At 32.7% G+C, this 51,293-nt stretch carries 87 protein-coding genes (1 of these 87 running past the window's edge); 64 read left to right on the top strand and 23 right to left on the bottom strand.

Annotated features, from left to right (window positions below):
- The 5 genes from CVD28_RS02715 to CVD28_RS02700 all read right to left on the bottom strand — a co-directional run.
- Positions 1-1,151 carry the 5' portion of a hypothetical protein gene (locus CVD28_RS02715; protein WP_101590822.1) on the bottom strand. It extends 4 nt beyond the left edge of the window, so 1,151 of the gene's 1,155 nt are visible here — the first part of the coding sequence; it begins with the start codon at positions 1,149-1,151; the stop codon falls past the left edge of the window.
- A gap of 106 nt (positions 1,152-1,257) precedes the next feature.
- On the bottom strand, positions 1,258-1,404 hold the full coding sequence (locus CVD28_RS27785) for a hypothetical protein (RefSeq protein ID WP_180953870.1): 147 nt from the start codon (positions 1,402-1,404) through the stop codon (positions 1,258-1,260).
- A gap of 82 nt (positions 1,405-1,486) precedes the next feature.
- Entirely contained in the window at positions 1,487-1,825 is a 339-nt protein-coding gene (locus CVD28_RS02710) for a hypothetical protein (protein ID WP_101590821.1), read from the bottom strand.
- 169 nt (positions 1,826-1,994) lie between these two features.
- Positions 1,995-2,756 (bottom strand): SDR family NAD(P)-dependent oxidoreductase, encoded by a 762-nt coding sequence (locus tag CVD28_RS02705; RefSeq protein WP_101590820.1) that lies wholly within the window; start codon positions 2,754-2,756, stop codon positions 1,995-1,997.
- A gap of 83 nt (positions 2,757-2,839) precedes the next feature.
- The gene (locus CVD28_RS02700) at positions 2,840-4,177 is read right to left on the bottom strand and encodes an APC family permease (RefSeq protein ID WP_257985728.1); all 1,338 of its coding nucleotides are present in this window, start codon (positions 4,175-4,177) and stop codon (positions 2,840-2,842) included.
- A 363-nt stretch (positions 4,178-4,540) separates the two neighbouring features.
- On the opposite strand from CVD28_RS02700, the gene CVD28_RS02695 reads away from it, so the two are divergent.
- From CVD28_RS02695 to CVD28_RS27755, 34 genes are all read left to right on the top strand, one after another.
- Positions 4,541-5,440: a hypothetical protein gene (locus CVD28_RS02695; RefSeq protein ID WP_101590819.1), complete on the top strand. Its 900-nt coding sequence runs from the start codon at positions 4,541-4,543 to the stop codon at positions 5,438-5,440.
- A 59-nt stretch (positions 5,441-5,499) separates the two neighbouring features.
- Positions 5,500-6,003, top strand: a complete 504-nt coding sequence (locus CVD28_RS02690) for a hypothetical protein (protein ID WP_101590818.1) — start codon at positions 5,500-5,502, stop codon at positions 6,001-6,003.
- Between the two features lie 157 nt (positions 6,004-6,160).
- Positions 6,161-6,529, top strand: a complete 369-nt coding sequence (locus CVD28_RS02685; protein ID WP_101590817.1) for a hypothetical protein — start codon at positions 6,161-6,163, stop codon at positions 6,527-6,529.
- 144 nt (positions 6,530-6,673) lie between these two features.
- A complete protein-coding gene (locus CVD28_RS27780; RefSeq protein ID WP_180953868.1) occupies positions 6,674-6,832 on the top strand; it encodes a hypothetical protein in 159 nt (52 codons plus the stop codon).
- A 40-nt stretch (positions 6,833-6,872) separates the two neighbouring features.
- Complete coding sequence (locus CVD28_RS27775; protein WP_180953866.1) at positions 6,873-7,043, top strand: hypothetical protein; 171 nt, start codon at positions 6,873-6,875, stop codon at positions 7,041-7,043.
- Positions 7,044-7,079: 36 nt separating this feature from the next.
- Positions 7,080-7,301 (top strand): hypothetical protein, encoded by a 222-nt coding sequence (locus CVD28_RS02680; protein WP_101590816.1) that lies wholly within the window; start codon positions 7,080-7,082, stop codon positions 7,299-7,301.
- A 15-nt stretch (positions 7,302-7,316) separates the two neighbouring features.
- Entirely contained in the window at positions 7,317-7,574 is a 258-nt protein-coding gene (locus tag CVD28_RS02675) for a hypothetical protein (RefSeq protein WP_101590815.1), read from the top strand.
- Between the two features lie 157 nt (positions 7,575-7,731).
- A complete protein-coding gene (locus CVD28_RS27770) occupies positions 7,732-7,908 on the top strand; it encodes a hypothetical protein (RefSeq protein WP_180953865.1) in 177 nt (58 codons plus the stop codon).
- Positions 7,909-8,092: 184 nt separating this feature from the next.
- Positions 8,093-8,554, top strand: a complete 462-nt coding sequence (locus CVD28_RS02670; RefSeq protein ID WP_101590814.1) for a hypothetical protein — start codon at positions 8,093-8,095, stop codon at positions 8,552-8,554.
- Positions 8,551-8,757 (top strand): hypothetical protein, encoded by a 207-nt coding sequence (locus tag CVD28_RS02665; RefSeq protein WP_101590813.1) that lies wholly within the window; start codon positions 8,551-8,553, stop codon positions 8,755-8,757. The genes CVD28_RS02670 and CVD28_RS02665 overlap by 4 nt, the downstream gene beginning before the upstream one ends.
- Before the next feature lie 23 nt (positions 8,758-8,780).
- Positions 8,781-9,035 (top strand): hypothetical protein, encoded by a 255-nt coding sequence (locus CVD28_RS02660; protein WP_101590812.1) that lies wholly within the window; start codon positions 8,781-8,783, stop codon positions 9,033-9,035.
- 108 nt (positions 9,036-9,143) lie between these two features.
- Positions 9,144-9,344: a hypothetical protein gene (locus tag CVD28_RS02655; RefSeq protein ID WP_101590811.1), complete on the top strand. Its 201-nt coding sequence runs from the start codon at positions 9,144-9,146 to the stop codon at positions 9,342-9,344.
- A 144-nt stretch (positions 9,345-9,488) separates the two neighbouring features.
- Positions 9,489-9,836 (top strand): hypothetical protein, encoded by a 348-nt coding sequence (locus CVD28_RS02650; RefSeq protein WP_101590810.1) that lies wholly within the window; start codon positions 9,489-9,491, stop codon positions 9,834-9,836.
- A gap of 20 nt (positions 9,837-9,856) precedes the next feature.
- Entirely contained in the window at positions 9,857-10,018 is a 162-nt protein-coding gene (locus CVD28_RS27765) for a hypothetical protein (RefSeq protein WP_180953863.1), read from the top strand.
- Positions 10,019-10,058: 40 nt separating this feature from the next.
- Entirely contained in the window at positions 10,059-10,520 is a 462-nt protein-coding gene (locus CVD28_RS02645) for a hypothetical protein (protein ID WP_101590809.1), read from the top strand.
- A 65-nt stretch (positions 10,521-10,585) separates the two neighbouring features.
- A complete protein-coding gene (locus CVD28_RS02640) occupies positions 10,586-10,837 on the top strand; it encodes a hypothetical protein (RefSeq protein ID WP_101590808.1) in 252 nt (83 codons plus the stop codon).
- A 111-nt stretch (positions 10,838-10,948) separates the two neighbouring features.
- Entirely contained in the window at positions 10,949-11,302 is a 354-nt protein-coding gene (locus CVD28_RS02635; RefSeq protein WP_101590807.1) for a BC1872 family protein, read from the top strand.
- A gap of 61 nt (positions 11,303-11,363) precedes the next feature.
- Positions 11,364-12,257 (top strand): hypothetical protein, encoded by an 894-nt coding sequence (locus tag CVD28_RS02630; protein WP_101590806.1) that lies wholly within the window; start codon positions 11,364-11,366, stop codon positions 12,255-12,257.
- A gap of 60 nt (positions 12,258-12,317) precedes the next feature.
- Positions 12,318-12,485, top strand: coding sequence for a hypothetical protein (locus CVD28_RS27760; RefSeq protein WP_180953862.1), 168 nt, complete (start codon positions 12,318-12,320; stop codon positions 12,483-12,485).
- Positions 12,486-12,642: 157 nt separating this feature from the next.
- Positions 12,643-12,846 (top strand): hypothetical protein, encoded by a 204-nt coding sequence (locus tag CVD28_RS02625; protein WP_101590805.1) that lies wholly within the window; start codon positions 12,643-12,645, stop codon positions 12,844-12,846.
- A gap of 20 nt (positions 12,847-12,866) precedes the next feature.
- Positions 12,867-13,046 carry a hypothetical protein gene (locus CVD28_RS02620; RefSeq protein ID WP_101590804.1) on the top strand — a complete coding sequence of 60 codons (180 nt, stop codon included), beginning with the start codon at positions 12,867-12,869 and terminating at the stop codon, positions 13,044-13,046.
- Between the two features lie 17 nt (positions 13,047-13,063).
- Positions 13,064-13,618 (top strand): hypothetical protein, encoded by a 555-nt coding sequence (locus CVD28_RS02615; RefSeq protein WP_101590803.1) that lies wholly within the window; start codon positions 13,064-13,066, stop codon positions 13,616-13,618.
- The gene (locus CVD28_RS02610) at positions 13,615-13,965 is read left to right on the top strand and encodes a hypothetical protein (RefSeq protein ID WP_101590802.1); all 351 of its coding nucleotides are present in this window, start codon (positions 13,615-13,617) and stop codon (positions 13,963-13,965) included. The genes CVD28_RS02615 and CVD28_RS02610 overlap by 4 nt, the downstream gene beginning before the upstream one ends.
- Positions 13,966-14,036: 71 nt before the next feature.
- The gene (locus CVD28_RS02605; protein ID WP_101590801.1) at positions 14,037-14,246 is read left to right on the top strand and encodes a hypothetical protein; all 210 of its coding nucleotides are present in this window, start codon (positions 14,037-14,039) and stop codon (positions 14,244-14,246) included.
- Positions 14,247-14,414: 168 nt separating this feature from the next.
- A complete protein-coding gene (locus tag CVD28_RS02600; protein ID WP_101590800.1) occupies positions 14,415-14,807 on the top strand; it encodes a hypothetical protein in 393 nt (130 codons plus the stop codon).
- 226 nt (positions 14,808-15,033) lie between these two features.
- On the top strand, positions 15,034-16,083 hold the full coding sequence (locus tag CVD28_RS02595) for a hypothetical protein (protein ID WP_101590799.1): 1,050 nt from the start codon (positions 15,034-15,036) through the stop codon (positions 16,081-16,083).
- Positions 16,084-16,322: 239 nt separating this feature from the next.
- Positions 16,323-16,619 carry a hypothetical protein gene (locus tag CVD28_RS02590; RefSeq protein WP_101590798.1) on the top strand — a complete coding sequence of 99 codons (297 nt, stop codon included), beginning with the start codon at positions 16,323-16,325 and terminating at the stop codon, positions 16,617-16,619.
- Between the two features lie 152 nt (positions 16,620-16,771).
- Positions 16,772-17,473, top strand: coding sequence for a hypothetical protein (locus tag CVD28_RS02585; protein ID WP_101590797.1), 702 nt, complete (start codon positions 16,772-16,774; stop codon positions 17,471-17,473).
- Positions 17,474-17,613: 140 nt separating this feature from the next.
- The gene (locus CVD28_RS02580; RefSeq protein WP_101590796.1) at positions 17,614-18,018 is read left to right on the top strand and encodes a hypothetical protein; all 405 of its coding nucleotides are present in this window, start codon (positions 17,614-17,616) and stop codon (positions 18,016-18,018) included.
- A 29-nt stretch (positions 18,019-18,047) separates the two neighbouring features.
- On the top strand, positions 18,048-18,296 hold the full coding sequence (locus CVD28_RS02575) for a hypothetical protein (RefSeq protein WP_142384714.1): 249 nt from the start codon (positions 18,048-18,050) through the stop codon (positions 18,294-18,296).
- A 26-nt stretch (positions 18,297-18,322) separates the two neighbouring features.
- Positions 18,323-18,523: a hypothetical protein gene (locus CVD28_RS02570; RefSeq protein ID WP_101590794.1), complete on the top strand. Its 201-nt coding sequence runs from the start codon at positions 18,323-18,325 to the stop codon at positions 18,521-18,523.
- 96 nt (positions 18,524-18,619) lie between these two features.
- A complete protein-coding gene (locus CVD28_RS02565) occupies positions 18,620-18,856 on the top strand; it encodes a hypothetical protein (RefSeq protein WP_101590793.1) in 237 nt (78 codons plus the stop codon).
- Positions 18,819-19,118, top strand: a complete 300-nt coding sequence (locus CVD28_RS02560; protein ID WP_219621173.1) for a hypothetical protein — start codon at positions 18,819-18,821, stop codon at positions 19,116-19,118. Before CVD28_RS02565 ends, CVD28_RS02560 begins: the two co-directional genes overlap by 38 nt.
- Before the next feature lie 12 nt (positions 19,119-19,130).
- On the top strand, positions 19,131-19,283 hold the full coding sequence (locus CVD28_RS27755; protein ID WP_180953860.1) for a hypothetical protein: 153 nt from the start codon (positions 19,131-19,133) through the stop codon (positions 19,281-19,283).
- 70 nt (positions 19,284-19,353) lie between these two features.
- Here CVD28_RS27755 and CVD28_RS02555 read toward each other — a convergent pair whose 3' ends face one another.
- From CVD28_RS02555 to CVD28_RS02545, 3 genes are read right to left on the bottom strand one after another with little or no spacing between them, the layout of a single operon-like run.
- Entirely contained in the window at positions 19,354-19,662 is a 309-nt protein-coding gene (locus tag CVD28_RS02555; protein ID WP_101590791.1) for a hypothetical protein, read from the bottom strand.
- Positions 19,663-19,712: 50 nt separating this feature from the next.
- Positions 19,713-20,039: a hypothetical protein gene (locus CVD28_RS02550; protein ID WP_101590790.1), complete on the bottom strand. Its 327-nt coding sequence runs from the start codon at positions 20,037-20,039 to the stop codon at positions 19,713-19,715.
- Between the two features lie 16 nt (positions 20,040-20,055).
- Positions 20,056-20,490, bottom strand: a complete 435-nt coding sequence (locus CVD28_RS02545) for a hypothetical protein (protein ID WP_101590789.1) — start codon at positions 20,488-20,490, stop codon at positions 20,056-20,058.
- 140 nt (positions 20,491-20,630) lie between these two features.
- On the opposite strand from CVD28_RS02545, the gene CVD28_RS02540 reads away from it, so the two are divergent.
- The 6 genes from CVD28_RS02540 to CVD28_RS02515 all read left to right on the top strand — a co-directional run bounded on the left by CVD28_RS02540 (position 20,631) and on the right by CVD28_RS02515 (position 23,921).
- Positions 20,631-20,933 (top strand): hypothetical protein, encoded by a 303-nt coding sequence (locus CVD28_RS02540; protein WP_101590788.1) that lies wholly within the window; start codon positions 20,631-20,633, stop codon positions 20,931-20,933.
- A gap of 6 nt (positions 20,934-20,939) precedes the next feature.
- The gene (locus tag CVD28_RS02535; RefSeq protein WP_101590787.1) at positions 20,940-21,236 is read left to right on the top strand and encodes a hypothetical protein; all 297 of its coding nucleotides are present in this window, start codon (positions 20,940-20,942) and stop codon (positions 21,234-21,236) included.
- Positions 21,237-21,337: 101 nt separating this feature from the next.
- A complete protein-coding gene (locus CVD28_RS02530) occupies positions 21,338-22,288 on the top strand; it encodes a hypothetical protein (RefSeq protein ID WP_101590786.1) in 951 nt (316 codons plus the stop codon).
- 102 nt (positions 22,289-22,390) lie between these two features.
- Complete coding sequence (locus CVD28_RS02525) at positions 22,391-22,972, top strand: hypothetical protein (RefSeq protein ID WP_101590785.1); 582 nt, start codon at positions 22,391-22,393, stop codon at positions 22,970-22,972.
- A gap of 270 nt (positions 22,973-23,242) precedes the next feature.
- Entirely contained in the window at positions 23,243-23,506 is a 264-nt protein-coding gene (locus CVD28_RS02520; RefSeq protein ID WP_101590784.1) for a hypothetical protein, read from the top strand.
- Positions 23,507-23,600: 94 nt separating this feature from the next.
- Positions 23,601-23,921 carry a hypothetical protein gene (locus CVD28_RS02515; protein WP_101590783.1) on the top strand — a complete coding sequence of 107 codons (321 nt, stop codon included), beginning with the start codon at positions 23,601-23,603 and terminating at the stop codon, positions 23,919-23,921.
- Positions 23,922-24,045: 124 nt separating this feature from the next.
- On the opposite strand, the gene CVD28_RS02510 is transcribed toward CVD28_RS02515, so the two are convergent.
- The gene (locus CVD28_RS02510) at positions 24,046-24,378 is read right to left on the bottom strand and encodes a hypothetical protein (protein WP_101590782.1); all 333 of its coding nucleotides are present in this window, start codon (positions 24,376-24,378) and stop codon (positions 24,046-24,048) included.
- Positions 24,379-24,513: 135 nt separating this feature from the next.
- On the opposite strand from CVD28_RS02510, the gene CVD28_RS02505 reads away from it, so the two are divergent.
- Together CVD28_RS02505 and CVD28_RS02500 are read left to right on the top strand one after the other, a co-directional pair.
- On the top strand, positions 24,514-25,476 hold the full coding sequence (locus CVD28_RS02505; protein ID WP_101591236.1) for a tyrosine recombinase XerC: 963 nt from the start codon (positions 24,514-24,516) through the stop codon (positions 25,474-25,476).
- 79 nt (positions 25,477-25,555) lie between these two features.
- A complete protein-coding gene (locus CVD28_RS02500) occupies positions 25,556-25,846 on the top strand; it encodes a hypothetical protein (RefSeq protein ID WP_101590781.1) in 291 nt (96 codons plus the stop codon).
- Positions 25,847-26,156: 310 nt separating this feature from the next.
- Here the strand turns inward: CVD28_RS02500 and CVD28_RS02490 are convergent, their stop codons facing one another.
- Genes CVD28_RS02490 through CVD28_RS02480 form a run of 3 tightly spaced genes read right to left on the bottom strand, consistent with a single transcriptional unit; the run spans position 26,157 to position 27,336 of the window.
- A complete protein-coding gene (locus CVD28_RS02490) occupies positions 26,157-26,570 on the bottom strand; it encodes a hypothetical protein (RefSeq protein ID WP_101590779.1) in 414 nt (137 codons plus the stop codon).
- Between the two features lie 18 nt (positions 26,571-26,588).
- Complete coding sequence (locus tag CVD28_RS02485; protein ID WP_101590778.1) at positions 26,589-26,930, bottom strand: hypothetical protein; 342 nt, start codon at positions 26,928-26,930, stop codon at positions 26,589-26,591.
- 16 nt (positions 26,931-26,946) lie between these two features.
- Positions 26,947-27,336, bottom strand: coding sequence for a hypothetical protein (locus tag CVD28_RS02480; RefSeq protein WP_101590777.1), 390 nt, complete (start codon positions 27,334-27,336; stop codon positions 26,947-26,949).
- A 378-nt stretch (positions 27,337-27,714) separates the two neighbouring features.
- Between CVD28_RS02480 and CVD28_RS02475 the strand changes: the two genes are divergently transcribed.
- From CVD28_RS02475 to CVD28_RS02450, 6 genes are all read left to right on the top strand, one after another.
- The gene (locus CVD28_RS02475; RefSeq protein ID WP_101590776.1) at positions 27,715-28,140 is read left to right on the top strand and encodes a hypothetical protein; all 426 of its coding nucleotides are present in this window, start codon (positions 27,715-27,717) and stop codon (positions 28,138-28,140) included.
- 321 nt (positions 28,141-28,461) lie between these two features.
- Entirely contained in the window at positions 28,462-29,454 is a 993-nt protein-coding gene (locus tag CVD28_RS02470; protein ID WP_101590775.1) for an RNA ligase (ATP), read from the top strand.
- Between the two features lie 143 nt (positions 29,455-29,597).
- Positions 29,598-30,728, top strand: a complete 1,131-nt coding sequence (locus CVD28_RS02465; RefSeq protein WP_101590774.1) for a hypothetical protein — start codon at positions 29,598-29,600, stop codon at positions 30,726-30,728.
- Between the two features lie 99 nt (positions 30,729-30,827).
- Positions 30,828-32,129: a YncE family protein gene (locus CVD28_RS02460; RefSeq protein WP_101590773.1), complete on the top strand. Its 1,302-nt coding sequence runs from the start codon at positions 30,828-30,830 to the stop codon at positions 32,127-32,129.
- Positions 32,130-32,160: 31 nt separating this feature from the next.
- The gene (locus CVD28_RS02455; protein ID WP_101590772.1) at positions 32,161-32,379 is read left to right on the top strand and encodes a hypothetical protein; all 219 of its coding nucleotides are present in this window, start codon (positions 32,161-32,163) and stop codon (positions 32,377-32,379) included.
- Between the two features lie 139 nt (positions 32,380-32,518).
- Positions 32,519-32,854: a hypothetical protein gene (locus tag CVD28_RS02450; protein WP_101590771.1), complete on the top strand. Its 336-nt coding sequence runs from the start codon at positions 32,519-32,521 to the stop codon at positions 32,852-32,854.
- An 84-nt stretch (positions 32,855-32,938) separates the two neighbouring features.
- Here the strand turns inward: CVD28_RS02450 and CVD28_RS02445 are convergent, their stop codons facing one another.
- On the bottom strand, positions 32,939-33,442 hold the full coding sequence (locus CVD28_RS02445) for a hypothetical protein (protein WP_101590770.1): 504 nt from the start codon (positions 33,440-33,442) through the stop codon (positions 32,939-32,941).
- Between the two features lie 270 nt (positions 33,443-33,712).
- Between CVD28_RS02445 and CVD28_RS02440 the strand changes: the two genes are divergently transcribed.
- The 8 genes from CVD28_RS02440 to CVD28_RS02405 all read left to right on the top strand — a co-directional run bounded on the left by CVD28_RS02440 (position 33,713) and on the right by CVD28_RS02405 (position 38,301).
- Positions 33,713-34,117, top strand: coding sequence for a hypothetical protein (locus CVD28_RS02440; RefSeq protein ID WP_101590769.1), 405 nt, complete (start codon positions 33,713-33,715; stop codon positions 34,115-34,117).
- 37 nt (positions 34,118-34,154) lie between these two features.
- Complete coding sequence (locus CVD28_RS02435) at positions 34,155-34,451, top strand: hypothetical protein (protein ID WP_101590768.1); 297 nt, start codon at positions 34,155-34,157, stop codon at positions 34,449-34,451.
- Positions 34,452-34,516: 65 nt separating this feature from the next.
- Positions 34,517-35,242, top strand: coding sequence for a hypothetical protein (locus CVD28_RS02430; protein WP_101590767.1), 726 nt, complete (start codon positions 34,517-34,519; stop codon positions 35,240-35,242).
- A gap of 82 nt (positions 35,243-35,324) precedes the next feature.
- Positions 35,325-35,675 (top strand): hypothetical protein, encoded by a 351-nt coding sequence (locus tag CVD28_RS02425; RefSeq protein ID WP_101590766.1) that lies wholly within the window; start codon positions 35,325-35,327, stop codon positions 35,673-35,675.
- Positions 35,676-35,812: 137 nt separating this feature from the next.
- Entirely contained in the window at positions 35,813-36,103 is a 291-nt protein-coding gene (locus tag CVD28_RS02420; RefSeq protein ID WP_101590765.1) for an HU family DNA-binding protein, read from the top strand.
- 198 nt (positions 36,104-36,301) lie between these two features.
- The gene (locus tag CVD28_RS02415; protein ID WP_101590764.1) at positions 36,302-36,655 is read left to right on the top strand and encodes a hypothetical protein; all 354 of its coding nucleotides are present in this window, start codon (positions 36,302-36,304) and stop codon (positions 36,653-36,655) included.
- Between the two features lie 184 nt (positions 36,656-36,839).
- Positions 36,840-37,829: a ketoacyl-ACP synthase III gene (locus CVD28_RS02410; protein WP_101590763.1), complete on the top strand. Its 990-nt coding sequence runs from the start codon at positions 36,840-36,842 to the stop codon at positions 37,827-37,829.
- 151 nt (positions 37,830-37,980) lie between these two features.
- Positions 37,981-38,301, top strand: coding sequence for a hypothetical protein (locus CVD28_RS02405; protein WP_101590762.1), 321 nt, complete (start codon positions 37,981-37,983; stop codon positions 38,299-38,301).
- A gap of 46 nt (positions 38,302-38,347) precedes the next feature.
- Here CVD28_RS02405 and CVD28_RS02400 read toward each other — a convergent pair whose 3' ends face one another.
- The gene (locus tag CVD28_RS02400) at positions 38,348-38,767 is read right to left on the bottom strand and encodes a hypothetical protein (protein WP_101590761.1); all 420 of its coding nucleotides are present in this window, start codon (positions 38,765-38,767) and stop codon (positions 38,348-38,350) included.
- Positions 38,768-38,780: 13 nt separating this feature from the next.
- Positions 38,781-40,205 (bottom strand): nuclease-related domain-containing protein, encoded by a 1,425-nt coding sequence (locus CVD28_RS02395; protein WP_101590760.1) that lies wholly within the window; start codon positions 40,203-40,205, stop codon positions 38,781-38,783.
- 168 nt (positions 40,206-40,373) lie between these two features.
- Here CVD28_RS02395 and CVD28_RS02390 point away from each other — a divergent pair, with 168 nt between their 5' ends.
- Together CVD28_RS02390 and CVD28_RS02385 are read left to right on the top strand one after the other, a co-directional pair.
- On the top strand, positions 40,374-40,811 hold the full coding sequence (locus tag CVD28_RS02390) for a helix-turn-helix domain-containing protein (RefSeq protein WP_101590759.1): 438 nt from the start codon (positions 40,374-40,376) through the stop codon (positions 40,809-40,811).
- Entirely contained in the window at positions 40,808-41,509 is a 702-nt protein-coding gene (locus CVD28_RS02385; RefSeq protein WP_101590758.1) for a hypothetical protein, read from the top strand. The genes CVD28_RS02390 and CVD28_RS02385 overlap by 4 nt, the downstream gene beginning before the upstream one ends.
- A 77-nt stretch (positions 41,510-41,586) precedes the next feature.
- On the opposite strand, the gene CVD28_RS02380 is transcribed toward CVD28_RS02385, so the two are convergent.
- Together CVD28_RS02380 and CVD28_RS02375 are read right to left on the bottom strand one after the other, a co-directional pair.
- Positions 41,587-41,787, bottom strand: a complete 201-nt coding sequence (locus CVD28_RS02380; RefSeq protein WP_101590757.1) for a hypothetical protein — start codon at positions 41,785-41,787, stop codon at positions 41,587-41,589.
- A 205-nt stretch (positions 41,788-41,992) separates the two neighbouring features.
- The gene (locus CVD28_RS02375) at positions 41,993-42,358 is read right to left on the bottom strand and encodes a hypothetical protein (protein WP_101590756.1); all 366 of its coding nucleotides are present in this window, start codon (positions 42,356-42,358) and stop codon (positions 41,993-41,995) included.
- A gap of 314 nt (positions 42,359-42,672) precedes the next feature.
- Between CVD28_RS02375 and CVD28_RS02370 the strand changes: the two genes are divergently transcribed.
- From CVD28_RS02370 to CVD28_RS02345, 6 genes are all read left to right on the top strand, one after another.
- Positions 42,673-44,013, top strand: a complete 1,341-nt coding sequence (locus tag CVD28_RS02370) for a hypothetical protein (RefSeq protein ID WP_101590755.1) — start codon at positions 42,673-42,675, stop codon at positions 44,011-44,013.
- 154 nt (positions 44,014-44,167) lie between these two features.
- Positions 44,168-44,434 (top strand): hypothetical protein, encoded by a 267-nt coding sequence (locus CVD28_RS02365; RefSeq protein WP_101590754.1) that lies wholly within the window; start codon positions 44,168-44,170, stop codon positions 44,432-44,434.
- Complete coding sequence (locus CVD28_RS02360) at positions 44,431-44,763, top strand: hypothetical protein (RefSeq protein ID WP_101590753.1); 333 nt, start codon at positions 44,431-44,433, stop codon at positions 44,761-44,763. The genes CVD28_RS02365 and CVD28_RS02360 overlap by 4 nt, the downstream gene beginning before the upstream one ends.
- A gap of 600 nt (positions 44,764-45,363) precedes the next feature.
- A complete protein-coding gene (locus CVD28_RS02355; RefSeq protein ID WP_101590752.1) occupies positions 45,364-46,113 on the top strand; it encodes a hypothetical protein in 750 nt (249 codons plus the stop codon).
- A 224-nt stretch (positions 46,114-46,337) separates the two neighbouring features.
- Positions 46,338-46,640 (top strand): hypothetical protein, encoded by a 303-nt coding sequence (locus CVD28_RS02350; RefSeq protein WP_257985727.1) that lies wholly within the window; start codon positions 46,338-46,340, stop codon positions 46,638-46,640.
- 513 nt (positions 46,641-47,153) lie between these two features.
- Positions 47,154-47,630: a hypothetical protein gene (locus CVD28_RS02345; RefSeq protein ID WP_101590751.1), complete on the top strand. Its 477-nt coding sequence runs from the start codon at positions 47,154-47,156 to the stop codon at positions 47,628-47,630.
- A 103-nt stretch (positions 47,631-47,733) separates the two neighbouring features.
- Here the strand turns inward: CVD28_RS02345 and CVD28_RS02340 are convergent, their stop codons facing one another.
- From CVD28_RS02340 to CVD28_RS02315, 6 genes are all read right to left on the bottom strand, one after another.
- Positions 47,734-48,210, bottom strand: a complete 477-nt coding sequence (locus tag CVD28_RS02340) for a hypothetical protein (RefSeq protein ID WP_101590750.1) — start codon at positions 48,208-48,210, stop codon at positions 47,734-47,736.
- Between the two features lie 111 nt (positions 48,211-48,321).
- A complete protein-coding gene (locus CVD28_RS02335; protein ID WP_101590749.1) occupies positions 48,322-48,708 on the bottom strand; it encodes a GNAT family N-acetyltransferase in 387 nt (128 codons plus the stop codon).
- A gap of 168 nt (positions 48,709-48,876) precedes the next feature.
- Entirely contained in the window at positions 48,877-49,494 is a 618-nt protein-coding gene (locus CVD28_RS02330; protein WP_101590748.1) for a hypothetical protein, read from the bottom strand.
- 656 nt (positions 49,495-50,150) lie between these two features.
- The gene (locus tag CVD28_RS02325; RefSeq protein WP_101590747.1) at positions 50,151-50,561 is read right to left on the bottom strand and encodes a helix-turn-helix domain-containing protein; all 411 of its coding nucleotides are present in this window, start codon (positions 50,559-50,561) and stop codon (positions 50,151-50,153) included.
- Between the two features lie 56 nt (positions 50,562-50,617).
- Positions 50,618-50,926 (bottom strand): hypothetical protein, encoded by a 309-nt coding sequence (locus CVD28_RS02320; protein ID WP_101590746.1) that lies wholly within the window; start codon positions 50,924-50,926, stop codon positions 50,618-50,620.
- Positions 50,916-51,212 (bottom strand): hypothetical protein, encoded by a 297-nt coding sequence (locus tag CVD28_RS02315; RefSeq protein ID WP_101590745.1) that lies wholly within the window; start codon positions 51,210-51,212, stop codon positions 50,916-50,918. Before CVD28_RS02315 ends, CVD28_RS02320 begins: the two co-directional genes overlap by 11 nt.
- Between the last annotated feature and the right edge of the window lie 81 nt (positions 51,213-51,293).

The raw sequence follows: 51,293 nt of genomic DNA, 5'->3' as shown, positions 1-51,293 counted from the left end.
TTATTCCGTTTTGCAGGTGTTTCTTTTGGGCTATCTGATAGTAAATCATCCATATTCCAACCATTATGAATCCGACTAATGAGGATAGCAAGAGGAATATACGTTAGATTTGACCATTCCTTTAATGTTCTTTTTTCTCCATTTATAGTAAAAACCTGGTTTGTGTAGGCTGATTGAATGTTTGCCTTTTCTCTAACAGGAAGGAGATAATCTGAATCCTTCCAACCCCATTTTTTTCGTGTTTTTATCACGTCTATGGGAAGGTTATGATTTTCTATTGTTAATATCCCTTCAACTTGTGTTTCTTCTCCCTCTTTTAATTCAAACCATGAAGGAGTAGGTTCTTTTTCAATAATCCATTCGCAATTAAAGGGATTAAACCCATATGAAAGGTCTTTTATCCGTAAATTCATACCGTATTTGTATTCTGAATTTTTCGCCCAACTACAAAAGTCCTTGAAAGAAAAAGAATCGTAAAGTTTTCCTTTATGAGTATCAGAGGTATAAATATATCCATAACTCCACGCTTTTAATAATTCTAAGTCTCCGATAGAATAGCGTAGTTTTCCGTTAAAAAATATTTGTTGTAGATGTAGAACATTTAGGTCTTCAAAAGCAAGGAGACAGGCGTTAGTTAGCTCGTTTACCCATTCATATTCTTCTGGATATAAGGAATCAAGGAAATCTTCGTGTCTTATCATCCATTTATAAGAAGTCGGTTCATTAAAGGGTCTTGCAATAAAACAACCATCTATGTTTGATAAAAGGGAAGGTAATGTGCTGGTTGTCAAAATTCCATATAAATAAAGCTCCATATTGTGACGATGTAAAGGAATTATGAGGGTATAATCTTCTTTGTCTGTATGTAGGGTACAATGCAGATTTAGTGGAGAACTTTCTAAAAAACTATCTCCTTGTGTTTGAAAATCAGGTGCTTCAAATGATACATGGACATGACCAAAATCTTTTTTCCATGATTGATTCCGAATGGCAAAACGATTAAAGGGGTCTTCTTGAAACAATTGTTTGTAGAGGTCACTTAGATGTTTCTGTCTTTCTATACGATTAGCATAATCTTTGCTACTTGATATACGTAAAAAGGCTTCCCATTGCTTTTCTATTAAAAGTGATAATGAGTTTGCTGTACTCATGATTTCAAAGCCTCCATTCCATTTCTTCCTATATTTTATCATATCTCAATAAAGAATCTAAATACATAAAAGCCCTTCTATTATAGAAGGGCTTTTATGATACTATTTATTTGTTTGCGTAATAATCATGTACAAGTTGATTCAATGTTCCTTCAACATAGGGAACACGAGTAGCTTCAACTACTCCAATCACACAAGCAACAATTCCGATTACAACGGTAGCAATAATAATAGTTTTGACTTTTTTATTCACGTTAACATCTCCTCTTAATACGAATCATACTATGATATAAATTTATCATTTATGTTGACTATTGTCAACGAAATCTGAAGAATTAAATCAATTGAATGTAGTTCTTCGCAATAAGAATCGTTTTAATAAATTCAGCTTGTTTAGGGTCTAATACAGCTTCTACAACAACTGCATTGTGATTGAATGGCAATAAACCCATTTCAATCGTTTCAGCTTTTGCTGGAACTTGTGATGTACCTGATACTGATACTACACTACCACCTTCAAGTTTTTGATTAGAGATAGCATATAAATGTTTACCTTCATAAATAACAATAGCATCAGTTTCTCGTACTTGTTCTACTACTGCAATAGGAAGACCGCCTGTAATTTCTAAAATCTTTTCCTCGATGAATTTTACCGTTTCGTTAATTTGTTTCATGTAAATTCCTCCAAATTTTATCTGTTTTTTGATAATCCTTTTATATAAAAGACTTCATATTATACTCTATTAAATAGGAAATATAACAAGAGCTTTGACCAAAATGCCTTAAACTTGCCTTACATTAAAAAACAAGACAACTTTAAATAGTCGTCTTGTTTTTATGTTCTTATAGTGCTGTAAAGCCACCATCTGCAATAACTGGTGAGCCTGTCATACAAGAAGAATCATCCGAAGCTAAGAAGGTAGCCACTTTTGCAATTTCCATTGGAGCAATAGGGCGACCAATAGGCTGAACAGAAGCAAGGTCTTTTAATACCGCTTCTCGACCACCGTATAGGTCTGCGTGAGCATCATTTAAGGTAGTGTCAACCCAACCAGGGCAAATGCAGTTCACTCGGATATTATCAAGTGCAAAATCTAATGCCATTGCTCTTGTAAGCATCAGGATAGCTCCCTTAGAAGTTACATAAGCTGAAAGTCGTGGCTCTGCAACAAAGCTATTAGCAGAAGCAGTGTTAATAATTGAACCGCCACCAGCCTTTTTCATGACAGGGATAACATGTTTCGATACTAAGAATTGAGATTTCACATTGACATCCATTGTTCTATCCCAAATATCTTCTGTTAGTTCAACAACCGAACCTGGAATGTTAATGGCCGCATTATTGCATAGAACATTAATTGTTCCAAACTTCTCTACAGTAAAAGCAACAAGCTCTTGTACGTTTTGTTCAGATGAAACATCTGTTTTGAAGAAATAAACCGAATGTCCAAGTCCTTGCAGTTCTTTTTCAAGTGCTTTTCCTTCCGCTTCTAAAATGTCGGAAATGACTACTTTTGCTCCTTGATTAACAAAATCACGAACGATTGCTTCTCCAATACCTCTTGCACTACCTGTTACGATTGCTACTTTATCTTTTAATTTCATAAAAATTTCCTCCTTCATAATCATCAGTTTTCGTTTTAAAAAGTTTGAGAAGGAATAGTAACTATTCCTTCCCGAAAGTGTTTTTACATATTGTCAATATTAGGTCCAGCTTGTTTGTATCCTTTAGATTTAATGAATCCAATAACTGCACCAACTAAAATCCAAGATAAACCAACAGTCATAGTTAATTTGTCAAATCCTGTCCACACAAACGCACAAACTGCGAACCCAATGAATGGGAATAATAAGTGGAAGAAGAATCCTTTTACTCCACGTTGTTTTTTCTTGAAGTAGAAATGGATAATAAGAGCAAGGTTTAATACTGCGAACGCAGTTACTGCACCGAAGTTTACAAAGCTCACAATAGTTCCTAAACTTAATGTTGAAATGAAAATTACAGAAACAAGCATTGAGAAAATGATTGCATTTACTGGTGTTTTAAATTTAGGGTGTAATGTTCCTAAGAATTTAGAACCAGGAATTACATTATCTCTACCCATAGAATAAAGTACACGAGAGAATGAAGCTTGAATATTAAGTGTTACAGCAATACCAATTGCTACTACGTTAATGAAGATTAAAGCTACATAGAACCAGTAACCGCCAATTTCACGAGCAATATCGAATAATGCCATATCAGGGTTTAAATCCATATAGTTTTTATGAGCTAATGAAGCTAAGTAAGACTGAACGAAGAAAATCATCGCTGTTGTTACTAAAGCTAATACTGTCGCTTTACCAATTGTTTTTTGTGGATTTTTAGTTTCTTCAGCTAAGGTACTGATACCATCGAAACCTACGAATCCTAATAGAATCATAGAAGTTGCAGAAGCTACGAAGCTCCAGCTAATATGCTCTGCTTGGAAAATTGGTAAGATTGAGAAACCACCAAATCCTAAACCATCAATAAATACAAATTTGATTGCTAATCCTACAAATGCTACTACTGCAACAATTTGTAACCAGAATAAAGTTGTATTTACTTTCGCATTTAATTCAACACCTTTGATGTTGATTAAACCTGTAATAACAATCATCACTACAGCGATGATAAATGTGTTTAAATCAGGGAACAAGGCATTAAGCCATGTACTTGAAAATAACACTAATAAAGCTGGTACGAACATGTAGTCCGATAACATTGTCCATCCACCAACAAATCCAACATGTGGATTAATCCCTTTACTTACATAAGTATAAAGTGAACCTGCTACTGGATAATCTTTACTGAATCGTGCATAGCTGAGTGCAGTAAAGAACATTAAGATTGCACCGATTAAATAGACTAACGGAACCATTCCATAACTGGCTTGTGATACCGAGCCGAATACTTGGAATGGAGCGAGTGGAGACATCGTAATCATACCGAAGATGATTAGATTCTTCATGGATAAACTTCTTTTTAATTCTGTTTGTTGCAAAATAAATATACCTCCTTTTTGTTTTGTGGTGCTCTTGGTGACTTTAAATAATATACATCGTATATAGACTATAGTCAATAACTTTTAATAAAAATTTATTATTTTTTATTGGCTATATAAAAAAGAAGGTTTTTCGCCTTCTTTAATGAGACTTATATCAAAAAAGCTTTTTTATAGTATGTAATATAAACAATAGTATTCACACTTTAATGTTTGTGCCTTTCTTAATAAAGATAACTAATTAAACCCTTACCAAAATTACTAAAAGTGTAAAAAAAAAATTACAATCAAATCATTTTAATGTATAATGGATATAGATATTATCTATTACATACTAAAAACAGGATAAAAAAGGAGAGCAAAATGAACGATAATTATTTTCCCAAAAACCAATTAATTTTAACAGAAAATGAAAAGAATGAATTTCTTTCTAAACTTCCTTCAATGGTCAAACTGGATGAGAAGATAGAAGAATGTGTGAAGATTGTAAATGATATGCCTTATTTTTTAACTCAAAGCTCTTGTCAGGGTCAAGGAGGAGAGATTAACTCTACTCATACACCAGTTCCTTATCTAACCATTGGAGTTTTGTATAATGCGTTTGAACTGCTGGATGAATTGGCTGGATTCCTATTAGAAAAGTTGAAAAAGAAAATTTCAACCTTGAATTACAGTTTTGAAGTACAGGCAATAAACAGACACTCGGCAACAGGCGTAGATGTTCCGAACTTCCAAAAATACTTGACGGTTTCCCTTAAAAGCCACCGCTCTATCGAAGCGTTAGAAGAAGCTCTTCGTGAGTTTTCGCAAAAAGAATTATCAATTAATACGAATGTTCAAGAGATTATTGATAAGCAAGTACAAAAGGCAATCAGCAATGGATATTTGTTTAATGATATGATGGATGAAGTTCGTTTCCCAACACCAAAGAAAGAGGCTTCGGCTATCTTTGCTGATTTGAAACAAACATTATCGGAGATTCCTGCTTTAAAGACCATTAAAGTGCAAACTATTCCAGCAAATAACGGATATCCTGAATGTTATGTGTTGGAGTTTTATGTAGTGGATGACCAGCATAATATTGATGATTTCTTTCATGTACTTACTTCCGCTTTAACAGGTGGATTAATTGCAAATGAATTGTTTCAGCCAACAACAAGCGGAAAATATCTACGAATGTGTCAATGTTGTCTATTTAACGTAGAGAAAGCGGATTTCTTTGCTACTTTAGTTAAAAAATGGGCGAAAGAGGGACACTTTTAAGGGAAAAGTTGTATTAAATAATGAAATGTTAGTTCTGTTTAGAGTGGAGTGAGCGAGAAGTGAATGAGGATTATCGAATCTTTTCTGATTACAAGATATATGAAGATGGAACGATAATAAATCGCTATGGAAAAGAATTATCCAAACGTGCAAGGAATGGGCGGTATGAAATAAGATTATTAGTCGATGGGAAACGTAGGAATTTCATATTGACGAGATTAATGTATTGGTTGTTCATTGAACCCTTTGATTTAGACAATGAAAATCTATGTGTTATCGCAAAGGATGGCAATTTATTGAATGTTTATCCGAGCAATCTATCTTTGGTAGAACGTAAAGATTTAATTCAAGGGGAAGGACACAAAAAAAGGGCTGTCTTGACCAATGAGCAAATAGAAGAAATACTAAAAGCCTATGAGGGAAACGAATTTGGTTCAAATCAATATAGTGAGAACAAGGTAAGCTATGCCGATTTAGCGAAAAAGTATGGCGTTTCAAAAAGTAACATTGCCATGATTATCAAAAAACGCTCTCGCAATCCAGAAGATTACAAATTAAAATAACTAAAATAGGACTTCTATTTGTAAATAGCCAAAAGAAGAAAGGCACACAGGAAACTGCGTGTCTTTTTTATATAAAGAAACGATTCCTTCTATAATATAAGGTTCGTATATATCAATCAGGTGTTCTTTTACAGAACCAATTATCGGAGGGATAATCATGACAGTAGAACAGGAAATGAAAGCAACAGAAGAAGAATGGGCGATGCGAGAATGGTGTTCTCAAACGAAACAACAATTGGAATTGGATAAATTGTGGTTAGGTTCAGAACAAGATTACAATGACCCTGACACCTTAGATGAATTATGGGATACTTTTGCTATGTATGACCAAATGATTTGGAAAATGAAAGCAGAAAAAGATAAAGGTTCTGTTTTTTCGGTAGAAGAAGAAGCGATTTATCAAGCTATCTCTAAGGAAATTTTACTTCCTATTTTTAATCTTATGAGACGTTTGGGTGACGAATCTTTTCTGAAGCAACACAACAAAACGGTTGCATTAGTTTTGGAAATCACACCAGTAGCATAGTTTCATACCACAACAGCTTACGATTGAACGTAGGCTGTTTCTTTTTGGATACGTGTCTTATAACTGACAGGACAACACCTTATAATATAGGGTTACACATATATTAGGGATTCTATTTAGAATGTACTTATCGGAGGGATAAACATGATTACAGTAAAATGTTATTATGAAAATGGAGACACCATTACAACAGGTATTAATGCTACGTTTGAACAAGCAGAAGACTATTTTGTAGGAAAAGTTTTTAATATTGGCTCGGTTGAAGACAATATGCAAACATGCACAAAGATTGAGTTAGTCTAATCATAAAAACACATTTATTTAAAAAAAGGTTATCGTAAAGATGAATCGAAATGACTATGAAGCAGAACTCATGAATGATGATATGTGTGAAGTCATCGCTCATATAGAAGAAGGAAAACTTCTTGTACAGCGACTCCATGATAAGCATATTGCCATTGTATCCAAAGACTTTGTTTCGTATCCTACATGGGGAGATTATCCATTTAAATAAGTTCATGTCATTCATACAAAAAGGGAGTGTCAAAACGTGCAGGATTATCTAAATGCCATAAAAAAATGGTGGTTACGCACTATTTACGGAATCGGAGAAACTGTATTTTGGAATAATCGAGTGGATTCAAGTTTCACTGGTGAATATATCGTTACATCCAAGAGAGATAAAAACGGATATGTTCACATCTACAATGAAAAAAAAGGTCACAGAGTTGTACCTTATTACTATTTAGATTTCTCATATCAAAAGGACTAAAGGAGAGAAACAAAAATGGAGAGATTTTTAAAAAGGTTGGCAGAAAAGAAATATAATCTCTATCGGGCGTTGTTTATAGACGTTCCACAACCAAAAACCAACCAGGAATATCTTCAACGTATTGAGAACCAAACGAGATACGAAGAAGTGCTGGATATTATTGATTGGTTGCCAGAGGAACAGAAGAAAGTCGTAGAAGAAAGATTTGAGTTTCTAAAAGTTTCTTTTGCTGATTATTATGGCGAAGATAAACCATTGTTAGGCAGGGTATAAAAAATGGGATTTTGTCAGAAATGCAATCATCCAACCAGTGAACAGGATGACAAAGTATATATTATTATTGACGATGATTTAGGGGTGCGACCACAAACATGTATGCTATGCACCTATAACAAGGCTAAAAAAAGCGTTAAAGAAGGAGAGTGTTAATATGTATCCGTTTTATGTTAATGGGGAAAAGATATTTTCTTTCTCATATAAACCAAGTAAAAACGATATTATTAGAGATGACGAAACCAATCGTTGGTATCGAGTTACGGAAGTGGAGGAAGGAAGAGGTCGTAAAATTTACGGACACGCAACCGCTAATCCAATGAATAGTTATTAAATGGAGCAAGTAGACAGGGGAATTATCCTCTGTCTTTTTTGATTGTAAAGAAAGACCATTCTCTTATAAAAGAAGACCTTTTCCCTATAATAATAACAGACTTTATATAAAAGGCGTTCTTTTTAGAATGACTAATTAGGAAGTATCTATTTATAGGTACATAATCAAAAGGAGAGATAGTGATATGAACAAAACACTAAAAGAAATGGTCGAAACAGGTAAGCCAAAACTTCCGCACTTGGAAGAGAAAGAAATACGCAAATATCAATTTGGGTTATTGCTTCTTTCATCATTTGTTTGTGAAGATTTTTTAGATTTACCTGTACTGTCTGACCACAAATATGATACAGATGGTTTATTTTATACCATTTCGTATTTACATGATAGTCAGTTAGGTTACAGTGGAACGTCAAGAACCCTTTTAGTAGTCTGGAAGATTGAAAATCGTTCTTCTTTTTGTCCTTTGAGAATTGACGTGGACATTACAGATGAAAAGAATTTCAGTATTAATGTATATGACCAATCAGGAGAAAGAACGATTAAACGCAGTCTTATATCCAATGAAAATGGAACATACTATACGGAAATTGAGGGTTATGAAACACGAACTCTATCACAATTGGTTACAGGGGGAATTGCACAATGAAGGTATCAGAAACTCAACAAAAGGTATTAGAATCTCTTTTACAACCATATAAACATGGAAAGCATCACCCGAAAGATGCGTTTCAAGAGAGAACGATTTATGCTTTAGAAAAGAAAGGGTTGGTAGAAATCTATCACCATTCTACTTTTCTTCATGGAGCAGTTCGATTAACAGAGGAAGGTAAGAAATATATCCAACTATAAAGTGGGAAAGAAAAGGTGATTATATGTTTGAATTTATCACAATTGCATTAACCATTGTTTTTGTACCTTGTTTGCTCATTGTATATCGTTTTGGATTTAGAAACGGTTACGTTAAGGCGAAAAAAGAAAGAAATCCTTATGAAACCTTAACTGAAACGGATATTGAGAGAATAAATATTTGGCATAAAGAGTATTCTTATCGAATCAGTGACCCCAAAAACTGGGATGTCATTAGGAAAATAAATAAGAAAGTAAACAAGAACATGTTCTTTCATTAAGGCACATTACAGGTCAATTATTGATTTTAAGTAGTAGATATACTATGTTAAGTCATGAGTCTGATAGATATTTTGATAAAAGGTATGATTTTTGAAAGGGGAAACATAATGAATACGATTGAAAAAGAACAATTAAAGAACCATTTAGCTGTAAAGGTTGGGATTTTAGAAAACAAAATCAAAAGTGGGGAAATCACTGATGATACTGCAGTTGAATTGGTAAGTATCTACAAGGAATATGAGGAAAAAGGTACAACCATTGAGGAATTAAAACTTCTCTTTGATGATGTTCTATTAGCATTAAGCTGATATACATGATTCATAAAGGTATCCTTTAAATCTATGCTGGAATAAACACATCCGTTATAAATGGGTGTGTTTTTTTCTACTATAGAAAGAGTTTTTATATAGTAGGTATTCTCTTTAGAATACATAATTTAGGAGGCGTTTTTGATGAAACAGGTAAAGATTAGCTTTAACAAACAAACATGGAGTGAAGATGGCACGTATTACAGAGGATGTTTTACAGTAACAGAAAATCTGTTTAAGGAATTTGCTCAATATATTTGCGGTCATTTATCCAAATACAGTCGTCAAACTCAATTTTCTACTCATGAAATGAATGAATTGATGTATTTACCAGGTTTAGAGTTGGAAAAAGATAAGTGGTCAGGTCGTCACTGTCTATTTATGACATTAACGCAACGTGATAAATTGGTTCAGTTCTTACGTGAGAAAGGGATTACATTTAATCTGGACAGAGCTTATGGTGGATTTAATTACTACATGGAAGTTCGATAAGGAAAAGGAGCGAATTAACAATGGCACAAGATAATGTAAATATCGTTTATTCAACAGATTCAGAAGAACACCGAATGAATATGGGTGAAGTAGAAGAAGAATTTAATACGTTAGGCATGTATCAAGATGAAAACGGTGTATGGTGTATTAAAGAAGAATTAATGTGGGATGGCGAATTCTAACAGGAAAAAGAATTAAATAAAAGGAAAAGGAAGAGATAAAATGAAGCAATTAAAAAGAGTTCAAGAACAAATTAAATTAGAAAGTTCACTACCAAGTGAAATCTTTAAAAAGGTAGAAGAACTTCGTGAACAAGGTTATTCTTTTGAACCTATGAGTAATTATATGAATGAAGAAAATCAAAGGGTTTACTTTATGGTTGGGACAAAGAGTGAAGAATGGGGAAAGGTACATGCAAAGGATACGAAATTAAGTATTATTTACTTTGGTGGAAGTGTCGGAGTGTATTTAAACAATGAATTATATACTTATCGACAATACAGAGATTGTGGTATTGAAGATTTGTTTAATAGTTGCTTGGAATTAATGACAAAAAATATTCAACGTGTAGAGAAATTTGGAATTAGTGACGAATCAGAATTTTGGGATACAGTAAATCATTCATTTGATTGGATTCCACCGTTGAATTTTGACACATTTAAAAAGTATTGCATTTCTATTTAATATATAGAATAGATGAAGAAAAAACAAACTAACAGGTATAAGAATAATTAAAAAGGGGTATTCAAATGAAACATTCTATCAATACAATACAAGCTGATATCATCTTTAAAGCACTTTATTACACAGCACGTAATGAAAAAGTGGAAATTTCACCTGAATTGACTCACATATACGAAGTTTTAGCGGAGCAAAATCCAAATGAAACACATGTAGAAGATACTGTGGGAGTCATGGAATCTTTAAGCGAGTTCATTAAAAACAGTAGTGAGTTTTCCGAATATTTCACAACAGAAGATGATAATGAGGATAATGATTGAATAATATTTTTGGTAAAACACATCCGTTATAAAGGGGTGTGTTTTTTTCTACTATAGTAAAAGGTTTATATAATAGGTGTTCTTTTTAGAATACATATGGAGGCTAAAGACATGAATAAAGAATTTGATAAGTTGGTAGCAGAAAAAGTAATGGGCTGGACACAAATCTATACAGTCGGGTATCCAGAACCTCATACAATTGCTTACAAAGATGAAGAAGGGAAAACCCACTCAGGATTTACTCCTTCTGTAGACCTTGAAGACGCTTGGATGGCATTGGATAAGGTGTGCAAAGACAAAAATTGGAGAGCGATTATTGACCGAAATCAAACGCAAACAGAAGTAAACTTTAAAAACCAAATGGGAGCTGATGCTCAACATTACGGTATTGCTTCAACACCTATGTTGGCGATTTGTTTAGCAGTATTAGAAACGGTTGGCATCGTTTTTGAGGAAGAATTTTAATCAATCTTAACATGGTAAAAACAAAAAATCAGGAAAAGAACATATTACAGGGGGTATTAGAATGTTAGCAGATGTAACATTTCCAATTTTCGCACCATCAAAAGAATGGAACAAAGCATTTGAAGAAAGTGATTATAATAGAGATGAAACCGTAAAGAAATTTGGTTCACCTTTTATTTCTAATCAACATGAAGGATTTAAAATAAGAGAGGGTATCTATTACACTGGTTTAAATGCTGAACATTGGTTTAGCGAAGCTAATCTTGATATTCACTCTCCATACGGTATTGGTTATGAAGAAGCTCATAAAGCATGGAATTACCGTAAAGAGCGTGATATGAAGTTTATTTCCCTATTTGAGATAGCGGAAATGTATAAGTTAGCCTTGTATGGTGATTCACGACATGTTTCTTATGGTGTATGTGATAATGAGCAACAAATATTGGATAAATGGTCACATTTAGAAAAAGGAACTCAAGGTCACTTCATTACCATGACACCTATTTATAAAAAACATCAACCCGAATGGGGCGGTTGGCGTTGGCATAAATGGGGCGAATATATTGGCAACCATGAAATAGAGTATGAATATTTGTATGACGAAAAAGACATTGAAGTAGTCTATGTGTTTCATATCTATACATTAAAGCCAAATAGCCCTTTAGGAACTATGCCAATTGAAGAAATCTTTGATGGAAAAGCAGGAGAAGAGTTTGTGTTTTCTTGTAAGTCAGAAGAAGAGCGACTTGCTTTGGCTGATATGTTAGAAGACCCTTATGATTTAATTGGTCATGGTTACAATGGAGACGTGTTTGAAGTCGATTATAGCACTTTAACTGTTACCATTAAATTAAAAAAGGATGTAGATTTGACGAAACTTTACGAAGGGATTCAATTGGCAAACGGAGATGTTGGTCATGAGATTGCCTATGAACGTAAAGGTCAGGTGGCATAATCTATTGATTAATAGATTTAGATACAAAACTATATTATCCAGCAAGAAAGGATTGTTTTAATGAGTGAAAACAATAATCAACAATTGACAGATGAATTAAAAGAATTGCTCAAAAAACATCAATTAGAATGGGTAAATAATGGTGACAAATGGAGTAAAGGCTTTGTTGAAGGCATCGAATATATGCTAAAGAAAAACGGTGAATACAATGAAGATTTGTATAAGTAATAAACAATTTGATGGCTTTATCAAATAACAAGAAGGGTGTCTGTTTTATTCAGACACTCTTTTTTATTGAGAATAATCTTACTTTCTAATTTCTACTATAGTAATAGTTTTTATATAAAAGGCGTTCTATTATGAACCGATTTATGGAGGAGAGAGCATGAGTGAGGAAACATTTAAAGAAGGAGAAAAGGTATGGGCTTTTGTTGATGAAATTAACGAATGGGTAAAAGGAACATTTATGTTTTATTATAATAAACGTGGTGCTTATGTACGTTTAGATAAAATCATACTTCCTATTATTCCAGGGAAACTTTATACAAGTGAACCAGTGATACCGATTGAAAAAATCAAGTACCAATAATCAAACAAGGGTGAATAGATATGTTTTGTATCAAAGGTAGTAAGCATTTATTTCTAATTGGTTTTAACACATATTGTCATTTGCCAGTGTGGTCTAATATTAAAGAAGATGCTGTTATGGCAGACTTTGGGACTATCCAACAAATTAGAAAGTTTTTAAAAGAAAATCTTGGTGTTGAAACGGATATTGAATATGTTTAAGGCAGGAGGAAAAAAGATTGTTCAATTTATTTAAATGGAAGTCGAAACGAAAACCTTCAAAATTGATTCAAATGGCGTACTATTTGATTTATATTCAGGATGATTTCCGACAAAGAGAACGATATTTTCACTTTAATTCAATGAAGCTGTGCTATGCTTTGTTTTTAATAGACATGAAACATAGAGCAGAACATGGAAAGTTCCTTTTTGAAGAAGAAACCAAAACATTTGGTTGGCATGGCTTTTATTATAACAGCATCATGAATGAATTTGGCTGGTTAGCCAATCTAACGCTATATAAAAGCTATGATGGTCAAAAAGAATATGATAAATTCAGAGAATTATCTTATGAAGAGAGAAAAGCATTAGAAGAATTCTTAGAAGGTCATTATTGGAAACTCCAAAATTGTATGTTTAGTGGAGATGGAACAGCTTCCTTTTTATCAGAGGAAACCCAAGCCTATCTACATGCAGAACAATTTCCAGTTGTTCAAAACGAAATTCTGGAAGAGCTATTTAATTATTTTTGGGATACAACAATAGGGAAAGAAAAAGGAGAGAATGTAATATGAACATAGAGCGTGGAGATAGCGTTAAATTTGGTCAGGAATGGTGTATCCAGTATGAGAGAGAAGACCTTATCAATCAAACGGTCAAATTAACCCCTCAATACTTTGAAGAGGATAATGGACTTTATACCTTTGAAAGAGAATGTCCAGGCATTTATGATAAAGAAAATGAAGAAGCCGATAGCATTTATCATCTTTTCGGTAACAACTTTGAAAAGTTTATGGATTGCGAACTGATTAAAGGAACAGAAGAAGATAAAAAGGCATATCAAAAAATCATTCAAGACAAGATAGAAGAGGAAGCTAAATCTTGGGAGGAATTTGCTAAAGCAAATATAAATCTTGATTGATACCATTTGTAAAGAAAGACCATGAGTAATGAAAAATACGTAATACATGGATTTTGAAGGAGTTATGAATAGTGGCTAAAAATAATTTTATTTTAAATAAAGAAGGCGTTTTACAATTCTATAAAGGTGAAAAAAGATTACAAATGTATCAAGCGACAGATGAAACATTTATATTATGCAATCCTAATGAAGAAGTATCAATTCCGATAAATAAGGATGATATAGATGATTTAATTCTATTGCTAAATAAGATAAAGGAAAAAGATTATTTCATAAATTAGAAAGAAATAAAAATGAAGAAATGTATCAATAAAAAGATATGTTTCTTCTTTTTTATGCGTGATATAAATGGCTTCATGAAAAGAATGGATAACTCTCTACATGCTTATAATATAAAGTTATTTATATAAAAGGAGTTCTGTTTAGAACGACATTTGGAGGGAATTAGAATGTTTGAATTAATTCACAAGCTACACGTAATTTTTAATGAGGTAAAAGGATTGGAAGCAGGATACAGTAGTTCCTCTTTAGACGGAATTTTTGTCCGTATCGGAGAAAAAACGGTATTCCAAATGGAACTTACTGAAATTGGAGATATAAAAACTCATGATATGTTTGACGAGTTTGATAAACTGCCAACCGTAAAAAATCAAACAACCTTTACTTTTGCGAAGAGAGTAATGGAAGTATTGGATGTTTTCAAAGGATTTGCTACTGGATATACAGTCGTGAATATGGAGACTTTCTTCTTTGAATACGAAACCATTCTGTATAAAGCTAAAATTATAGAGCTTGGGGAAGGAACAATTCAAGAACATATGAAAGAGGTATTGAAAAAGTGAAAAATGACATTTTAGAAAGTCATAGGAAGGTAAGAAAATGTTCAAATCAAAAGTGTTTAAGTCATGAACATGAGATAAGTACAACAAGATTTACTTGTTGGTATTGTGGTAGTGTTCTTGAAGAGATAAATAAGAAATAGTCTAAGAAATGCGAAGGAACATAAAGAACATATAAAAATAAGCAAACATACATTACGTGAGCTTATATTAAAGGAGAAGATATTAAATGGAAAAAAAGAATGAATTATTAAACCCAATAAACTATGAGGATGCGACTTATCATCCATCTGTACAGGCAATGAAAAAATTGGTTGAAAACATGAATAAGCTAACAGCCCAACGTGCGATTGTACCTGGAAAAATTGCTCGTTCAGATGGTTTCGATGTAGATGGAATGATTAATGACCTGGAAAACCGAATTAATCATTTACCAGAAGAGTCTGCAGAGAGAACTCAACTTAAAAATTTATTATCTCGAACGATTAGTGTAAGTGATTTAACAGAAAAACTTTATGGTCGTTTTGCTGATAATAAAAATAGTATGTTTAACTGGTTAAAAGAAGTTCAATATGGATTATCAAAAACTAAATCAGAATTGATTTGTCCGAAGACGAAAGTGTTCCGACTACCAATAGAATTAGCACAATTTATTCGATTGGAGTATCAAGATACCTCAAAAGAAGATAAAGCATTGTTTAATGAAATTATATTTAATCAATTTGAATTAGAAGATGGGAAGACGTACTTTATTAAAACTGGCACTTTTAGTTCCAAATTCCAATTTGCTAATGCAAAATGCTTTGAACCAAGAGAAATGGGTGAGTATTTTCAAGTTATCAACAATTTTGCCATGAGACTTGGAGCTGGACAAACCGTTGACTTAGTGGTGCGAGAGTATATAGAGGATGTGGAGAATAATCCTACGATTTATAACGGTATGCCATTACGTACTGAATTTAGAGCATTCGTAGATTGTGATACGAAAGAATTAATCGGGATTGTTCCATATTGGAATCCAATCGTGATGAAAAGGGCGTTAAAAGCTGGACTGTCAGACTCAATGGAAGCAGACTATCAAACATATTTAAAACATGAAGAGAAACTTATGTCTGAATACAACGAGTTTTTACCTAAAGTTAGGAAAGAAATTCTGGAATTGTTACCTGAATTACATTTAAAAGGACAATATTCTATTGATGTAATGAAAAATGGAAATGATTTATATGTGATTGATTTAGCTTTAATGAGTGAATCCGCATTAACAGAATTATTGTAACCAACCAATAGCCCAATTTTTAAAGACATCTCTTTTAAAGAGATGTTTTTATTTTGCTTGATATGAAAGAACGGTAGATAATAGTTTTTTCATTTTCAACTATAATATAGGAAGTTTATATATTAGGTATTCTTTTTAGAATACATATGTATTGGAGGTTTTGATACGGAAAAGGTGAAAATTAGTTCATAAGGTCGTTTTACAAAAATCAGAGATTTCTAAATAGGGAGAGATTATAAATGGAGTTAAGAATGAAAACTAAATTGGATAAAAATGGGATTGAGGTATTTACTGTTGAGAACAAACAAGATTGTATAGATGCGTTAAATAATCTGAAAGAAGATACCTTAAAAAACAAATACTTACATGAGGTTATTCCACAGATTGACGATACTATAAAAGCAGTTCAAGAAGAATCATATGACCTTGTTCTTGATATAAAACGCAATACCAATTACAAACCTTTAAATCGAATTTTATATATATTTGAAAAAGAATATCTATATAAAATATGGGAAGAGGAAAAAATATCATAACAAGAACAGATGAAACGTGTTTTATAACAAACAACAAGCACTCCTGATTTTTTGGAGTGTTTTTTTGTGATTATATATCTTTATTCTTATCTACAATATAAAAGCTATAGAAAAATAGGTATTACATTCGTAATAAAAGAGGAGAGGTATATATGGAGAAACATATTATTGACAGTTTAGATGAATTTTTAGGGAGTCGTCATTTATGGGAAACATTAGAGACTTATTTACTTTCTAAACAAACATCAGTAAAGAACGTACTACATCGTGGCATGAATTTTCCTATCCATTTAATTAAGGTAGGGAACGTGGTAGAAGAATGGCATGGTTCTACACATTGGTCAAAAGATTTTCAAATTGCACAAAACTTTGCGTATGACGGATATATTAATGAAGAATTTGTAGAGGAATTACAAGAGGAACTATCAGAGGATATATATAAATCTTATGAAGTAACAGAAGCATTGGATTTATTTCACCCTGTTATCTTTCGATTAAAAGAGAATACGAAAGGGATTGACGTTCATTCCATAATTGAAGCTATTCAGGAATTAGAAAAATGGAAAAAGGAGCAAGAAGTGGCCTTTATTGGTGTAGACTTCAGAATTGAATCCTTTAAATATGTGGATGGAGAAAAACCGTATTATTTAATCGATGTAATTGAAGTGACTGCAGATAAATGTAAGTGGTGTGAAGGTAGTGGCATCGATTCAGAAGGTGTTCTTTTAGGAAATCCTTATCCATGTACAGATTGTAGAGGAACTGGATTTGAACATGGTGAAGAAGGGAAGAAACTTTATTTTAAAGAAATGGATAGAGTAGAGCAACGATTAATAGCACAAGGTTTGCTGTAATCATGTACCCCTGGTTTTTATCAGGGGTCTTTCATTTGCCACTTATATCCACTACTCCTTCTATCTACAATATAGAAGGTTACAAAAATAAGGCATTGTTCTACACAATACATAACCAGTTGGTTTGAGGAGGAATCTCAATGATTGATTTTAAAAGTAAATTAGATGAAAAAGCAGATGTTTCCGTAGAGGTATTTGAAAATTTTCATACTTTTTTAATGGACAATTTATTTAATGAATTACCAGAAGGGGCAGAAGTGGAATTAGCTTATGGTTTTACCACTTTAAGTTATCTTCAAGTGCGTTACCTCATTCGGATGCCAAGAAATCATAATGTCTTAAGCATGGTGATATTAGGAGCAAAATCTTTTAAAACAAAAGAAATTTTCACCGATTATTTGCGAACTGACTTTGCTGTAATCAATAAAGATTTTAGCAAAATGGTAACTGGAATCAAAGTGTTTGAGGATAATTTTGAACCATTTAAAGAGTATTTTAAGGAAGCTATTATCCCTATGTATCAAAAAAACAAGTGGGAAGTATAATCACTTACAAAAAGGAAGGAATGAATCAAATGGATGCAGAAGCACGAAAAGTATTTGAAGGAATCAAAGAAAAGGCAGAAAAGGATAAATTGATTTGGAATGAAGCACAGGAGAATGAACCCGTCTATCTTTCACCTGAAAAAGAGGATGAAATCATGGAAAGGATGTTCTTGGTGTTTTATACGGAACAGTATTTAAAAGCTCAAGAAAAGATTAAAGAGCTGGAAGAACAATTATCTGAAGCCGAAGGAGCAATTTGTGTTTTTCGAGAAGATTAAATTTTAAGAATAGAGAGAGGTATAATATGACTTATATAATTTCTTACAAATTAAAAGGTGATGATAAAGTCAGACTTGCAAGGCTAAATGCAAATGGTTATAGCGAAGCTGTTGATAAGGCAGAGGAAGGTATTAAAATAATTAATGACCGTTTTAAAGAGTATAACCAACAATTTGAGTTAGTCACAGTAACTTCTTTAGAATCATTAGAAAATTGGGAAGTTTAATACACAATTCAATTAAAATTGTTTAGGAATCAATCAAAATCAAAAATGGTATTTGTAATAAATAGTTGAATACCCTTTTTAAAGGAGAAGATTTTAATGTATGTACCTGAAGGTGAAATCGGATTTCGAGTCTATTGGGAAGATAAGGCTGGTACAAAACAAGAATTGTTTACCAGTGGTCTTGATAAGGAACAGGTCGTAGCAGAAGCAATAGATTATATTCGGAATCGCATTTATATGGATTCTTTCACCATTGTTGGATTAGAACAATTAGGTAAAAGAGGTTGGGAAAAGGTTGAAATTAAAAGAACTTGGTGTAAAGGGAGAGCTTAATCACATGGGATTATTAGATAATAAAAGCTGGATGGCACAAGACTTATATAATGAATATTTGGATTTGAAAACAGAAATACCTCAATTAATCAACAGTCGTGACCACTTTTTCAGGCATCAAAAAATGAAAGAAGTAAAGGAATTTCAAGAAAGCATTGATGAAAAGGTGAAAAGATTTAAAACGATACTCAATGAATTAAAAGTGGTTCATGGTATTGCTATGGAAGATTTAATTTTGCTAAGTATCGGCATTGATGTATAAGGAGGGGTTTACTTGTTTATCAAGCAAATGAATGAGTTAAAAAGAATTACTGCTAATTTGAAGAAACAAGGGAAATCAGAGACGGAAATCAAACAGGCTATTTCTCTATATTTAACGGAGAGTAAAAAGAAAATCAATCCAAATGGAGATTTAGATATTGTTTAATAACAAAGCATAACAAAAGCAGTGGAATGTTCCACTGCTTTGTTTTATTATGAATTTGTTTATTAGATTATCATTCGATAATAGATTTAACAGCTTCTTCAATGGTGTCATAGAAAATAACTGGCTTACCCCAATTATTTACTATTGTACCTTGACCATTAACTTTCGTAATAATAAATTTACCGCCTTTGGAGAGCTTTTTTGTTACTCTAATCATTTCACGTTTACGTCTTTCATCATAATAAACAACACCATCTGGATATTTATCTTTGTGATAAACTTCATATACAGATGTCTCTTCCATTGGTATTGCTCGAATGACTAAACCATGTTCAATCATTAGTCTCCCTAACACCTCTAAGTCCATTTTCTCAACCATTACACAACATCTCCTAAACTTTTGGCTTCCCTATATCCCTTTATCTGCAGTTATTCTGCATTTTTTAACTTTGTTTCAAATTCATACATGTTTTCATCGCAGTTAGGACAGTAGTAAGGATACTCTTTTAATTCCTTTTCTTCCTCAACCTGCGAATCACATCTTTTACATAATCTTGTTTCTTTTTCAACAAAGTTTGAAAGGATTTGGATAATATTTTTGGTAGTCGAACGAACATTTCCAACTGTTTTCCCTTCATGTACAGGAATGTATTGAACTTCCCCATGTTCCACTTCTCTTGCAAAATATTCCAATACGCCATCAAGTCCAATCGATGTCCAGCCTTTTTCTACTAATTGTTCTTTTGTCATATTCATCGTATATCCGCTCCTTTTAGGCAATTTCTTTTATTCCGAAACGCTCTTTTAATGATTGTGTAATATTCATATCAAAAACACCTTGGCAGGATAGAATGTGTTTCACATCATCAGGTGTGTACATAGAAATACGACACTTTTCTAATGGGAAACTTAATTCTTTCTGACTTCTTGTTATAATGTTTTCAAATTCATTACGTTGCAAGTAATGAGATAGACCACAGCCAAAGCTATATTCAGCCAACCCATCCTTAAAATCATACGGAATAAACATTGCATATTCACCTGTATCTCTGATTTTTCTTGCATGGTCATTAAAATTTTCAATAGCGTTGCAAAGTTCCAATGTTACGTCTTTTACTTCATTGGTTTCTTTGCTTACATAAAAGAAACGAGTGCGAATCACCTTGTTTAAAGTTTGAATACAACCTACTAATACATGATTTTCCATTAAAAATCTCCTCCAATTAAGGTAAGTAAAAACCTTATCCTGTTTTATAAAGTCTCTATATTCTATACAAATGAAGGTTTTTTATAAAATGGATTTTTCTACGTACAATATAACATTACACAACAGAAAGGAGAATCTTTTTGGAGATTACAATAAGTATCGTTTTAAGTATTTTTTATGGTCTATCTATATGGAATTTAGGCTTTCGATTTTTGATGTTAGGAGCTTGTCATGGAGACCCTAAAGGAGTAATTATGGCAAGACAGAACTTTATCGTGGCAGTAGTTTTCTTTCTTCTCATGTCGGCTGGAATGATGGTTCGGTTTAGCATTTGGTTTGGTGTACCTGTTATTCTCTTTTTTGTTATTCCGCTTATCATTTATCTATATGACGAAATTCGATGTCAGATTTCGTATAAAAAGAAGAAAAGTAGGGAGGCATAAGAGATAATGTTGAATTCATTTATTATCGCTTTATATATAGTAAGTATTTTGAATATAGGATACGCTTTTACAAGACCCCAATGGGACAACCCAAGAGGTCGTGCAAGATATATCCTACAGTTTTTTGCTTCCTTAATTTTGTTTATTATCACAACTGCATTTATGATGAGTCACATTAGCTTATGGTTTGGTGTTCTTATTATTCCAGTTGTTCCGATTGTGACACTGGCTATTGTATTCGCTTTTATTACGACCATAGTGGATATGCTGTTTGTACAAAAAAAGAAAACTGAATCTAATTAACCGTACTTCATGTGCGGTTTTTTATTTGGATAGAAACGCTATTCGATTAGAAAACAACTTTGCTATAATGAAGGGAATATGACTATAAAGGGTGATAAAATATGCGAAAGATAAGAGATTTGCTCTCCATTATCAAAGAATACATAAATGAAAGCAATACCATGTTAGTAGAGGTAGAAATGGAAGGGGAAGTCGTCAATCAATCCTGGCATGAATATGATACTTGTGAAGTCTTAGAAGGAAAGAATGGCATTCTGGTTTTTACCTTTTTTATAAAGGGAAGAAAATCAGGTGCTTTTATTACAAAGGTAGAGGATATAGGGAGATATGAGCTTTTCCAAGAAGAAGATACAACGATTCCATTGAAACACGTTTATATACACGTTCAAGGGAAAAAGAAACAGCCTTTATTGGTAGGGGAAATGAAGGATATTTTCACAAAGAATGTACCTCTTTCAGACAACTTTTCAATTACCCATTTATACAATCCGAATCGTAGCAATGTTCATGTTCAAGATAAGTCGGTTTTACAAACATTCTTTGAATCCGATTTATTTGAGATACATAAATATGAGATAGAAATAGAAGAAAAAGAAGAAAAAGATATTTTTAGAGTTTTTGGATACAAAGATTACCCACAAGAACCTGATGGAACAGTACAAGCCTTTTTAGATATGGTTGAATTAATAGAGGAAAAAGGGTACGAAGTAAAAAGGAATGAAGGAATCGGAATGGAAGAGCCTTTGACCAGTGTGTATGCAAGAGGTTATGTTCCAGAATGGGATTTAATGATTTCCGCTACTTCACAAAACATTAATACCATATTGGATACATTTGCTCAAAAGGATAAAAGAGTTTGTATTGTGTCGGCAGACTGGCATGTGAATAAACCTAAACGGATTACCGCTTATTTAGTAGAAAGAAAGAAAAAGTTCCATGAAGTATATCGACTTTATCAAGAAGAGAAAACAAGAAGAAAATTAGAGTTAATGGAAAAAATGTCAAAGGGATTTGATGATTTATTTAAACAGCATCGTTCAGAAAGTGAGTAATAACCTTGCTTTCCAAATAAAGTTTGGATAATAAACGTATAATGAAGGATAAAGACATAAAAAGGATAGGAAATCCTAACTTTTATCAGGAGGCGTTTATATATGTCCAACACTACATTGGAAAGAGATAAGAAGATTATCGAATCATTAACACTGGTAATGAAGCTCTATCGTGGTGCAATCGAAATAAAGTACGAAAATCAGGAACGATTGATACTGCAGTATATCCAGTCCGTTACATCGCATCATCCTGAATTGGTTTGCATTGAAAAGGCATGTCAAAGAATATTGGAGCAATATCCAAAAGGTATGCCTCATGATAGTACGTTGTTAGATGAAGCTATGAAATTAGTGAATCATCCATACAGACGTGTTTTTCCAGATACATTATTTGACCAAGATGTTCTCATTTACAAAATGTATGACCATTTAATCAAAGACGAGTTTGATAAAATTCCAAGAGAAGGATTAAGTAAAGTGGAGAATTTTATGATTGACCGCTTGTGGAATGGGGTTCATTCTACACTGGTTGAGAATCGAAACTTTCAAGGAGACAACCCTTATTACAAACGGAATTATCGTGATATGCAATACTCTAAAAAAACCTGGTTAAAGATATTGGATGAAGATTTTAACAACTTGATTGACTATTTCAATGAGCCAATAGAGGAGGAGATTGTATGAGCTTCAAAGAGTATGTAAAAAAGGTAGTACCAGCTATTTTGTTGGTAGTTGCTGTATTAATTGTAGTGAAGATATTTGGGGTAAAACCACTTTCTCATTGGTGGTAAAAAAATAAGCAAACAGAGAGGGCGACTATCATAGTCGTCTTTTTTTGTTATGAAGGAAAGGCTTGAAATCTATAATATAAGGTTTTAGTAATTAAGGGAATCAATGGATTATTTGAAGAGGTCGTTACATACAACAGTAAATGTTTGAGAGGAGGTATATCAAATGATACCGCTTAAAGGAAGTAAAGATAAGAAACAATGGACTGTTATTCGTGCGATTCTTTTATTTTGTGTGAGTATTTATCTTGTCATTCTAACCATTCAGCGACTTCAAGTTCAGCCTATAGATAATTATTTTATCGGCATTTTAGGTGCTTTGGGGATATTAATGATTTATCAGGTGGATGAAATGATAGGTTGGATAGTCGATAACAAGAAAAAGAAACGTCTGGATAATCAATCCGACAATCATATAGAAAAAGAATAATAAAGTGTTTCCCATTGGGGGCGTATGTACTCTCCCAATGGTGGAGTAACATCACGCCTCCTTTTTATTTAATAACTTGAAAGGAGGTGATACAGTGAAACGCCTTGTTTTATTCCTTATGTTCGCTTTCGTATTTACGAAGTTTGAGACTATCGGTACATCTCTTGTGTTGTTAGCACTATTAAATGCTGACTTTGCAACAGATGCGGTTTTCAAAAGACTTGAAGATACAAAAGCAAAAGAGAGACTTTCTTCATTTGTTTTAAAAATGAAAAAAATCTCCCTTTCCAAAAGGTTGAAACAGGCGAAAGATGTTACTCCCAATAACATCTTCACATTACGAAATGTATTCGTATTAGGTTTTGTATTCGGTTTATCCGTTGCTTTCCTAATTCTGAACCATTTCTTAGGTTAAGAGCTTTAAAAAGGTTGAGTCGAAAAGGTGATTACACATCTTTTCGGCTTATTTTCATTATACATAATCCAAAACTATCTATTCAATAGAGAAACGGTTTGATATATCTTTATTCTTTTCATTTTTATACGATATCTACGGTTTCAATCGGAACTAAATAGGCTTCTGGTTGTGTATCAAACACTAAGCAAAGACCATTATCGTATTCTCTAATAATATCTACTCTGGTGTAAATAGATACACCATTTACGGTTTTGTTCATAATCCCTTCTAATTCAGGTTTGTCATCTTCACGATACTTTCCAATACGGAGCAATTTATCATACAATGTGTCTAAATCTTCTACCATTTTTAAATAAACTAATTTTACGCCACCCTCTGTTGACTCCGCTTCTTCCTCATAATGTTTGGATAAACGAGCAATTTCTTTTATACTTTCAAAGGTTTTTAAGTCCATTCTTTATTCCCCTTATCGTTCAATTCATTTTCTTATTATTTTAAAGAAAAGGATAGGAAAAAACAATTTATTCATGACGACAGAATGATATTTTTTCGTTATGATAAAGGTAATAAAAAGGGAGTGAAAATGATTATGTCATCACCAAACCCGAAACTTTTACAAGATTTTTTAATATATCTCACCACCATTAAGGGGAAATCAAAGAAAACCAGGCAAGAATATCTATATGACCTACGGATGTTGTTCCGTTTTTTATACTGCATACGTGAAGATATAGAATTAGAACAAATGAACAAGGTATCTATTAAAGAGATAGACATAGCTTTTATTAAAGATGTTTCATTGGAAGACTTGTATTTATTTTTAGAGTATTGTGAAGTAAATAGAAACAATGGTTCTTCAGCAAGAGCAAGAAAGGTTGCATCGATAAAATCCTTCTTCAAATACCTGACAGGAAAGAGAAGATTGTTAGAATATAATCCTGCTGGTGAATTGGAAAGCCCCAAGATTGGCACAAAAACGCCTATTTATCTAAATATAGAGGAGTCTGAACAGTTTTTAGATGGAATTAAAGAAGGGAATCATTATTATCGGGACACATGTTTAATGATATTATCGCTTAATTTAGGTCTTCGAGTATCCGAACTATGCGGTTTAAATACAAACTCCATTCAAGGTAAAACGATAAAGGTTCTTGGAAAGGGAAATAAAGAGAGAGTTCTTCCTTTAAATGATAGCTGTATGGAAGCGATTAAGGATTACTTACAATATGAGAGGGGAAAGGTTAGCAATATGACTGACCAAGAAGCTCTATTCCTTTCTCAAAAAGGGACAAGGCTGAATAAACGAACAGTTCAAAGACTGGTAAAAAAAGTGAATGAGCGTTCTGGATTAGAGAAGGAGAAGCTGACACCTCACAAATTAAGACATACTACCGCCACCCTTTTGTATCGTAGTAGTGGGGGAGATTTAAAAAGCCTCCAACAATTTTTAGGTCACAGTAATATTTCGACTACCCAAATTTACACCCATGTAGATAATGAACAAATGAAGCAAATGGCAGAGAATCATCCATTGAATAAACGGAAAATATAAACTTCCTTTTTTACATATAAGAAAGAAATGGAATAAAACAGGTGTATATTTTATTCTTTCAAAAGGAAGGAAGAGAAACATGGCAGAAGCACAAGTAAAAGTTATCTATACAATGGATTCAGAACAACAAGAGGTCTTAGTTCCTTATTTTAATCAAAAGATGATTAGTAAAGAGGAAATCAAAGAGCTTTTGTATCAATTCTGTCCTTTCCAGGTAACACCCATTACCTATTTTGCGAATAGAAATGATGGGTTTGAGATTGAATTGTATGACGAAGAGGATATGATTTATAGCTCCGAACCCTTAAATGTTATCTCTGTTTTAATAAACGATGATAGAGAAGAAAAAAATATCATTCGTTTACAATGATACTCTTGTTTTATGGAAACAGCAGAGCAAATACGTGAATTGGTCAATGGAGCACCCAAAGAGCAACAGCGTGAAAGGTTTATTCAAATATTAGAGATGAAAAAAAATAAGGAAACCCAAAGTGTAAAAATTCATTGTTCAACATGCGAAGTCGATTATGAGTACACGAAAAACAATGAAGGGAAATGGGTCGAAAACTTTCTAAACAACAAAGGCTGATTTAGAAAGATAACTGAAGACATTAACATTAATCGTGTTGAAATAAAAATGAACCTTGGATAATCCGAGGTTCATTTTTAATGAATAGCGTTTATTTCCAAAATATATCTGGACTTTCAAATTCCTCACCAGTTTTAATATCCTTTAATTTATACCAACCCTCACCATTGTCAAAGAATGATTTCAAAACCTCACATTTCTGACCTTCTGTGACGTTCCATAGTTCAGATGTTTTAACTCCTGTCACAATGGTTACTTGACTTTTATAATGTTGAATAATTTCAAAATAATCGACTTTGCCAAAGCTCTCGCCAATTAGTTCAGAAACAAATCCTTCATTAAGGTATTGGAGTTGTTCATCTTTAATACGGTTTTCAATCGTTTCACTAAGTAAACATTGAAGCTCCGTATCATTCATAGATAAGTTTTCTGACACCAATTCATCAATCAGATTTCTGTACCATTTTTCAATAAGAGTTGTTTCTAAATTATTAAACTTTGCCATGTCTATTCCTTCTTTCTTTTATAAAAAGTGGTTTAAAATTTTTATAACCGCATTTGCTCCTAATTGATTCCGTTTTCTTCGTTTAAAGAAATCATTTGTTCCATTAAAATGACCGACTACAGACACTCTAAGGGAAGACAAATCTTTATAAAGAGTATTACCTATAAAAATCTTCCCCATATTTTCTTCATGGGTACTGCCATTTACCAGATAAATGTCTTCTGGTTGATAAGGTTTAAAGTAATCCCTTATATTTTCTTCAACGCTATCAAAAACTCCTTTTGCAGTTGTCAGTTCTACTGCCTGTTGGATAAATTCATCATAACTGATTTTTTTATCTTTTGATAAATTGATATACATAAGTATCAAACTCCTTTTATGAATGTTTCACCTGTCTACGATAATCCGTATAAACACTCCAATCGACATTTCCTAAACGTCTCATAAGGCGTTCCGTTTCTTCTTGAATGGCACGACTATGAGGGGCTTCTTCTTCTCTTTTAAGTATCGCTTGAATTAAAAGAGCTTGTTGCACCGCTACTTGTTCACTTTCCATATTATTTCGATACCCCACGTTCCAAATGCTGGACTGAACCACGTAACGATTAGCTTTTCGTGCTTCTTTTTCATAATCTTCACGATTAATAAAAGACTGAAGACGTTGTAACAACCGTTTTAATTCCTGATTAATTAAAGAAATGTCATTCTTTTTCATTTGGTCTTTTTTCTTTTCCTGTTGTTGATGATACCAGTTTAAATGATGCATAAAGCATACCTCCTCAATAAATGAAATTAAGTAAAATTTCCTTTTTTCTAAAACTCTTTATTACTATAGTCATTTTGAATGTATTTTATAGAGGGAGGGAGAGAGGCGAAGAAGATAATAAAAGAGACTTCCCTCACTTATTAATGGTAAAGAAAACCTTCTTTCTACATATAAAAAACCCAAGTTGAGGACTTGGGTCTTTTGTTGATGTGTGCGAAATGCTAATTGGATTTACTTATTATGGTATTCTTATACTACAACACTCATTGACTATTGTCAATATATTCGGTATAATTAAATTGTGACAGAGTTGTGAACGTCTAACTAAAAGCATAAGATATAATAAGTTTAGAGAACCCAAATAAAGGAGGAATTTTTGTGAAATTTGATGTGAAAAATGTAAGCCTTTACAATTTTTTAGCCCCTTGGATAGTTTCTTGTGTATTTTTATTTACGAGTTTATATTTATGCATCTTAGAAACAAATTTTTATGCTTATGTCGTACCGTTTAGCTTGATTTCCTTTGTTATTTCTATTTTCACCTTTTACCAAACTCACAAAAAAGTGAAAAATGAAGAAGGAAGTCATGCGATTTATCAATTTTACCACATTAGCTTTGGTGTTTACCTATTGTCGTTTATATTCTCTATGGCAATCGTTTCTATCTATACTTCGATTTATGCGAGTGGTGGAGTCTTTTATGTCTGGTCGTTTCTTCCGATTCTTCTTTCTTCTCTTGTTGTATTAACAAGTGCGAAAAAGGGACTGAAAAAATATGAGATGTATAAACAAAAAATCGTTTGATAATAAAAAAATAGACCCTTCCCACAGATTCGGACAAATACATGGGAAAGTCTATTTTAATAAAAGAGCATAAAGCAGATGAACCCTTTGTCTACCCCAAATCGTGGACAGGGGGTTTTGCTTTTATACTTATATAATAATACTTTGAATTTGAAATTAATATACCTATTTAGTTCTACAATGTTCGACATTTTTAATATTTTTTTGTAAAAAATGTTATTTTATTGACAAAATTCATCATACGTGTAAAAACTCATTGACTATAGTCTATAAAAGTAGTACATTTCTTCTTAGAGAATAACGAAAAGGAGAATGTACATCATGAGAAAGTTAGTCAGTATCCAAACGGTACGAGCAGTGCTTCCGATTGAAGAGGCAGATGCAATTGAAGTAGCCAAAATTTTAGGCTGGTCGGTAGTAATTAAAAAAGGCGAATTTCAAGTAGGAGAAAAGGTCGTTTATGCAGAAATTGACTCTCTTTTCCCTGAAAAAGAAGAATTTGAATTTTTAAGAAAAAACAAGTTCCGTATTAGAACGCTAAAATTAAGAGGACAGGTATCACAAGGTATTTGCTTCCCATTAAGTATTTTACCTCCTGGTGATTATGAAGAAGGTCAAGAGGTAACGGAATTGATTGGCGTTACGAAATATGAGCCACCTATTCCAGCTTGTTTGGATGGAGAAGTACGAGGAATGTTTCCAAGTTTCATGCGAAAGCCTGACGAAGATAGAGTTCAAATCCTGCAAGAACGATTGACAAAAAATAATGGTCGAGAGTGCGTGTATAGTGAGAAATTAGATGGAGTTGCTACCTCTTTCTATTTAAATGAAGATGATTTTGGTGTTTGTTCTAAGAATCTGAATTTAATAGAAAATGATAAAAATGCGTATTGGATGATGGCGAAAAAATATGACGTAGAAAGAAAGCTACGTGCATTGGGTAGAAACCTTTCTCTTCAAGGCGAAACCATTGGTGATGGTATTCAAAAAAACAAATATAAATTGGGTCGCAATGAAAGACGCTTCTATCTCTACAACATTTTTGATATTGATAAATACCGCTATCTTGATTACGAAGAGTTTACAGCTTTGGCGAAAGAATTGGAGCTTTTAACAGTTCCATTCTTGGATGAAAACTTTATCCTAACAGACAATATTGACGAATTGGTGGAGCTTTCTAAAGGGTATAGTGTTATTAACCCAACAACAAAGCGTGAAGGAATTGTGATTAAAGAGAAAGTAGCAAAGAATGATAACCGCTTCAGTTTTAAAGCGATTAATCCAGAGTTCTTGCTAAAATTCGGAGACGAATAAGACTTAATTGATTTAAGGGAGATAGCTTATGTTATCTCCTTTTTATTTGGATGAATCTCTCCTGATTTCAGCGTTTTTTGTTATAGAAGGTTCAATATGAAACTATAACGTATATATAAACTTTAAAAAAGGAGAGGATTAAAATGGCGAAACATCTTAGAAAATCAACAAGGACAAAAATAACCAGTTCCTTTCTTTTAGGAACAATGGTCTTATCTATCGCAACACCTTCTTTTGCACAAGAAACAACAAAAGTCATTGGTACATTTGAGGCAACCATTTTGGATGTGTCTGTCCCTGCTACCAGTACATTTATTTATAATCCTAATACAGAACAAATGACTACTCAAAATTTAGACGTTGTAAGTAATACCAACGCTCCTATCTATATGAACATGGAAGAAATCAATGTATCAGAGGAATCCAGTTGGAAACCTAACCTGATTGCTCCTGCAACTTATACATCAGAACAGTGGCGAAACTTAACGACTGATAAAACGTCAAAAGAAGTAGCTTTAGGGGTACATGCTTTAGACGGAGAAAATTGGTTGTTTGATATAGAGAATCCTACGATTTGGAGCAGTGAAACAGTTTCAAAAAACAAAGTAGGTACTTTAAAAAATCATGGCATTGTTGAAGTACAACCTGTCTTGAAGTCGGGTAATGCTATTCCTTCTCAAAATATATTAACCACGAACTATATTTTCGAGTTTGGCTTAGAGGAAGGAAAACACGATGATAGTGATAAATTTACTGTTGATATAAACAAAGATTTACAGGTTCAATCAAATGGTATAGTTGCTTTTGAACCTGGTACTTGGCAAGTTGTTGGAAGCAGTCCTAAGTATTTATCTTCAGAGGGAGCTTTTCATGTTGCTGGTGCTTCTTTAAGTTATTATCAATACAATCTTCCTGTATTAGATACTGCAACCTTTGAATTAAAAGCAAAAACTTTAAGCAATGTAGCGAATTTAAATAGCTCTATGTCTATTGAGACTGGTGGGACAGGTGTAAGAATGTATTTCTATCCTGACAAAATAGAGGTAGGGAATATTACGCATTACTTAACAGGTAATGAATATCACACATACCGCATTGTAAAAGAGGGAGCAATAGCAACTATCTATGTAGATGGTGAGTATATTGGTGAAACTCCTGCAACTATCAATTATGGGTATTACCGTTTCTTCTTTGGTGACGGAACTTCTGGTGGTTCAAGTGATGCTTACTTCAAAGATATTCGTATCGCTCCAGGTGAGGCTCTTCATCTATAAATAGAAGACAAAGAGGGATAGTTCGATAGATAAGCTATCCCTTTTTTAATCAATCCTATATAACTTTATATAACCAATTAAAAAAGGAGGGAAAATAAATTGGAGAAACAACTTAGAAAATCAACAAGAAAAAACGTATCAAGCTCCTTTTTAGCAGGGATGATATTTGTAGTAGCTGTTACACCATCCTATGCAGAAGAAAGCAAAACAACCAAAGTTGTTGGCACGTTTGAAGCAACGATATTGGATGTCTCTGTCCCTGCGGTTAATACCTTTATCTATAATCCAAACACAGAGCAAATGACTACTCAAAATTTAGATGTTGTCAGTAATACGAATGCTCCCATCTATATGAATATGAAGGAAATCAACGTATCACAAGAATCCAGTTGGAAACCTAACCTCATTGCCCCTGCAACTTATACAGCAGAACAATGGAGAAACTTAACCACTGATAAAACGCAAAAGGAAGTAGCGTTAGGGGTACACGCTTTAGAGGGAGATAATTGGCTGTTTGACTTAAATAATCAAACCATATGGAGTAATGAAACAGTTTCAAAAAATAAAGTCGGGACTCTAAAGAATCATGGAAACATTGAAGTTCAACCTGTATTAAAATCTGGTAATGCCATTCCTGCTCAAAGTATTTTAACCACAAACTATATTTTTGAATTTGGATTAGAAGAAGGAGAATATCTGTCTTCAATCCTTGATTTTTCACATACGATATTAGATTCATCTCATGCAGAATTGTTTGCGACTGTTTCTAATGCGATTTCTCCGAACATTATTGGAGATGAATTATTTGTAGTTGATTATTTCCGACCACATACCATTTATGTTTATGACAAGAACACAAAAGCCCTAAAAAGAACGATGACCTATTCTGGAGTGCAAACGATTAGTGGGGGTTCTCAACGCTTTTATTCATTGGGTAATGATGGAACAAATTTATTAGCGTTCCGTTCAAGCACTAAAATAGACGTGATTGATAAAACGAGTGGACAAATTATTGGCACAAAAACTTTAAATAAGGCAGTGTCACATCCTGAACTATACGGTTCACCTACTTTCCAAGTGAAAGATGGCTATTTATATGTAACGCCTTATTACTCAACGAAACTCTATATATTTGATTATGCAACAGGTTCATTTATTAAAGAAATTGGTGGATTCAGTTCTACAAATGGTACTGCTATTCATGGAAGTACGTTATTGGTATCAGAAAGCAACAACAACAATATCCATGTCTTTAATATTAGCGACCCTATCAATCCAATTAAAGAAACGACTTTAACGCTTAACAATGGATATGTGAATGAAGGAATAGCGGTAGATAATGATTATATTTATATGGCTACTTATCAAAACAATAAAGTGATTCGACATTCACTGAAATAATAAACGTGTATAAAAAGAAAGGTGGAAAAGTATGAGTGAATTAACTTATCAATATATGAATCAAATGGCTGAAAAAATAAAAGAAAGACTGCCTGAATTATTGGATGAAAGAGAATCTATCTTGTTAGAACTATTTATCCGTTATCAAGGAGACCTTACTTCCGTAGCAAAAGGAGTGGGGATTACACAAGTACAATCAAGCCGAATTTTAAAAAGAGTTCAATTTAAGCTGGAAAAAGAGGCTGTATAAGAAATAAGAAGAAGGGAAACCCCCTTCTTTTTTTGTGCTATAAAAGGCTTTATAAAGTAGACAAGCATTTTCTATAATAATAGAGTAATCTATAAAAAAGGAATTGATTTTCAATACTTATTAAAGGGAGAGATAAAATATGAGTAAACATATCATTAAAGGAATTGTAAATGACAAAGAAGTTGAAATTGCGGTTGCAGACATAATGGATTCGCCACCTCATGAAATCACTATCAAAGCAACAGATAAAATGGAAGAAGGAATCATGGATATAATGGTGGTAGGTCTTCAATATTATGACTTCTCTATGTTTACTATTTTAATTGAAGTGATAGATGAAGATACAGTCGCACACCACTTTATGATTGATTCGTGGGCGATTCGTGATGTTTTAGGTGAACCTATGCATCCACTGAAAGTAGACAATCCTTATCTATATTTCAATGAACAAGCACGACAACAACTAATAAAGTAATCAAAGGGCAGGGGAATTTCTCCTGCCTTTTCTTTTGAAATTAACGGTTATAAAAAAAGAAGGAAACCTTCTTATGCTTTACTATTACGCATACTTGAAAGTTACTCTTCTTTCTATTTCTTGATTAATTTGATTGAGAATAGATTCTTTTTCTCTTTTTATAATCATTTCTTTTAATTGTTTACTCATATTATTAATTTTCAAATATCGGGTGAAATCTATAACACGTAGACCTTTTTTGTGATTCCAAATGAAGTGATGTAAAGATAGTTTATTGGGTATCCAACCAGCTTCACAACATTTATCAAAGTAGGACAAAATCAAAGGTATCATTCTCTCAAGCTCTCCAGAAGAACACTTATTCATCGGACAACCTTCAATATATTCCATCATGGCATACTGATTAGTTTCATACGCAATTAAATTTGGCACTTCTGGAAGATGTTTTAAATCAACTAATGGCTCACAATCATATATTTTCACATCTTTTGAGTAAAATTTTATCACTTTGTCTTCTTTTATAAGAATTTCACTTGCTTTACCTGTATATAGATGTCTCCAGCCTAATTCTTTAAGTTCTTTATACATATGAAAAAGCCTCCTGCTGTTAAATCCTTTTTTACCTTTATATATATCGACTGCATTTGCATTTTATAAACAATTTACTTTGCTTTGTTTTTTTTACAACATGTAGGATTATATCACCACTCTTGTATATAGTCAACGATATTGAAAAGTAAAAAATATAGTCTATAAGTTTATGTGATAATAACTTTTATGTAACCATGTGGACAAGTGCATATGATATAGAAGTTTTAGAAAAAAGGCATATATTTATATATTTCAGGAGGTTTTACAATGATAGTCTATCATGGAACAACAAAAGAAAAGGCAGAGTCTATACGAAAGGAAGGGTTCTCTCTTGAAAAACAAGGAGAGAATGGCAGTCACTTTGGTAATGGTGTTTATTTAACAACAACAAAGAAACGTGCAAAGGTTTATGGCAAACATATTGTATCTGTTGAAATTGATGATACAAATTTAGGAACTCTAAAAGGTGATTGGTTAAAGTCTTATCAAGATAAATGCCAAGAAGTTTATGAAGCTGGTACTCCTGCAGACAGTGTGAATACGGTAGTAGGTGAGTTTTATAAAAACCTTTATTCTTCACAAGGTAATAACGGTATTATCTTGGATAGCATAATTGGAACAGCTAAAGAAATTGTCGTTTATGACATGTCGATTATCCGTCATATATCTTAATAACGCAGGAAAAACTTTTATAAAGGAATGATAATGAATGAACAATGAACTGAATGAAATGTTTATTGAAATGATTACCACAAGGATAATTGTTGATGTTCTTGAAGGTGAAAGAGAGACAAGATTGATTCCTTGCGAAGAACTGGAGTTAAAAGTTCATGAAGGGATGTCTTATCTGACTTTACAAGATATATCCGAACAAATCCAAAAGAAGTTTGGAAAAGAAGTCATAATTGATGTATGGGAAGAGACAGGATTGAATGGCTATATTTATCGTTATGGGGGATATGGTGATTATTGGGTGAAGCATGGAACAACAAGAGGTTTTGCCTAATAGGATAGTTGAGCCTTTCATAAATAGAAAAAGGGAAGAATACTTATCAAAAGGGAGAGCGTTTAATGGCTATTTATTATCATGCATCAACAGACCTTCAACATAATGGAGAATTTATTCCACGTATCCCTGACTGCAGACATCAAGACCAAGAAGATAGTGTAACTCCACGTATTTCCGTTGCACCTTCGATAGAAGATTGTTTGACAGCTATACCAAATGGTGGTGGGCGTTTGGATGAATTAAATATCCAACTAAGAGGATACTATCTAATATATAAAATTGACACTGAAAAGTTAGGCATCTCTGAAAAAGATATGATTTTATCAGACGTTTTGTATGAAAAAGACTTAGTACGTGACGCTGAAATCACAAATGAGGTATGGATTACAACTCCATTCGTTGTTCCTGAAGAAGACCGTTTCTTTATCAAGTTGATTTCATGGGAAGAAACAGCAAAAGATATTGTTCCTTATTCTATCTACGATATAGCAGATAAAGAATATGAAGGAAATTATGTAGAAGCCTATGAGACCATTTATGATAAAAACGTGCCTTGTTCAGTAAAAATCATTGAGCCTATTTATATTCATGAAGAAGTAAAAGAGGGAGAAGAAGTTTCGATTTACTTTGAAGATGAAGAAGAAAAGGAAATGGTTCAAGAATTTATTGGAGAACATTATGAAGTGGAAATGACCACTGAATATATGGATGAATTAACATTTGATATGAAAAAGAATGGTAATTTAAGAAATTTATTTCTTTACCACAAGAGTATTATCGTTTTATAATGAAAAGCGGAGTCAATATCCGCTTTTTTGACTGTTTACTAACGAAAAGATTAATTTATACTTGAGAAGGTGTACAGTGTTTATGAACGTAAATGGAGGTTACGACATTCATATAAATACAGAGGAAAAAATCATTTATATGGATTTAAAAGGAACATTTCCACCAGATTTAGCCGATTCCTTTAATCAAAATTATTTATCTAAAATTCGACCTGTTGATATGAAGGATTATATTCTTAAAATTGACTGCTTGAAACTTAATGTAATTTTACCAGAAGAGTTACACAAACCACAGATTTCAGTGGTCTTTTATAAAAAATCAGGATTTAAAAAAATTCAAATAGTCGTTCAAAATCCTATTTTAAAAGGTCAAATAGAACGTCTAATGTTGTTTGCTGGAATAGACAATGTTGAGTTTATGGAACATAAATGATTTTTTGTATGGGAATGGGAGTATATCTTTCTCCCTTTTTTATTTCTTTCATTATGAACTTTATTGCATAAATCTATGACCTATGGTATCTATAGTATAGAAACATATGTTTCGTTTGAAAATAGGAGGAATACATAATGAACAAAACAGATTTAATCAATGCAGTAGCACAAAGCTCAGAGTTGTCCAAAAAAGATTCAACAAAGACTGTAGATGCAGTTTTTGATACGATTTTAAATGCGTTAAAAAATGGAGATAAAGTGGAATTAATCGGATTTGGAAATTTCTCTGTAAGTGAGCGTTCTGCAAGAAAAGGTAGAAATCCACAGACAGGTGAAGAAATTGAAATCAAAGCAACGAAAGTACCAAGTTTCAAACCTGGAAAGAAATTAAAGGATGCTGTCAAAGGTGCTTTAATAGAGGCTTAACTTTAGTAAAGATAGGGAGTGTATCCAAGGATACGCTCTTTTTTTCATGTATTTTACCACAAATAAAATCGAGTGCGTTTTTCTTTAAAAAATATGTAAAATATCGTTGACAATAGTCATTCCTATTTGTATAATAAGAAGTATCAAGAGAATAAAAAATAAAAGGTTACATAAACGAAAGGGAAGTGTAAAATTATTATGGCAACAGTAGGAACTTACACAATGAATGTGAATCGAGTAGGAAAAACAATTGATATGACAGTGAGTGGAACTTTCACACCTGAGAAAGCTCAAGCATTTATCAAAGATTATCAAGCTAAAGTAGGCTCAATCAAAGCAGATGAATTTGTATTGAAGTTTGATTGCCGAGACTTGGAAATAGTAACTCAAGAAATGATTCCAAACCTTGAAAATTGTTTTAAAATGTACATGGCTTCTGGATTCAAAAAAGTAGAAGTTGGAATTCAAAAGAAACCAATCATTAAAATGCAACTAAGTCGTTTGGCACGTAATGTCGGACTAACAAACTTGGAAGTTCTTGAAATTTATTAATCTGTAAGCGTTAAAAAGGGCAAGATTCCAATAATAGGGGTCTTGCCTTTTTATTATTTTTTATATAGACTACAGTCGAAACGTATAGAACCATTTTTTAATCATACGATAAAAAAGATATAGTAATATAGATGTGTACTTAACAGTATCTAAAATTATGTATTGGAGGTTTTTTTAAACAACTATGACAAACATTAGAATTAAAGCAGTGGATGTATATCACGCAAAGAAAGTAATTAACAATGATTTCTATATTGACCATTTTAAAGGTATTAATGGAAAAGACATTACACATTTCTTAGAAATCATGGGAAGAAAACAACGCTATCAAATTGATAACTTGGAAGAAAACTCAATAACAATGGCAATCGAAGCCTCTAAAGGTGTCTTGAAAAAAGCAGGATTAGAAGGAAAAGACATCGATATGATTATCTTCTCTACACAAGTACCTGAAGTCACTGTTCCAACAAATGCTATGTTTTTACACAATGCAATTGGAGCAAAGAAAGGGACAGTTATTTATGATATGAACGCAAACTGTGCTGGTATGACCATTGCAGTAGAACAAGCGTCACGATATATGTTATCCAGTAAACATGTTAATAAAGCCCTGGTAGTCGGTTCGGATTATCTTTCTTTATTAGCAGACCCGAATGATGCTATGACTTATGCAAACTTCGGAGACGCTTCATCTGCAGTTATTTTAGAAAAGACAGAAGAAGATACTGGATTTATTGATGCTATGTTTGAAGTAGATTCAGAAAATCGTAACAACATCTTGTATCCACACAAAGGACTTTCTCATGCGATTAAAGCTGGTGGAAGAGCCGATTCTATGCTTTGGCTTCCGTTTGACGGAACAATGTCCTTACCTTACACGTATGAGCAATTTGAAGCCATTTTAGACCGAAATGACTTAACAATTGATGATGTGAATGCGTTTTGTTTATCACAATTTGCAAAAGCGAATATTGATAAAATTCAAGAACGCTTTGCTATTCCAGATGAAAAAATCGTTTATGCTGGAGACCGTTATGGTTACACTGGTACAAGCTCTCCATTTATTGCCCTTTATGAAGGAATTGAATCAGGTCAAATCAAGCGTGGCGACCTCTTGTTATTCTGGACTATTGGTGGCGGTCACGAATTTATCACCATGTTGTATAAATACTAACAATATGAAAGAGACAGATGAAAACTAATCCATCTGTCTTTTTTATTATTTTAATTGGTATGTTCTGTGGTTAAATGAGGAAGAAGATATAGAATGTACTTTGATTAAAAGGGTAAAGAGGAAGAAAACGAATGTAAATAGGGGCGATAAAATGAAAGCATCTGAATCTTTTCAGTCAGATAATGGAGTATTAAACGTGATAACAAGAGACGATGGCGTGAGATTTATTGTGAACAAAGAAAATTGGAAAATCATTATTGGTCATTTTTCTTGGAAGAAAATAGACGAATTATTGATGAAAGGAAAGGTAAAAAACAGTCATACTGAAAGAGTAGACTATGCTAATATTGTGTTGGAAACTGAAATGAATTTTACTGATAGAAATGTTATGTTTCATTGTACAAGTGGAATAGAAACATTCCAATTTCAGCAAACAGAATGGGAACATTTAATGGATTATCTTAATAATTAATAGAAAAAAGAGCATGGTTTAAATACCCATGCTCTTTTTAGTGTTTTTAATAAGTGTAAGTACGACCTCTCAAACAAAGTTCGCAAGTTGTTTCATTTATAACTTCTAAGCGAAACACCATCACACGCCAAGCGTTGGTAAAATCAGTAAAATACTCACTAATATTAGAAAGTGTTAATACATCCTGTCCTGATTTTGACCATAGTTTATGGTTTTTCTTTTTTCTAACCTTATCCATATGTTCTACCAGGTCAATTTGGTCAGATTCCAATTGTTGTATAAAGGCTTCCGCTTCCTCAATATCTTGTTCAAATTCTTCTTTTGTTACCACTTCATCTACGCTATACATTTTGGTGTATTGTCCTTCAAAGTCTCCCTTTAAAGAGTCTACGATTTCTTTCATCTTTTCTGTATCGTATTCAATGGAAAGGGTAACACCGTTTAAAATGATTTCTTTTGTTTGCAATATCAACACTTCCTTATTGTTTTGATTTTTGAAGTACATTTTCTATATAGGTTGGAATAAGTTCAACCGCTTCACTTAACAATTTTTCTCTGCTGTTAAGTTCTTTTTCAATATTTTGCAAGTAAGTAGAATATTCTTTGTATCCATACTTGTTAAGAGGGAGCATGTTTCTTTTAATAATTTGAGTAATTTCACTTACTTGTTCTTTTGTTAATATATCAGGCTGTTTCATAATGTGATGATAGATTTGAGAAGCCCTCATAACTGGTAAATCCGTTTCATTTTCAATCCGAACCGTTTCATTTGCTATTACAAAGACTGGCTGGAACGGAATAAATGGCACATCTTGTCCTTTATTTTTTTGCCATTCATCAAATACAAACTTTTGTTTTAGGGCTATATGTCGATTCATTTGAGATGTAACACTTTTTTCAATAGGTTCTTCGTTTCCATTAGGAAAGACTTTCAACCATTGACCATCTTTTGTTACACGAATGGAATAGCTTCCGCTTTGTGCGTAATTTTTAACTTCAAGAGAATAAATCCCTTTGGTAGAAATAATGATATTGTCTGTTTCAACGGATTGACCGTTAATGTTAAGACGAGCACTTGAAAGACGTTCCCAGATATAATCGTACATACCTAATTCTTCGTTGACTCGTTGTTCTCCTCGAACCCCTGAACCCACAATGGCTAAATCTTTTTCTGTCTGTTGAATCGTTTCATTTAAACTGGTTTGTAGTTGTTCTATTTCGTCAGAGAAAATGGCTAAAGCGGTTTTATCAATAGAAAACTCTTTTAACACACTTTCAATTTCTTCAAGAGGTACGCCTACTTCGTTATTTGGAGTGAGAGAACGAAGGGCTTTTCGTGCCTTTGATTCCAGCTTTTTAAAATTCATTTGCTTCAATGATTCTAATTCTTTTTCTAAGAATTCAACTGCATCATCATTTGTAAATTTCACTTCTTTTGCCTTGTCAATATTAACGGAAACGAATGGATAGAAGGGAATATCCCAATGATTTTCCACAAAAGTATTTTTTAAGTTATTAGCTTCATTTTTGAGTACATCTGGTGAATAATGACGTTTTGGTTTCACTGGTTCTGGTATGAGGTCTTTCTTAATCTCTTTGTACGACTCACTAAATTCATTTTTAGGCATAAGGCTTCGGTTAATTTCTGGTGAATATGTGATTTCCCTTTTTCTTTTAAGAACTGTATCTGTATGTTTATTTGTTTTTGGATTGTAGACAATTTTACGTGCAAATAACAAATGAATTAAATAAGCAATATTAAGCCCAAACCAAATCATTTTAGTCAATTGTGAAGGGTCATCACCAAAAAACAACATGACAAATAAGGTGCTAATAAAGAAAAAAGCAACACTCAAAACAGGAACCATGAGAATTGGATATCTCCTTTTTGATTTTACATTCATTTTAGATTTCAAACTCCTTTTACGTCAAATTTCATTATTTATAGTCAATTCTATTTTACCATTTATGAGAAGGATTAGAAAGGGGAAAACAATATTTTTACTAAAGTAAAATATAAAAGTTTACAAAAGTAAAATTTTGATTATAATAAAGGGGAAGGCGGTGAAAAGATGCAGTTTAAAATTGACCAACCAGGTACGTTTCTTAAAGAAAAACGAAAAGAAGCAAAGTTTACCTTAAAAGAGGTTTCTAAACATACGGATTTAAGCGTAGGATACATCAGTCGAATTGAGAACGGTTCGTCTACACCATCTTTAGAGACTTTATATAAGTTATCTATGATATTGTCCTTCAGAATTGAAGATATTTGCTCTTTTGAGGATATAACTATACATAAAAATGAACCAGTTGCTTTAGAAGATTTATTTAAAGCCTTTTCTATTAAGATTGGAGAGGAGATTGTCGGGGATTTAGAAAAATTCCAAATGGCAAAATTGCTTCAGGTGATTCATAAGATGGACTGGAATGATGAACTGAATAAAATGAATCAGGTTAGTCAAATTCTGCTTTTAATTGACCAAATCAAGAGAGGGGATAGGAAAGTATGAGTCAATCAATTGTTATGCCTATTGAAGAATTATTGTGCTTAGAAGAAGGGAAGAAGGTTTCCTTATTAGAGGTCTATTTAAACAATAAATCACCAAAAACAGTCGCTCAATTTTCTTTAGGAGTAGAAATGGATGCGGATTATGTTATGTTCCTATCTCCATTTATAGAGAATATTATGGAGTGTTTAAAAGAATCGATGTATGTAGTCGATATTGAGAAGTTATTAAGCCAAGAGGGTGAAAAAATTCCTTTTGCTATGATACAACTTTTTGCTGATGAAAATGGCTTTAATGTAGGAAGTCGATTTTATCAGATTGAGGAAGAGGATTTGAAAAAGAAAGGGTTACATTTCTATGCAAAACTCAATACACTTTTAGAAGAATTAATTGAGTATGTGAATCAATTGGTAGAAGAATATGCAATTATGAAAGACAATGAAAAGATTTATTCTCCAAGAGAATTTCAATTTCTATATCAGAAAGTAAACGGACAATGGGAGTATGATACATTTGTCCGAATGACAGACCGAATGATAAGTGAGCAAAAGGGTGAAATACATGGATTGCTTACAAGAGAGATAGATAAGAAGCTATTAGCCATTACAAACGCTAATGAGCATATTGAAACGAGACGTTTGGCTATTAAATTCTATTCTGATGGATTATCAATTAATGCGGTAGAAATGGCAGGGTATTAAACAAAACAAAGAAGACACTAAAGGGATTATCCAATAGTGTTTTTTTATGTTGAATTGTTTTTATGTGAAAGAAAGAGTTATTTATCCTTTCTTTTGTAGTAGAAATATCCGAATATCTCTGAACCTATAAGACCGATACATAGTAAGCCTATATAAACCATTGTGTCGAGAAGGTTTTTATTTCCCAAAAAGTATTGAACAAGACCTATTGTAAGTAATACGATGTAAATCCAATAGGTTATCTTAATATCTAAATTTCTATCATTATCTTCATTCAATCTAATCCCTCCTTTTAGTACATTGTTTTATAACATATACATTTCCTATAACTATTTTTCGGATAAAACCAAAAAGCACTAAAGAATAGATAACTTTAGTGCCTTTTTTATGAGAAGGAGGTTGTTCTATCAGGAAATCAGGGAAACTTCTTCAGGAAAATCAGGTTTTAGAGAGAAGAGGAAATAAATCCTCTCCTATCTATCCTTACTTCGTACTTTCTTCATTCCAATAAAGACAAACTTCATTCGTTGCACGAATATTTGCAATGAACTCATTTTCTGGAAGATGATAATTGGAAAGTTCTGGAATATCATTCAACTGGATAATGAAGTAAACAAAAGATGCTATACCCTTAGAAATGACCTCAAGATTCTTTTTTACATCGACTTCACTTACGATTTCTAAATCAGAATAGGGAAGAACTGTTACTCCAAAATCTTCATCCATGTCTGCCAACATAACTTGTACTTCTGTACATTTGTCATCAACGTCAGCCACAATCCCAAACCCTTCCAAACCAAATCCTTTTTGTTGAACGAATTGTAATCTTTTGATTTCTCCTGTTTTCATAATAGAAAACCTCCTCATATTTAATTGTGAAGGAACAACCTTACAAATTAAATATACAATACATTTCGTTATTTGTCAATTATTTTTTACATAAGGAAGTTTTTTAAGGGTAATAATACAACAAAAGTGTAATATTCTACTAAGACATCCTGTACCATTGACTATTGTCAATAAGAGTGTAATAATGGCTTTGTTGGAAAAAATTTCTTAAACGCTGTTCAATTGTTCGTTATTAAGAACAGCTCATAATCTTAATTAAGAAATTGGCAACAATAAAAACTATTAAAATTATTGATTATAAAGGAGGAATTATTTTGAAAAAGACAAAAAAACAAATGATTACAACAGCTATGGTAGCGACTACACTATTTGGAGCATTAGCTCCATTAGCCCATGCGGAGGTTATTGATAATAAAGAAGAAACAAATAAAACAGTAAGTACACAATCAACGGAAGTACAAAACACTGCAGAAACTCAATCAGTAAAAGAGTTTACAGAGGCAGAGAAACAAGCCATTAATGAGAAAATCAATCAAAAGAACACAACACGCAATGATTTGATTTTAAAAGCAGTAGCAACAGATAATTGGGATGCTTATAATGAATTTGAAGCAAAAGAACATCCTGCTTGGTATGAAAAAACAGCAGATGGAAAATATGTTCCAAATAAAATCTATTTTGGTAACTTAATCGAGAGCTATGTTTTTAATATGCGTGAAGCTGATGTAAAAGCAGAACAAGCAGAAGATGGTAGTGTGGAACAACAAGAAGCCTTAAAACAAAAAGCTCATTACCAAAAACAAATTGAAGAATTACTGGTTGATTTCAAGAAAGCACCTGGTATTGTTCCTTATATCGTAGGAATTAACAGCAGTGAATCCTATGCAAAAGAATATGGTGTAGAGCAACCAGCTAACGGCTTCTTCGATAGTAAATACAATCATCCTGATGTTATGGATAAAGGTGTATTTGTTAAAGAAGACGTGGTGAAAGAGACTACGGTTGCTGTTGTTGGAGGAGCAACAACTCCTGAAGTGACAACTAAAACAAATGAATCTGTTTCGTCTGCAGTAAGTGGAGAAAGCACTGAAACGGTTGTCAAAGAAGAAGTAACAACTACAAATGACGACTTTGTTTATGATGTTGAGATTGTAGACGATGGCGTATTCACAGAGGAAGAAAAACAAGCAATTGATAAAGTCATTAACCACAAGAACATGACACGAAATGATTTAATTTTAGATGCTGTGGCGACAGGCGATTGGAGTGCTTACCATGCGTTTGAAGCAAAAAGCCATCCTGCTTGGTATGAAAAAACAGAAGACGGTAAATATGTTCCAAATAAAATCTACTTTGGTAACTTAATCGAAAGTTCTGTATTTAGTATGCGTGAAGCTGATGCGAAGTATGAACAAGCAGAGGATGGTAGCGTAGAAAAAGAACAAGCTCTTATAGTTAAAAAGATTTGGGAAGCCAATGTCCAAGATTTGCTGATTGGTTTCAAAAAAGCACCAGGGATTGTCCCTTATGTAATTGGAATCAATAGCAATGAATCCTATGCAAAAGAATTTGGTGTGGAACAACCAGCTAACGGTTTCTTTGACAGTAAGTACAATCATCCGTCTGTAATGGACAAAGGCGTTTTTGCTGAATAAAGCCAGTAGTAAGTAAAAGGATGCTCTATTATAAGAGCATCTTTTTTTATTCAATATATGAAATAAGATATATCAAAACTGTTCCTGCAAGGAGTAAGAATAATTAGTTTTTCTAAATTCTACTATATAAAAATTATAGAAGGGAGAGTGGCGAATGTACTTTTATATTATTTCATTAGTAATTTCTACTACAGCAAGTATTAAGCAATACAAAAAAACAGCCATTATTTTATGGATAGGTTTCTTTTTGTCTTTATTTACACGACCTTGGCATGAATTTAGAGGTTTTGAAGGGATGGTTGAAGGATTTATTTTATTGTTGATAGTTTTCCCAATTTATATAGTGGGTTTTATTTCTTGGATTGTCGGTTATCTACAAAGAAAAAAGCAGTCTAAAATCAAGGTGGAACACCAATTATGATAGGCTATGAAAGGATATTTACAACGCATTGGTGGATAGCTGTGTTTATGCAATATCCTCTTATTCATTTTATTGTAGGGGCAATCTGTATTTTGCTTCCGCTTATTGCATTATTTAGAGGTAGATATTATGCAAACTTTTGTTTTTGGATAGGACTTTACTTTTTATTTAACACAGAGCATTTTGGTGGAATGAAAAATATGAATATACCAGAGAAAGATTCATTTTTTAATTTACACCTAACCATGCTTCCTTGCTATATCATTGGGATAGTTGTCTGGATAATTGAAGTCAAATATCTCTCTAAGAAAAAAAGGAAGGAGAACTAAAAAACAACGGTTCTGTATTTTATAAGCAATTTATATTACAATAGTGTAGTAACCTTTGAGTTTTAGGGTGGGAGGTTCATTGTTGTCCTTTCGATGCATCTTGCAGAGAAGGGAGGTGAACCGTCTTGGAAATTCTTATTCTTTTACTTGTAGAAATCGTTAGGACTTTAGCAAGAGAACTTGTAACATATTCTGTTAAAGTCTTTACAAATAAACGCAAGAGGAACAAGAAGACCACCCAAAAGCTCGGCAAAAGCAAACAGGGTGGTCGTTCTCGCAAATAATTCAATTATTCGATGAACCAAACCCTTAAGGCTCGGTTACATAGGGGGCATCGATATTACCAGTATCGGTGTCCTCTTTTTAAATTATGCTAAATAGATTAAAAATAGTCTTGTTGATATGATTATTTTACAATGAAATCAAAGCACTTGCAAACATTTAAGGTAAATAAGATTTAAAACATAACTGTATAAAATACCAGATTGAACAATGAGTATATACTTATTGTTCTTTTTTATGAAATCATGGCAAATGAATAAGATATAAGAAGTTTTAAAAAATAGGCGTATTTTACATACACTTTTGGAGGGTTTTTATATGACATTTTTCGGTTTAGAAGTTTTGGAAATGGAACAAGAGGAACAAAAAGAATTAACGGTAAAGGATATTTCATTTAATGGTACTGGTGGTACAGACATTGATGGGGAATGGCAGTGGAGTGGAAGCTACGAAATGCAACTATCACGTAGTTATAAACCTACAAAGTACAACTTTTACGCTTCCATTAGTCGTAGACGTTCAAACAGAGGAAACACGATTGGCTGGTACGTTACACTCTATCTTTCTATCTTTTATAGTAATGGAAGAGATATTAAAGTGCTGGACAAAAAAGTGAGGTCTTTAAAATCAGCAAAACAAGTGATTTTTGAAAAGATTCAAGAACTGCATGAAGATGTAGCTGGAACGGAAGATTTGATAAATGAATGGAAAAAGAACAATGCTCAACCTGTTTTTGCGGTGGATAAAGAAACTGGTAAACCACTATTGATTGGGACAGCTTATATTTCTGCTTCCGTAGAAATGGATAAGAGCAAAGAAACATTATGGTTCAATGAAGATGTACCAGATTACAACAAGTACAAAACTTTTTATGAACTAAATGTGAGTTGGCGTAAACCTGTTCATTTCTATGCTTCTAAGACCGAAAGAACATGGGGAGGTTACACTGGTTCTTCTGAAAAAGATGAAGCATTAGTAAATCAAATGATTGAACTCATTAAGGGAAATGAAAAGTATGCTTCTTTATTTGAAGAGTTTGACCGATACAATGCTCGTTGGGCTGAATAAGGTGAAGCATTTAGATAGTTAAAGAAATGATGTAAAAAGGAGTGAAAATCTTGAAGAAACTTTTAGGTGAAATAAAAGAATGGTATCTCTTCGGAAAAGACCAGGGGTTTTGGTTTGCAACTAAATATAAATTAGGTATTGCAAAAGAAGGTAAAGATTTTTATTGAACTTATATTCTAAGGTTGTAAATGAAACTATATTTTACATGGCGAAAGGTGATAACAATGATTGAATTAACGTATGCTGAAAGAATTGAATTAAGTTATTTAAGATTAAAAGGTTTTAGATATTTGGTGAGAAATGAAATTGGTTCAATTAGTGTCTTTGTGAATAAACCTCACAGAGATAAAGAAGTCAATTACATTCCTTTTGGAAGAAGTAGAGGGGGATATGACCACTGGATTGAAACACAAACACCTATATCTTTGGAAGAACAAAGAAGAACAACACATACAGAATTAGGGAAATATGAGTTCATTCAATGGAAAGATGAACCATTGTTAATAGAGGATTTGATTAATAATTAATTTTTAACAAGTAGAGCAGAGGGATAGTATAAACCTCTGTTCTTTTTTGTGAAAAAAGAGGGTGGAGAAAAGGGGTATAAAAAAGGATTCCCCAAAGGAAATCCTGTTGATTAAAAATCACTTTCACCGCAATATTCGCATCGACTTCCATATGCATCAGTCATTCTTCCACAAGCAGAACAAGAAGTAACTGCCTCACGAACTAATTTAAATTTTTTACGTTTCAAGATAAATTACACCTCCTTATTTCTGTTTATCTTTATTGTATAGATACCTCAATTTACTGACAATAGAAGGGAGGTTTGAGTCCGTTCAACCTTTTAAAAGGGTGGAGGGGAGTATTTATCCCAAATTTCCAAGGTGTTTTAATAAAAAGGTTAATAAAATTTAAATTATCAATCCAGAGGATATTCCTGATAAAAGGATTTAAAGAGTATTAATAAAAGATAAAATGGACATAACTTGAATTAGTAAGAGATAAATCATACGAATCAAAGAGGAGAGCGGAGAAAAATGAAAAACCGATATGTAATGAACGAACCAAGGGATAACCTAAAAGAACGAATTCAAGTATTGATGGAAATAGAAGCAAGTGGAAAAAGTAGAGACTTGTGCCGAATAACCCTTGACTTTTCTGGTGATGAAGTAAAAATTAAAATAGATACTACTGGCGAGTATGAAAAAGTGTTAGATTATACACTCCAAAGGTATGCTGACTATGTAATGGAATTGATTAACATAACCCTATCAAAAAACTCTTCAATTTGGAGTAACGGGTATATTAAAGTAAATGGTTCACCAAAAGAAGCAATGGTTGCTTTTCTTGACGTGTGGGTAGGAAGAGATGGCGTTGTGAACTGTCGTTCTAATTTATTCTTTGAACATGTACTTAAGGAAGAACAGGCTCTAAGGAAAAAATTTGATTCTCTTTTCCTTTTAATGGCGGAAAAAATTAAAAAAGAAGAAGAATACAAGGATTATTTCTTTTAAAATTTAACCATGTATCAAAAATGAAATACTTGAATGAAACAGAAACAAAAAATTCACTTTTACAATCAAATTTGAATCTCTTCGTGAAAAAGGGAAGGAGACATTATAATAAATGTTTCCATGTTGCCCCACGAACAATATCACTAATAGTTGGTCTTTTGACATGATATTTTTCAGCTAATATCTCTTGTGTAGAAACCTTTTGTTTTCCTACAGAAAGAGCTTCTTCGTATTCTTTCCGAATATTTATTACGTCTTGTTCTGTTAGTTTGGATTGATTATTCGATTTACCTGTTTGGGTTATAGATAGTTTTTTACCGTATTCTTCCGTATATCGGTTTGTTACCGCTCCATGACGAATTCGTTTTATACTATCTTCACTAAAATTTTGATAATTAATTTTGCCTTGTTCTTGTTTGGAACGCAATCCTTGACCATATTCCATTAATATTTTTTTGATATGTTTAGTATATATATTTAATTTTTTCGATATCTTACTCATAGATTCTTTTTCTCTATAGTAGAGATTTAATATCGTGTCCTTTTGTTCAAGTTCTTTATGAAAGGTAGACCGAGACATCTTCACTTTCCCTCCTTATAAATATTGTAATGGCTTTATTGATATATTCAAGATTAAAAAATAGCACAAAAGTAAAACCTTACAATTAAAATAGATTGTAAGGCATACATATTACATTTCTTTTATCCAATTCATTTCAAATGGTTCAGAAGAGGCTAAACGAAAACCATGTTTGGTTAGAAACTTCTTTAGAGGTTCTGATAATACACATTCAAACATAATTCGCTTATAACCTTGTTCCTTTCCATACTTCATCAGTAAATCTAATAAACGCTCCCCAAATCCTTGCCTTTGATGGATAAAGTTGATTCTGGCTACGACTAATTGTTTTAAATAAGTATTCAAGCGGAGGAGAAGTTCATTTTCATCTTCTTCGTTACAACCCTTTAAAAACAATCGTTGCATATCCAGCTTGGATAAATAAAGACTTTGACCAGCATCTTCCTCAAAAATAGTAATCATCTCACCAAATTCACTGTTTTTATCAATTAATTTCATATATATTGTTCCTTTCAAAACTTATCTCAAAGAAGATAACCTAATTTTTAAAACTAATTTATTATAAACAATTGAATAGAAGGTATTCTCATTCATTCCTATTCAATAAGAATATAAAGAAGGGAGGAAAAACAGATTATCTTCAATTAAAAGGACTTGTCCATAATGTTAGGAGAGAGGGACTTGATTAGCGTTTATTGCAATCTCTATATCTGTTTTGACCTTCCGAATGGCTAAATCTGTTCGTAGACCACGAGCGTTCCATCTTAGCGTTCGTAACAGGATTTCTTTATCATCGGGAAACGCCTCTTGAATGGCTTTAAATGAGGATTCAGGGAGGATTTCTATAAGGGTTTCCAGATTCATTCGTGAATACTTATCGAATCCATATGTTTTAAGTTCAGCAAAATCCTTAAATTTATAGGTTTTCTTATTGTTTAATTCTTGGATTTTATCTGCACATTTTAGACTAACGCCTTTTTCATTGCGATAGGGAATTGTTCCAGCCCATTTTTCACCGTTTTGCTCCAAGTTGGCTCTAAATTCTTCACTTTCTAAGAATTTTTTTACAAACACATGATAGGTATGATGATTAAATTTTTCTTCATTTGACCATGAATGATAATATGTGCCTAAAGGTTTCCATTCATCATCTCTTTTTTTCTGAACTGAAATCTTTAAGGTACAAGCCAATGATTTATGGTCTTCCAATCTGATTAGATAACGACTATCATCAGGATTAAATAAAATCCAAATATCATTTTCTATAAAAGATAAAGTCTCCACATTCCCATCTCCTTTAATGAAAGTTCTTTATTTAATACCATTCTTTCACTCATAGTACGATTTTCTTTCGTTTTTGACAATAAATAGAGATGAAAACATGATTTGATATAAAAAAGAGAAGAAGAGGGAATAAAAAAAGGATTCCCAAAAGGAAATCCCATTTTTAAAAATCACGTTCACCACAATATTCACAACTGCTACCATAAGCATCTGTCATTCTTCCACAACCAGAGCAACGAGTAACAGCTTCACGAACTAATTTAAATTTTCTACGATTCAAGATAAGTTACACCTCCTTGTTTTTATCTATTTTTATATTACTCATAGATAAATTTACCAACAATAGAAGGGGGGTTGAGGATGTTTGACCTCTTTTTTATTGTTTATAGTATAGAGGTGAAGGGAGGAGGGTATGCACTTTTTCGCAAAAAAAGAAGGTATTTTAAAGAAAAAGGAGAGAAAAAAGGAGAGAAAAAAGGAGAGAGATTAGGTAATTAAAAGAACCGTCATAATGTATAGCATTGCAAGAAGAATAAGAAAATAAAAAATCAGTACACATGAACAAGAACATATGTTCGCATTTATTCCGAAAAAGACGATTTTCGACAATTTGAAATAAAATTAAAGAGACCCAATCAGGGAAAGAGAGGGTCTTTTTACTGTCTATGTGGTTTGCGAAATCGTTTAAAAGCTATATAATCTATGGCTTCTTGCAATTCTTTAGGTGTAATCATAAAACCATCCAATTGCAATCCATAAGGGGAGTCACCTGATACAATGTCTTCTAAATGAATCATAATAGGTTCTTGTTCAGTTCCAACATTTGATTCTCCCCATAAATAATCCATTGACACACGAAGAGCAATCGCTAATTTCTTTAGATTTAGCACATCAGGAATCTCTTTTCCAAGCTCATATTCAGAAATTTCTCTTCGGGTTAATCCTGCACGTTCGGCTAATTCTTCTTGTTTCATATGTTGAAGCATCCGTTGTTTCTTTAACTGTTCTTTGAATTGATTATGGGTTATTTCAGGCTTCGTTTCTCTTAATTTAACAACTTTAAGCATGATTTATCACCTATATTCATTTTTCTCTTATGTAAAACAAGAAGGAGTAATCCTTCTTATTCTTGCTGGTCATTTATTTCGTCTTTAGCAAAAAGGCGTTCCAGCTTATAGCAACCAATACCTTCAAACGCTTCAACAGGATATGTTTTTTCTTCCACTTTACCAGTTAAATTATCTTTCTCATAATCGCCAAGATGAACCATAATCAAGGTAACAGAAAAAGGGGATATATCCTTAATAATCGCTGTATGTTTGCGTGGTGATTCACCAGGCATGTGTGGTGAAGATACTAAATTGACTGCTCTACCTGGTAGCAGTTGAGATAGGTCAAAAGCTAACTTTTGGGTTAAAAAATCACTCTTCAACAGGGGTTTCCTCCGATTCTTTCTCCGTCACTAATAGACTTTCGAGGTTAGGAATCAATTCCCTTTTCACATATTTAGACTTAGTTGTAAGGTACACACTGTTCATGTTTTTGACAAGAAATTTGATTTGGTCTTCATTTAGCGTATCACTCTTGATAGCTGGTTCAATAGACTGCAAGAAGGCAATATCCTTTTCAGGAATCCCTTTGCCGAAGATTTTCAACACCTTTTTTGATTGAGCCATAGATTTAATTAGAAAGTTTTTATCTTTATTCGTAAGAGCCACTATAATATCCTCCTTATGCAATAATAATCGAAATATCAATGAAATTGTTCAAAATTCATTGACTTTAGTCAATATTATAGC

Source organism: Bacillus sp. M6-12 (assembly GCF_002860285.1).
In the GTDB taxonomy this organism is placed as follows: domain Bacteria; phylum Bacillota; class Bacilli; order Bacillales; family DSM-1321; genus Peribacillus.
The sequence above is the reverse complement of the archived record's forward strand: the minus strand, read 5'-3'. Positions and strand labels throughout refer to the sequence as shown.

Excerpts from the sequence above, each read along its gene's own strand:
- CVD28_RS02710 (WP_101590821.1), bottom strand. The coding sequence starts at position 1,825 with ATGAAACAAATTAACGAAACGGTAAAATTCATCGAGGAAAAGATTTTA.
- CVD28_RS02705 (WP_101590820.1), bottom strand. The coding sequence starts at position 2,756 with ATGAAATTAAAAGATAAAGTAGCAATCGTAACAGGTAGTGCAAGAGGT.
- CVD28_RS02695 (WP_101590819.1), top strand. The coding sequence starts at position 4,541 with ATGAACGATAATTATTTTCCCAAAAACCAATTAATTTTAACAGAAAAT.
- CVD28_RS02685 (WP_101590817.1), top strand. The coding sequence starts at position 6,161 with ATGACAGTAGAACAGGAAATGAAAGCAACAGAAGAAGAATGGGCGATG.
- CVD28_RS27780 (WP_180953868.1), top strand. The coding sequence starts at position 6,674 with ATGATTACAGTAAAATGTTATTATGAAAATGGAGACACCATTACAACA.
- CVD28_RS27775 (WP_180953866.1), top strand. The coding sequence starts at position 6,873 with ATGAATCGAAATGACTATGAAGCAGAACTCATGAATGATGATATGTGT.
- CVD28_RS02675 (WP_101590815.1), top strand. The coding sequence starts at position 7,317 with ATGGAGAGATTTTTAAAAAGGTTGGCAGAAAAGAAATATAATCTCTAT.
- CVD28_RS27770 (WP_180953865.1), top strand. The coding sequence starts at position 7,732 with ATGTATCCGTTTTATGTTAATGGGGAAAAGATATTTTCTTTCTCATAT.
- CVD28_RS02670 (WP_101590814.1), top strand. The coding sequence starts at position 8,093 with ATGAACAAAACACTAAAAGAAATGGTCGAAACAGGTAAGCCAAAACTT.
- CVD28_RS02665 (WP_101590813.1), top strand. The coding sequence starts at position 8,551 with ATGAAGGTATCAGAAACTCAACAAAAGGTATTAGAATCTCTTTTACAA.
- CVD28_RS02660 (WP_101590812.1), top strand. The coding sequence starts at position 8,781 with ATGTTTGAATTTATCACAATTGCATTAACCATTGTTTTTGTACCTTGT.
- CVD28_RS02655 (WP_101590811.1), top strand. The coding sequence starts at position 9,144 with ATGAATACGATTGAAAAAGAACAATTAAAGAACCATTTAGCTGTAAAG.
- CVD28_RS02650 (WP_101590810.1), top strand. The coding sequence starts at position 9,489 with ATGAAACAGGTAAAGATTAGCTTTAACAAACAAACATGGAGTGAAGAT.
- CVD28_RS27765 (WP_180953863.1), top strand. The coding sequence starts at position 9,857 with ATGGCACAAGATAATGTAAATATCGTTTATTCAACAGATTCAGAAGAA.
- CVD28_RS02645 (WP_101590809.1), top strand. The coding sequence starts at position 10,059 with ATGAAGCAATTAAAAAGAGTTCAAGAACAAATTAAATTAGAAAGTTCA.
- CVD28_RS02640 (WP_101590808.1), top strand. The coding sequence starts at position 10,586 with ATGAAACATTCTATCAATACAATACAAGCTGATATCATCTTTAAAGCA.
- CVD28_RS02635 (WP_101590807.1), top strand. The coding sequence starts at position 10,949 with ATGAATAAAGAATTTGATAAGTTGGTAGCAGAAAAAGTAATGGGCTGG.
- CVD28_RS02630 (WP_101590806.1), top strand. The coding sequence starts at position 11,364 with ATGTTAGCAGATGTAACATTTCCAATTTTCGCACCATCAAAAGAATGG.
- CVD28_RS27760 (WP_180953862.1), top strand. The coding sequence starts at position 12,318 with ATGAGTGAAAACAATAATCAACAATTGACAGATGAATTAAAAGAATTG.
- CVD28_RS02625 (WP_101590805.1), top strand. The coding sequence starts at position 12,643 with ATGAGTGAGGAAACATTTAAAGAAGGAGAAAAGGTATGGGCTTTTGTT.
- CVD28_RS02620 (WP_101590804.1), top strand. The coding sequence starts at position 12,867 with ATGTTTTGTATCAAAGGTAGTAAGCATTTATTTCTAATTGGTTTTAAC.
- CVD28_RS02610 (WP_101590802.1), top strand. The coding sequence starts at position 13,615 with ATGAACATAGAGCGTGGAGATAGCGTTAAATTTGGTCAGGAATGGTGT.
- CVD28_RS02600 (WP_101590800.1), top strand. The coding sequence starts at position 14,415 with ATGTTTGAATTAATTCACAAGCTACACGTAATTTTTAATGAGGTAAAA.
- CVD28_RS02595 (WP_101590799.1), top strand. The coding sequence starts at position 15,034 with ATGGAAAAAAAGAATGAATTATTAAACCCAATAAACTATGAGGATGCG.
- CVD28_RS02590 (WP_101590798.1), top strand. The coding sequence starts at position 16,323 with ATGGAGTTAAGAATGAAAACTAAATTGGATAAAAATGGGATTGAGGTA.
- CVD28_RS02585 (WP_101590797.1), top strand. The coding sequence starts at position 16,772 with ATGGAGAAACATATTATTGACAGTTTAGATGAATTTTTAGGGAGTCGT.
- CVD28_RS02580 (WP_101590796.1), top strand. The coding sequence starts at position 17,614 with ATGATTGATTTTAAAAGTAAATTAGATGAAAAAGCAGATGTTTCCGTA.
- CVD28_RS02575 (WP_142384714.1), top strand. The coding sequence starts at position 18,048 with ATGGATGCAGAAGCACGAAAAGTATTTGAAGGAATCAAAGAAAAGGCA.
- CVD28_RS02570 (WP_101590794.1), top strand. The coding sequence starts at position 18,323 with ATGACTTATATAATTTCTTACAAATTAAAAGGTGATGATAAAGTCAGA.
- CVD28_RS02565 (WP_101590793.1), top strand. The coding sequence starts at position 18,620 with ATGTATGTACCTGAAGGTGAAATCGGATTTCGAGTCTATTGGGAAGAT.
- CVD28_RS02555 (WP_101590791.1), bottom strand. The coding sequence starts at position 19,662 with ATGGTTGAGAAAATGGACTTAGAGGTGTTAGGGAGACTAATGATTGAA.
- CVD28_RS02550 (WP_101590790.1), bottom strand. The coding sequence starts at position 20,039 with ATGAATATGACAAAAGAACAATTAGTAGAAAAAGGCTGGACATCGATT.
- CVD28_RS02545 (WP_101590789.1), bottom strand. The coding sequence starts at position 20,490 with ATGGAAAATCATGTATTAGTAGGTTGTATTCAAACTTTAAACAAGGTG.
- CVD28_RS02535 (WP_101590787.1), top strand. The coding sequence starts at position 20,940 with ATGTTGAATTCATTTATTATCGCTTTATATATAGTAAGTATTTTGAAT.
- CVD28_RS02530 (WP_101590786.1), top strand. The coding sequence starts at position 21,338 with ATGCGAAAGATAAGAGATTTGCTCTCCATTATCAAAGAATACATAAAT.
- CVD28_RS02525 (WP_101590785.1), top strand. The coding sequence starts at position 22,391 with ATGTCCAACACTACATTGGAAAGAGATAAGAAGATTATCGAATCATTA.
- CVD28_RS02520 (WP_101590784.1), top strand. The coding sequence starts at position 23,243 with ATGATACCGCTTAAAGGAAGTAAAGATAAGAAACAATGGACTGTTATT.
- CVD28_RS02510 (WP_101590782.1), bottom strand. The coding sequence starts at position 24,378 with ATGGACTTAAAAACCTTTGAAAGTATAAAAGAAATTGCTCGTTTATCC.
- CVD28_RS02505 (WP_101591236.1), top strand. The coding sequence starts at position 24,514 with ATGTCATCACCAAACCCGAAACTTTTACAAGATTTTTTAATATATCTC.
- CVD28_RS02500 (WP_101590781.1), top strand. The coding sequence starts at position 25,556 with ATGGCAGAAGCACAAGTAAAAGTTATCTATACAATGGATTCAGAACAA.
- CVD28_RS02490 (WP_101590779.1), bottom strand. The coding sequence starts at position 26,570 with ATGGCAAAGTTTAATAATTTAGAAACAACTCTTATTGAAAAATGGTAC.
- CVD28_RS02485 (WP_101590778.1), bottom strand. The coding sequence starts at position 26,930 with ATGTATATCAATTTATCAAAAGATAAAAAAATCAGTTATGATGAATTT.
- CVD28_RS02480 (WP_101590777.1), bottom strand. The coding sequence starts at position 27,336 with ATGCATCATTTAAACTGGTATCATCAACAACAGGAAAAGAAAAAAGAC.
- CVD28_RS02470 (WP_101590775.1), top strand. The coding sequence starts at position 28,462 with ATGAGAAAGTTAGTCAGTATCCAAACGGTACGAGCAGTGCTTCCGATT.
- CVD28_RS02465 (WP_101590774.1), top strand. The coding sequence starts at position 29,598 with ATGGCGAAACATCTTAGAAAATCAACAAGGACAAAAATAACCAGTTCC.
- CVD28_RS02455 (WP_101590772.1), top strand. The coding sequence starts at position 32,161 with ATGAGTGAATTAACTTATCAATATATGAATCAAATGGCTGAAAAAATA.
- CVD28_RS02450 (WP_101590771.1), top strand. The coding sequence starts at position 32,519 with ATGAGTAAACATATCATTAAAGGAATTGTAAATGACAAAGAAGTTGAA.
- CVD28_RS02445 (WP_101590770.1), bottom strand. The coding sequence starts at position 33,442 with ATGTATAAAGAACTTAAAGAATTAGGCTGGAGACATCTATATACAGGT.
- CVD28_RS02440 (WP_101590769.1), top strand. The coding sequence starts at position 33,713 with ATGATAGTCTATCATGGAACAACAAAAGAAAAGGCAGAGTCTATACGA.
- CVD28_RS02435 (WP_101590768.1), top strand. The coding sequence starts at position 34,155 with ATGAACAATGAACTGAATGAAATGTTTATTGAAATGATTACCACAAGG.
- CVD28_RS02430 (WP_101590767.1), top strand. The coding sequence starts at position 34,517 with ATGGCTATTTATTATCATGCATCAACAGACCTTCAACATAATGGAGAA.
- CVD28_RS02425 (WP_101590766.1), top strand. The coding sequence starts at position 35,325 with ATGAACGTAAATGGAGGTTACGACATTCATATAAATACAGAGGAAAAA.
- CVD28_RS02420 (WP_101590765.1), top strand. The coding sequence starts at position 35,813 with ATGAACAAAACAGATTTAATCAATGCAGTAGCACAAAGCTCAGAGTTG.
- CVD28_RS02415 (WP_101590764.1), top strand. The coding sequence starts at position 36,302 with ATGGCAACAGTAGGAACTTACACAATGAATGTGAATCGAGTAGGAAAA.
- CVD28_RS02410 (WP_101590763.1), top strand. The coding sequence starts at position 36,840 with ATGACAAACATTAGAATTAAAGCAGTGGATGTATATCACGCAAAGAAA.
- CVD28_RS02405 (WP_101590762.1), top strand. The coding sequence starts at position 37,981 with ATGAAAGCATCTGAATCTTTTCAGTCAGATAATGGAGTATTAAACGTG.
- CVD28_RS02395 (WP_101590760.1), bottom strand. The coding sequence starts at position 40,205 with ATGAATGTAAAATCAAAAAGGAGATATCCAATTCTCATGGTTCCTGTT.
- CVD28_RS02390 (WP_101590759.1), top strand. The coding sequence starts at position 40,374 with ATGCAGTTTAAAATTGACCAACCAGGTACGTTTCTTAAAGAAAAACGA.
- CVD28_RS02385 (WP_101590758.1), top strand. The coding sequence starts at position 40,808 with ATGAGTCAATCAATTGTTATGCCTATTGAAGAATTATTGTGCTTAGAA.
- CVD28_RS02375 (WP_101590756.1), bottom strand. The coding sequence starts at position 42,358 with ATGAAAACAGGAGAAATCAAAAGATTACAATTCGTTCAACAAAAAGGA.
- CVD28_RS02365 (WP_101590754.1), top strand. The coding sequence starts at position 44,168 with ATGTACTTTTATATTATTTCATTAGTAATTTCTACTACAGCAAGTATT.
- CVD28_RS02360 (WP_101590753.1), top strand. The coding sequence starts at position 44,431 with ATGATAGGCTATGAAAGGATATTTACAACGCATTGGTGGATAGCTGTG.
- CVD28_RS02355 (WP_101590752.1), top strand. The coding sequence starts at position 45,364 with ATGACATTTTTCGGTTTAGAAGTTTTGGAAATGGAACAAGAGGAACAA.
- CVD28_RS02350 (WP_257985727.1), top strand. The coding sequence starts at position 46,338 with ATGATTGAATTAACGTATGCTGAAAGAATTGAATTAAGTTATTTAAGA.
- CVD28_RS02345 (WP_101590751.1), top strand. The coding sequence starts at position 47,154 with ATGAAAAACCGATATGTAATGAACGAACCAAGGGATAACCTAAAAGAA.
- CVD28_RS02340 (WP_101590750.1), bottom strand. The coding sequence starts at position 48,210 with ATGTCTCGGTCTACCTTTCATAAAGAACTTGAACAAAAGGACACGATA.
- CVD28_RS02335 (WP_101590749.1), bottom strand. The coding sequence starts at position 48,708 with ATGAAATTAATTGATAAAAACAGTGAATTTGGTGAGATGATTACTATT.
- CVD28_RS02325 (WP_101590747.1), bottom strand. The coding sequence starts at position 50,561 with ATGCTTAAAGTTGTTAAATTAAGAGAAACGAAGCCTGAAATAACCCAT.